General features: G+C 70.8%; 53 protein-coding genes and 2 pseudogenes (2 of these 55 only partly in view). 24 read left to right on the top strand and 31 right to left on the bottom strand.

Annotation, left to right across the window (positions count from 1 at the left end; translation table 11 throughout):
• The 3 genes from ASE56_RS02735 to rraA form a co-directional block, all read left to right on the top strand.
• On the top strand, positions 1 to 18 hold the final stretch of the coding sequence (locus ASE56_RS02735; protein ID WP_056224707.1) for a GlxA family transcriptional regulator. 987 nt of this gene lie to the left of the window's left edge; the window shows 18 of its 1,005 coding nt (coding positions 988-1,005); its start codon lies off the left edge, out of view; the stop codon is at positions 16 to 18.
• A gap of 137 nt (positions 19 to 155) precedes the next feature.
• On the top strand, positions 156 to 2,354 hold the full coding sequence (locus tag ASE56_RS02730) for an ATP-dependent Clp protease ATP-binding subunit (RefSeq protein ID WP_082450290.1): 2,199 nt from the start codon (positions 156 to 158) through the stop codon (positions 2,352 to 2,354).
• Between the two features lie 72 nt (positions 2,355 to 2,426).
• Positions 2,427 to 2,894, top strand: a complete 468-nt coding sequence (gene rraA / locus ASE56_RS02725; RefSeq protein ID WP_056224705.1) for a ribonuclease E activity regulator RraA — start codon at positions 2,427 to 2,429, stop codon at positions 2,892 to 2,894.
• Positions 2,895 to 3,084: 190 nt separating this feature from the next.
• On the opposite strand, the gene ASE56_RS02720 is transcribed toward rraA, so the two are convergent.
• Entirely contained in the window at positions 3,085 to 3,669 is a 585-nt protein-coding gene (locus tag ASE56_RS02720) for a nitroreductase family protein (protein ID WP_056224703.1), read from the bottom strand.
• Between the two features lie 159 nt (positions 3,670 to 3,828).
• Entirely contained in the window at positions 3,829 to 5,190 is a 1,362-nt protein-coding gene (locus ASE56_RS02715) for a glucose-6-phosphate dehydrogenase (protein WP_056224701.1), read from the bottom strand.
• Positions 5,191 to 5,303: 113 nt separating this feature from the next.
• On the opposite strand from ASE56_RS02715, the gene ASE56_RS02710 reads away from it, so the two are divergent.
• Genes ASE56_RS02710 through ASE56_RS02700 form a run of 3 tightly spaced genes read left to right on the top strand, consistent with a single transcriptional unit; the run spans position 5,304 to position 8,306 of the window.
• Entirely contained in the window at positions 5,304 to 7,085 is a 1,782-nt protein-coding gene (locus tag ASE56_RS02710) for a glycoside hydrolase family 15 protein (protein ID WP_235556914.1), read from the top strand.
• 40 nt (positions 7,086 to 7,125) lie between these two features.
• Positions 7,126 to 7,911 carry a hypothetical protein gene (locus ASE56_RS02705; RefSeq protein ID WP_056224697.1) on the top strand — a complete coding sequence of 262 codons (786 nt, stop codon included), beginning with the start codon at positions 7,126 to 7,128 and terminating at the stop codon, positions 7,909 to 7,911.
• A gap of 14 nt (positions 7,912 to 7,925) precedes the next feature.
• The gene (locus ASE56_RS02700) at positions 7,926 to 8,306 is read left to right on the top strand and encodes a VOC family protein (RefSeq protein ID WP_056224695.1); all 381 of its coding nucleotides are present in this window, start codon (positions 7,926 to 7,928) and stop codon (positions 8,304 to 8,306) included.
• A 6-nt stretch (positions 8,307 to 8,312) separates the two neighbouring features.
• Here the strand turns inward: ASE56_RS02700 and ASE56_RS02695 are convergent, their stop codons facing one another.
• The 5 genes from ASE56_RS02695 to ASE56_RS02675 form a co-directional block, all read right to left on the bottom strand.
• A complete protein-coding gene (locus ASE56_RS02695) occupies positions 8,313 to 9,470 on the bottom strand; it encodes a hypothetical protein (protein WP_056224693.1) in 1,158 nt (385 codons plus the stop codon).
• A gap of 97 nt (positions 9,471 to 9,567) precedes the next feature.
• A complete protein-coding gene (locus tag ASE56_RS02690) occupies positions 9,568 to 10,644 on the bottom strand; it encodes an ABC transporter permease (protein WP_156371650.1) in 1,077 nt (358 codons plus the stop codon).
• A 65-nt stretch (positions 10,645 to 10,709) separates the two neighbouring features.
• Positions 10,710 to 11,594 carry an ABC transporter ATP-binding protein gene (locus ASE56_RS02685; protein ID WP_056228071.1) on the bottom strand — a complete coding sequence of 295 codons (885 nt, stop codon included), beginning with the start codon at positions 11,592 to 11,594 and terminating at the stop codon, positions 10,710 to 10,712.
• A 229-nt stretch (positions 11,595 to 11,823) separates the two neighbouring features.
• Positions 11,824 to 12,501, bottom strand: a complete 678-nt coding sequence (locus tag ASE56_RS02680) for a response regulator transcription factor (RefSeq protein ID WP_056224692.1) — start codon at positions 12,499 to 12,501, stop codon at positions 11,824 to 11,826.
• Positions 12,494 to 13,753 (bottom strand): sensor histidine kinase, encoded by a 1,260-nt coding sequence (locus tag ASE56_RS02675; RefSeq protein ID WP_056224690.1) that lies wholly within the window; start codon positions 13,751 to 13,753, stop codon positions 12,494 to 12,496. The genes ASE56_RS02680 and ASE56_RS02675 overlap by 8 nt, the downstream gene beginning before the upstream one ends.
• Before the next feature lie 144 nt (positions 13,754 to 13,897).
• Between ASE56_RS02675 and ASE56_RS02670 the strand changes: the two genes are divergently transcribed.
• The gene (locus ASE56_RS02670) at positions 13,898 to 14,470 is read left to right on the top strand and encodes an NADPH-dependent FMN reductase (protein ID WP_056224688.1); all 573 of its coding nucleotides are present in this window, start codon (positions 13,898 to 13,900) and stop codon (positions 14,468 to 14,470) included.
• An 80-nt stretch (positions 14,471 to 14,550) separates the two neighbouring features.
• Here ASE56_RS02670 and ASE56_RS02665 read toward each other — a convergent pair whose 3' ends face one another.
• From ASE56_RS02665 to ASE56_RS02655, 3 genes are all read right to left on the bottom strand, one after another.
• Positions 14,551 to 15,810: an RNA polymerase sigma factor gene (locus tag ASE56_RS02665; protein ID WP_056224686.1), complete on the bottom strand. Its 1,260-nt coding sequence runs from the start codon at positions 15,808 to 15,810 to the stop codon at positions 14,551 to 14,553.
• 6 nt (positions 15,811 to 15,816) lie between these two features.
• On the bottom strand, positions 15,817 to 16,242 hold the full coding sequence (locus ASE56_RS02660) for a YciI family protein (protein ID WP_056224684.1): 426 nt from the start codon (positions 16,240 to 16,242) through the stop codon (positions 15,817 to 15,819).
• A 116-nt stretch (positions 16,243 to 16,358) separates the two neighbouring features.
• Positions 16,359 to 17,204, bottom strand: a complete 846-nt coding sequence (locus tag ASE56_RS02655; RefSeq protein WP_056224682.1) for an exodeoxyribonuclease III — start codon at positions 17,202 to 17,204, stop codon at positions 16,359 to 16,361.
• Positions 17,205 to 17,287: 83 nt separating this feature from the next.
• Between ASE56_RS02655 and pyrE the strand changes: the two genes are divergently transcribed.
• On the top strand, positions 17,288 to 17,866 hold the full coding sequence (gene pyrE / locus ASE56_RS02650; RefSeq protein WP_056224681.1) for an orotate phosphoribosyltransferase: 579 nt from the start codon (positions 17,288 to 17,290) through the stop codon (positions 17,864 to 17,866).
• A 147-nt stretch (positions 17,867 to 18,013) separates the two neighbouring features.
• Here pyrE and ASE56_RS16805 read toward each other — a convergent pair whose 3' ends face one another.
• The 3 genes from ASE56_RS16805 to ASE56_RS02640 form a co-directional block, all read right to left on the bottom strand.
• The gene (locus ASE56_RS16805) at positions 18,014 to 18,160 is read right to left on the bottom strand and encodes a hypothetical protein (RefSeq protein ID WP_156371584.1); all 147 of its coding nucleotides are present in this window, start codon (positions 18,158 to 18,160) and stop codon (positions 18,014 to 18,016) included.
• An 18-nt stretch (positions 18,161 to 18,178) separates the two neighbouring features.
• Entirely contained in the window at positions 18,179 to 19,009 is an 831-nt protein-coding gene (locus ASE56_RS02645) for an HAD-IIA family hydrolase (RefSeq protein ID WP_056224678.1), read from the bottom strand.
• Between the two features lie 111 nt (positions 19,010 to 19,120).
• Entirely contained in the window at positions 19,121 to 19,291 is a 171-nt protein-coding gene (locus ASE56_RS02640) for a CsbD family protein (RefSeq protein WP_055832729.1), read from the bottom strand.
• 192 nt (positions 19,292 to 19,483) lie between these two features.
• Here ASE56_RS02640 and ASE56_RS02635 point away from each other — a divergent pair, with 192 nt between their 5' ends.
• Positions 19,484 to 20,431 carry an SDR family NAD(P)-dependent oxidoreductase gene (locus ASE56_RS02635; protein WP_056224676.1) on the top strand — a complete coding sequence of 316 codons (948 nt, stop codon included), beginning with the start codon at positions 19,484 to 19,486 and terminating at the stop codon, positions 20,429 to 20,431.
• Between the two features lie 56 nt (positions 20,432 to 20,487).
• On the opposite strand, the gene ASE56_RS02630 is transcribed toward ASE56_RS02635, so the two are convergent.
• Both ASE56_RS02630 and ASE56_RS02625 read right to left on the bottom strand, forming a co-directional pair.
• Positions 20,488 to 21,123 (bottom strand): metal-dependent transcriptional regulator, encoded by a 636-nt coding sequence (locus ASE56_RS02630; protein ID WP_056224675.1) that lies wholly within the window; start codon positions 21,121 to 21,123, stop codon positions 20,488 to 20,490.
• Between the two features lie 9 nt (positions 21,124 to 21,132).
• On the bottom strand, positions 21,133 to 22,476 hold the full coding sequence (locus ASE56_RS02625; RefSeq protein WP_056224673.1) for an Nramp family divalent metal transporter: 1,344 nt from the start codon (positions 22,474 to 22,476) through the stop codon (positions 21,133 to 21,135).
• Between the two features lie 234 nt (positions 22,477 to 22,710).
• Here ASE56_RS02625 and ASE56_RS02620 point away from each other — a divergent pair, with 234 nt between their 5' ends.
• Positions 22,711 to 23,301, top strand: coding sequence for an RNA methyltransferase (locus tag ASE56_RS02620; protein WP_056228067.1), 591 nt, complete (start codon positions 22,711 to 22,713; stop codon positions 23,299 to 23,301).
• 60 nt (positions 23,302 to 23,361) lie between these two features.
• Here the strand turns inward: ASE56_RS02620 and ASE56_RS02615 are convergent, their stop codons facing one another.
• Positions 23,362 to 24,696: an MATE family efflux transporter gene (locus ASE56_RS02615; RefSeq protein ID WP_056224671.1), complete on the bottom strand. Its 1,335-nt coding sequence runs from the start codon at positions 24,694 to 24,696 to the stop codon at positions 23,362 to 23,364.
• Between the two features lie 103 nt (positions 24,697 to 24,799).
• Here ASE56_RS02615 and ASE56_RS02610 point away from each other — a divergent pair, with 103 nt between their 5' ends.
• Positions 24,800 to 26,779: a M13 family metallopeptidase gene (locus tag ASE56_RS02610; RefSeq protein ID WP_056224669.1), complete on the top strand. Its 1,980-nt coding sequence runs from the start codon at positions 24,800 to 24,802 to the stop codon at positions 26,777 to 26,779.
• A gap of 48 nt (positions 26,780 to 26,827) precedes the next feature.
• The gene (locus ASE56_RS02605) at positions 26,828 to 27,793 is read left to right on the top strand and encodes a serine hydrolase (RefSeq protein ID WP_074694815.1); all 966 of its coding nucleotides are present in this window, start codon (positions 26,828 to 26,830) and stop codon (positions 27,791 to 27,793) included.
• Between the two features lie 5 nt (positions 27,794 to 27,798).
• On the opposite strand, the gene ASE56_RS02600 is transcribed toward ASE56_RS02605, so the two are convergent.
• Entirely contained in the window at positions 27,799 to 29,004 is a 1,206-nt protein-coding gene (locus ASE56_RS02600; protein WP_056224665.1) for an MFS transporter, read from the bottom strand.
• Positions 29,001 to 29,525, bottom strand: a complete 525-nt coding sequence (locus ASE56_RS02595; protein WP_056224663.1) for a helix-turn-helix domain-containing protein — start codon at positions 29,523 to 29,525, stop codon at positions 29,001 to 29,003. The genes ASE56_RS02600 and ASE56_RS02595 overlap by 4 nt, the downstream gene beginning before the upstream one ends.
• Before the next feature lie 154 nt (positions 29,526 to 29,679).
• On the opposite strand from ASE56_RS02595, the gene ASE56_RS02590 reads away from it, so the two are divergent.
• Positions 29,680 to 29,955: a hypothetical protein gene (locus ASE56_RS02590; protein WP_056224661.1), complete on the top strand. Its 276-nt coding sequence runs from the start codon at positions 29,680 to 29,682 to the stop codon at positions 29,953 to 29,955.
• Positions 29,956 to 29,969: 14 nt separating this feature from the next.
• Positions 29,970 to 30,863 carry an FHA domain-containing protein gene (locus ASE56_RS02585; RefSeq protein WP_056224659.1) on the top strand — a complete coding sequence of 298 codons (894 nt, stop codon included), beginning with the start codon at positions 29,970 to 29,972 and terminating at the stop codon, positions 30,861 to 30,863.
• 123 nt (positions 30,864 to 30,986) lie between these two features.
• Here ASE56_RS02585 and purU read toward each other — a convergent pair whose 3' ends face one another.
• Both purU and ASE56_RS02575 read right to left on the bottom strand, forming a co-directional pair.
• Positions 30,987 to 31,868, bottom strand: coding sequence for a formyltetrahydrofolate deformylase (gene purU, locus ASE56_RS02580; RefSeq protein ID WP_056224657.1), 882 nt, complete (start codon positions 31,866 to 31,868; stop codon positions 30,987 to 30,989).
• A gap of 138 nt (positions 31,869 to 32,006) precedes the next feature.
• Complete coding sequence (locus ASE56_RS02575) at positions 32,007 to 33,125, bottom strand: zinc-binding alcohol dehydrogenase family protein (protein WP_056224655.1); 1,119 nt, start codon at positions 33,123 to 33,125, stop codon at positions 32,007 to 32,009.
• Positions 33,126 to 33,205: 80 nt separating this feature from the next.
• Between ASE56_RS02575 and ASE56_RS02570 the strand changes: the two genes are divergently transcribed.
• From ASE56_RS02570 to ASE56_RS02560, 3 genes are all read left to right on the top strand, one after another.
• Positions 33,206 to 33,766: a TetR family transcriptional regulator gene (locus ASE56_RS02570; protein WP_056224653.1), complete on the top strand. Its 561-nt coding sequence runs from the start codon at positions 33,206 to 33,208 to the stop codon at positions 33,764 to 33,766.
• Between the two features lie 153 nt (positions 33,767 to 33,919).
• A complete protein-coding gene (locus tag ASE56_RS02565; RefSeq protein ID WP_056224651.1) occupies positions 33,920 to 35,242 on the top strand; it encodes a nitrate/nitrite transporter in 1,323 nt (440 codons plus the stop codon).
• Between the two features lie 32 nt (positions 35,243 to 35,274).
• A complete protein-coding gene (locus tag ASE56_RS02560) occupies positions 35,275 to 35,961 on the top strand; it encodes a GNAT family N-acetyltransferase (RefSeq protein ID WP_056224649.1) in 687 nt (228 codons plus the stop codon).
• A gap of 36 nt (positions 35,962 to 35,997) precedes the next feature.
• On the opposite strand, the gene ASE56_RS02555 is transcribed toward ASE56_RS02560, so the two are convergent.
• On the bottom strand, positions 35,998 to 36,207 hold the full coding sequence (locus ASE56_RS02555; RefSeq protein WP_056228063.1) for a hypothetical protein: 210 nt from the start codon (positions 36,205 to 36,207) through the stop codon (positions 35,998 to 36,000).
• Between the two features lie 5 nt (positions 36,208 to 36,212).
• Complete coding sequence (locus ASE56_RS02550; RefSeq protein ID WP_056224648.1) at positions 36,213 to 37,028, bottom strand: SDR family oxidoreductase; 816 nt, start codon at positions 37,026 to 37,028, stop codon at positions 36,213 to 36,215.
• Between the two features lie 207 nt (positions 37,029 to 37,235).
• Here ASE56_RS02550 and menC point away from each other — a divergent pair, with 207 nt between their 5' ends.
• Both menC and ASE56_RS02540 read left to right on the top strand, forming a co-directional pair.
• The gene (gene menC / locus ASE56_RS02545; protein WP_056224646.1) at positions 37,236 to 38,369 is read left to right on the top strand and encodes an o-succinylbenzoate synthase; all 1,134 of its coding nucleotides are present in this window, start codon (positions 37,236 to 37,238) and stop codon (positions 38,367 to 38,369) included.
• A gap of 99 nt (positions 38,370 to 38,468) precedes the next feature.
• A complete protein-coding gene (locus ASE56_RS02540) occupies positions 38,469 to 39,857 on the top strand; it encodes a glycine--tRNA ligase (protein ID WP_056224644.1) in 1,389 nt (462 codons plus the stop codon).
• Between the two features lie 80 nt (positions 39,858 to 39,937).
• On the opposite strand, the gene ASE56_RS02535 is transcribed toward ASE56_RS02540, so the two are convergent.
• Positions 39,938 to 40,948 (bottom strand): LacI family DNA-binding transcriptional regulator, encoded by a 1,011-nt coding sequence (locus tag ASE56_RS02535; RefSeq protein ID WP_056224642.1) that lies wholly within the window; start codon positions 40,946 to 40,948, stop codon positions 39,938 to 39,940.
• Positions 40,949 to 41,158: 210 nt separating this feature from the next.
• Between ASE56_RS02535 and ASE56_RS02530 the strand changes: the two genes are divergently transcribed.
• From ASE56_RS02530 to ASE56_RS02520, 3 genes are all read left to right on the top strand, one after another.
• Complete coding sequence (locus ASE56_RS02530; protein ID WP_056224640.1) at positions 41,159 to 42,409, top strand: hypothetical protein; 1,251 nt, start codon at positions 41,159 to 41,161, stop codon at positions 42,407 to 42,409.
• Positions 42,406 to 44,046 (top strand): amidohydrolase, encoded by a 1,641-nt coding sequence (locus ASE56_RS02525; RefSeq protein WP_056224638.1) that lies wholly within the window; start codon positions 42,406 to 42,408, stop codon positions 44,044 to 44,046. Before ASE56_RS02530 ends, ASE56_RS02525 begins: the two co-directional genes overlap by 4 nt.
• Positions 44,047 to 44,149: 103 nt before the next feature.
• Entirely contained in the window at positions 44,150 to 48,643 is a 4,494-nt protein-coding gene (locus tag ASE56_RS02520) for an SCO7613 C-terminal domain-containing membrane protein (RefSeq protein WP_056224636.1), read from the top strand.
• Positions 48,644 to 48,655: 12 nt separating this feature from the next.
• Here the strand turns inward: ASE56_RS02520 and ASE56_RS02515 are convergent.
• Positions 48,656 to 49,096, bottom strand: a pseudogene (locus tag ASE56_RS02515) (HhH-GPD-type base excision DNA repair protein); the annotation flags it as partial.
• Positions 49,097 to 49,421: 325 nt separating this feature from the next.
• On the opposite strand from ASE56_RS02515, the gene ASE56_RS02510 reads away from it, so the two are divergent.
• The gene (locus tag ASE56_RS02510; protein ID WP_156371583.1) at positions 49,422 to 50,282 is read left to right on the top strand and encodes a hypothetical protein; all 861 of its coding nucleotides are present in this window, start codon (positions 49,422 to 49,424) and stop codon (positions 50,280 to 50,282) included.
• Here the strand turns inward: ASE56_RS02510 and ASE56_RS02505 are convergent.
• The 7 genes and pseudogenes from ASE56_RS02505 to ASE56_RS02485 all read right to left on the bottom strand — a co-directional run bounded on the left by ASE56_RS02505 (position 50,279) and on the right by ASE56_RS02485 (position 55,891).
• On the bottom strand, positions 50,279 to 51,136 hold the full coding sequence (locus tag ASE56_RS02505; RefSeq protein ID WP_156371582.1) for a hypothetical protein: 858 nt from the start codon (positions 51,134 to 51,136) through the stop codon (positions 50,279 to 50,281). The two genes, ASE56_RS02510 and ASE56_RS02505, sit on opposite strands and share 4 nt — an antisense overlap.
• 84 nt (positions 51,137 to 51,220) lie before the next feature.
• Complete coding sequence (locus tag ASE56_RS16465; RefSeq protein ID WP_268768219.1) at positions 51,221 to 51,985, bottom strand: restriction endonuclease; 765 nt, start codon at positions 51,983 to 51,985, stop codon at positions 51,221 to 51,223.
• 106 nt (positions 51,986 to 52,091) lie between these two features.
• Positions 52,092 to 52,652: a hypothetical protein gene (locus ASE56_RS02500; RefSeq protein WP_235556913.1), complete on the bottom strand. Its 561-nt coding sequence runs from the start codon at positions 52,650 to 52,652 to the stop codon at positions 52,092 to 52,094.
• Positions 52,653 to 52,681: 29 nt separating this feature from the next.
• Positions 52,682 to 54,058, bottom strand: coding sequence for a recombinase family protein (locus ASE56_RS02495; RefSeq protein WP_235556963.1), 1,377 nt, complete (start codon positions 54,056 to 54,058; stop codon positions 52,682 to 52,684).
• 40 nt (positions 54,059 to 54,098) lie between these two features.
• A pseudogene (locus ASE56_RS16800) lies at positions 54,099 to 54,194 on the bottom strand (Fe-S cluster assembly protein HesB); the annotation flags it as partial.
• Between the two features lie 37 nt (positions 54,195 to 54,231).
• Positions 54,232 to 54,513 (bottom strand): hypothetical protein, encoded by a 282-nt coding sequence (locus ASE56_RS02490; RefSeq protein WP_056224628.1) that lies wholly within the window; start codon positions 54,511 to 54,513, stop codon positions 54,232 to 54,234.
• Between the two features lie 40 nt (positions 54,514 to 54,553).
• Positions 54,554 to 55,891, bottom strand: a complete 1,338-nt coding sequence (locus ASE56_RS02485; RefSeq protein ID WP_056228057.1) for a glutamyl-tRNA reductase — start codon at positions 55,889 to 55,891, stop codon at positions 54,554 to 54,556.
• Positions 55,892 to 55,991: 100 nt separating this feature from the next.
• Here ASE56_RS02485 and hemE point away from each other — a divergent pair, with 100 nt between their 5' ends.
• A protein-coding gene (gene hemE, locus ASE56_RS02480) for a uroporphyrinogen decarboxylase (RefSeq protein WP_082450287.1) crosses the window boundary here: on the top strand, positions 55,992 to 56,726 show its 5' portion. The gene runs 303 nt beyond the window's last position; the window shows 735 of its 1,038 coding nt (coding positions 1-735); the start codon lies at positions 55,992 to 55,994; its stop codon lies off the right edge, out of view.

Raw genomic sequence — 56,726 nt, 5'->3', positions numbered from 1 at the left:
GAGCCCGTCCCGGCCTGAGCCGCGCCGCGCGCGGAGCCGCGCCCCGCCCGGCCGCGGGGAGTCCGAGGTCCCGGCATCCATTGCTCTCCGCGCGACCCGATGCTAAACTTGAGTCAACGCAACTCAAGTTTGCGAAAAGACTTTCAGGAGACCATATGAACGCCACACAACAGCCGGGGCAGGAGGACGCGCGCAGCGCCCTCGAGCAGTTCGGCATCAACCTCACCGACCGGGCCCGTCAGGGCAAGCTCGACCCCGTCATCGGGCGCGACGGCGAGATCCGCCGCGTCAGCCAGGTGCTCACCCGGCGCACCAAGAACAACCCCGTGCTCATCGGCGAACCCGGCGTCGGCAAGACCGCCGTCGTCGAGGGCCTCGCCCAGCGCATCGTCGCGGGCGACGTCGCCGAGAGCCTCAAGGACAAAGAGCTCGTCTCGCTCGACATCTCGGCCCTGGTGGCCGGTGCGATGTACCGCGGGCAGTTCGAGGAGCGCCTCAAGAGCGTCCTCAAAGAGATCACCGAGTCCGACGGACGCATCATCACGTTCATCGACGAGCTGCACGTGCTCATGGGCGCGGGTGGCGGCGAGGGTTCGGTCGCGGCCTCGAACATGCTCAAGCCCATGCTCGCGCGCGGCGAGCTGCGCCTGATCGGTGCGACCACGCTCGACGAGTACCGCGAGTTCATCGAGAAGGACGCCGCTCTCGAGCGCCGCTTCCAGCAGGTGTACGTCGGCGAGCCCACGGTGGAGGACACCGTGGCGATCCTCCGCGGCCTCAAGGAGCGCTACGAAGCGCACCACAAGGTCGCGATCGCCGACGCGGCGCTGGTAGCCGCGGCATCCCTGTCCAACCGCTACATCCCCGCGCGTCAGCTGCCCGACAAGGCGATCGACCTGATCGACGAAGCCGCCTCGCGCCTGCGCATGGAGATCGACTCGGCTCCGCTCGAGATCGACGAGCTGCGTCGCCACGTCGACCGCCTCAAGCTCGAAGAGCTCGCGCTGAAGAAAGAGAAGGACGACGCGTCGAAGGAGCGCCTCGCCACGCTCCGCGAGACCCTCGCCGCCGAGCAGGCCAAGCTCGACGACCTGCAGGCGCGGTGGGAGCGCGAGCGCGCCTCGCTCAACCGCGTCGGCGACCTGAAGACCCGGCTGGATGCCGCTCGCGTCGACGCCGAGCGCGCGCAGCGCGAGGGCAACCTCGAGCGGGCGTCGCGACTGCTGTACGCCGAGATCCCGGCGCTGGAGCGCGAGCTCATGGTCGCCGAACGCGAAGAGCCCGCGGGCGATCGCATGGTCAACGATCAGGTCACCGACGAAGACATCGCGGCCGTCATCGCGGCGTGGACGGGCATTCCGGTGGGACGCCTGCTGCAGGGCGAGACCGAGAAGCTGCTCAACCTCGAGCGCGAGCTCGGCCGGCGCCTGATCGGACAGCGGGATGCCGTGAAGGCGGTGTCCGACGCCGTTCGTCGCTCGCGCGCGGGCATCAGCGACCCGCACCGACCGGTCGGATCGTTCCTGTTCCTCGGCCCGACCGGTGTCGGCAAGACCGAGCTCGCGAAGTCGCTCGCCGACTTCCTCTTCGACGACGAGCACGCCATGGTGCGCATCGACATGTCGGAGTACGGCGAGAAGCACTCCGTCTCGCGCCTGGTCGGTGCCCCTCCGGGCTACATCGGCTACGAGCAGGGCGGCCAGCTGACCGAGGCCGTGCGCCGTCGGCCCTACTCGGTGGTGCTGCTCGACGAGGTCGAGAAGGCGCACCCCGAGGTCTTCGACGTGCTGCTGCAGGTCATGGACGATGGTCGACTGACCGACGGCCAGGGCCGCACCGTGGACTTCACCAACGTCATCCTGGTGCTCACCTCGAACCTCGGATCGCCCATCCTCATCGACCCGACCCTGTCGATGGACACCAAGCGCGAGCAGGTGCAGGCGCTCGTACGCCAGGCGTTCAAGCCCGAGTTCGTGAACCGTCTCGACGACATCGTGATCTTCCAGGCCCTGAGCCAGGACGACCTCGCGCAGATCGTCGAGCTCGCCGTCGACGCGCTGCACAAGCGTCTTCGCGAGCGCCGGCTGAGCCTGGCGGTCACCCCCGACGCCCGGTCGTGGCTGTCCGAGCGCGGATACGACCCGGTGTACGGCGCCCGTCCGCTGCGGCGTCTCATCCAGACCGAGATCCAGAACCGCCTCGCGATGGCGATCTTGGCCGGCTCGGTGCGCGACGGAGACGTCGTGCGGGTCGACGTGGCCAGCGACGGTGACTCGCTCATGCTCGTGAGCACCGGTCCCGCCACCAAAGAACCCGGAGACGACGACGTGATCGAGGCCGAGATCGTCGAGTAGAACCCCGTCAGAAGAGGGGATGCCACCACGGCATCCCCTCTTCCGGCGTACCGGCCCCGTTAGCCTGGCGCCATGACGATCGCAACGGCCGACCTGTACGACGAGCGCGGCGACGAACTCGACTCGCTCCCTCTCCCCATGATCGACCTCGGCGGGCACGTCGCCTTCGACGGGCCGATCCGCACGGTCCGCTGCCACCGCGACAATGCGCTGGTCAAGAGAGTGCTCGCGACCCCCGGCGACGGAGCCGTGCTCGTGGTCGACGGCGGTGGTTCGCTCGAGTCGGCGCTCGTGGGCGACCTGATCGCCGCGTCCGCGGTCGACAACGGGTGGGCGGGGGTCATCGTGAACGGGGCGATCCGCGACCGCGCGGCGATGGCCGAGCTGCCCCTGGGGGTCAAGGCGCTCGGCTCGAACCCCCGCAAGAGCGCGAAGGACGGCGTGGGTGAGATCGACGTGACGGTGACCATCGCGGGAATCGTCTTCGCGCCGGGACGCCACGTGTGGGCGGACGCCGACGGGGTGCTCGTGGAGCGCTGAGCGCGCCTTCCGAGGCTCGGCCTGTCCTACGCGAGGGTGACGCCGTGTCGGCGCGAGCTGCTTCGGCGCGACTCGGGCACCTCCTCCGCCCGTCGGGCCGGGCGCCCATGAAGAACGCCGCCCCGAGCGAGACACGACGCGATGGCGCGTGCTCCCTCGAGACGGCGTTCTTCGAGCGGGATGCCGGGGCTCAGTCGTCGACGAGCAGCGACTCCTCGACCGTGCGGCGCTGGCGCGGAGCGAGCTCACGCTGACGCAGGCCCTCTTCGGCCGCGTCGACGTCGCCGAGCGCGCCGACGGCGATCACGGTGACCGGGGTGAAACGCGCGTCAATGTCGAAGGCGGCGCGCAGGTCGTCGGCCACGAAGCCGCCCATCTGGTGGGTCGAGAGGCCCTCGGCGTGCGCCTGCACGGTGAAGTGCGCGGCGGCCTGCCCGCTGTCGTAGAGCGCCCAGGTGCGCGCTTCGCCGTCTTCGGTCTCGGTTTCGGCGAGGACCACGAGCAGGGCGCCGGCGTCGGGTGCCCAGGCCTGGTTGAAGCCCATGAGAGCCGAGACGACCTTTTCGTGGGCGGGGGTGCCGCGGCGCGCGACGATGAAGCGCCACGGCTGGAAGTTCATGCCCGAGGGGGCCCAGCGGGCGGCCTCGAGGGCGGAGCGCAGAGCGGCTTCGTCGATCGGCGTCTCGGGGTCGAAGACGCGCGTGCTCCAGCGCTCGGCGAGCACGTCGAGGATGGGAGCGTCGGTGGGGGCGGTGCGGTCGAGCGTGAGAGACATGGGTTCTCCTGAGAACGGGGACTGATGCGGGACGCCGTTGACCCGCACCATTGAACGCCGTCGGCGGGCGACGTGTTCCCGTGTGAACTTATGCGTCTCTGATGGGGAGCGGACTCTCAGCCCGCGACGCCGGGTGATGGCGGCGTGCCGCGGGATCGGTCAGTCGTTCCAGGACGACGGTCCCGCGGTGCCCGCCGGGTACTCGTCGAGAGGCACCTCGTTCTTGCGCCACGCGTCGATGACGGGCTGCACGATGCGCCAGCACTGCTCGGCCGCGTCGCCGCGGACGGCGAGCATGGCGTCTCCGTCGAGGATGCCCGAGAGCACCTCGCCGTAGGCCTTGAGGGCGCCCTCGCCGAGGTGGGTCGACAGGTTCACCCGCTCCAGGTCGAGCGGATCGTCGGCGCCGTTGATGTTCAGGCCGAGGCTGATCGTGTCGGGGCCGAGCGAGAACACCATCTCGGAGGGCTCGCTCTCGCCGACGAAGCCGACGGGGAGGTGCCGCACGGGCTTGAACGCGACCGTGACGGCCGGGTCTCCCGCGCCGAGAGCCTTGCCCGATCGCAGCAGGATCGGAACCCCCTGCCAGCGGGCCGTGCGCACCTCGACGGTCATCTCGGCCAGGGTCTCGGTGCCCCGCGACGCGTCGACGCCCGGCTCGTCGACGTACGAGGGGAAGTGGCGGTCGCCCACATCGCCCGCGGTGTAGCGTGCGCGGCGGGAGTTCGTGACGGGGTCGTCGTCTTTGACGTGCGTCGCCCGCAGGACCGCGGAGGTCGCGTCGCGCAGGTCGAGTTGATCGAGGGATGCCGGGGGCTCCATCGTGACGAACGCCATGACCTGCAGCAGGTGGCTCTGGATCATGTCGACAAGGGCGCCGGCGGCGTCGTAGTACCCCGCCCGGCCCTCGAGGCCGAGGGCCTCGGGGAAGTCGATGCGGATCGACGCGATGTCGTCGGCCGACCAGACGCTCTCGATGATGCGGTTCGCGAAGCGCGTTCCGAGCAGGTTCAGCACGGTCGAGCGGCCGAGGAAGTGGTCGATGCGGAAGACCTGGTCTTCGGGCACGAGGGTCGCCAGCTGCGTGTTGAGCGTGTGCGCGCTCGCCTCGTCGGTGCCGAACGGCTTCTCGAGGGCCAGGACCGTGCCCTCGGGGATGGTCACGTCGCTCAGCGCGAGGCAGGCCTTCTCGGTGACGGCCGGGGGCACCGCGAAGTACAGCGCGGGGCGGCCCTCGGCGTCGTCGAGAAGCTTCTGCAGATCGTCGGCCTTCGTGATGTCGGCCTGCGAGTACGTCGTGTCGGAAACCGCGGCGAATGCGGAGTCGGCATCCATCGTCTGGAAGGCCTTGCGCACGACCTCGCGCCAATGCTCGTCGGTCCAGTCCTCCATGCCCGCCCCGTGCAGGCGCACCGATCGCTTCGGTTCGCGCGAGAGCAGCTGGCCGAGGGCCGGGAGGAGCAGTCGAGAGGTGAGGTCGCCCGAAGCGCCCAGGATGATCAGGGTGGTGTCCGCCGCCATGGGGCCACCGTAGCGTTCGGTTGCGACATCGCCGTGCCGCTTGCAGCGGGCGCATGGATGCCACTAGCGCGATGTTCGGCCATGATGTCGGCGGCACCTGCCACAATCCGAGGGTGACGACTCCGATCGAGGACTACGCGGTCCTCAGCAACTGCCGATCCGCCGCCCTCGTCTCCTCCGCCGGGAGCGTCGACTGGTTGTGCCTGCCGCGGTACGACAGCGGATCGATGTTCGGTGCCCTGCTCGGCGACGAGTCCCACGGGGCGTGGTCGCTGCGGCCGGCCGATCCCGAGGCCACGGCGACCCGGCGCTACGACGGGGACACCTTCGTCCTCGTCACGCGATGGGAGACCGCGACGGGGGTCGCCGACGTCTACGACGCGATGCCGGTCGACGAGGGCGTCGAGGCGCTCATCCGCCGCGTGGTCGGGGTGTCGGGAGAGGTCGACTTCGTCAGCGAGGTGCGGCTCCGCTTCGATTACGCCCGCGCCGTGCCGTGGGTGCGCCAGATGGGCCGCGGCGACGAGCACGCCATCCTGGCCGTCGCCGGACCCGACGCCGTCACCCTCCGGGGCCCCCGCCTCATCGCCGTCGACACCGCTCACCGCGGCCGATGGACGACAGTCGCGGGCGCGAGCGTCGACTCGGTGCTGGCGTGGGGGCCGTCGTGGCAGGATCCGCCGGCGCCGTTCAACGTCGAGGCGGCGCTCGAGCGGACCCGCGAATGGTGGGCCGCGTGGGCCGACCGGGTGCAGTCGGCCGGTACGCACGCGGCACTCGTCACCCGCTCGCTCATGGTTCTCCGCGCCCTGACCCACTCCGAGACGGGCGGCATCGTCGCGGCGGCGACCACCTCGCTCCCCGAAGCGTTCGGCGGCTCGCGCAACTGGGACTACCGCTACGTCTGGCTGCGCGACGCCGCCCTCACCCTGAGCGCGTACATCGATCACGGGTACCTCGACGCGGCCCACCGCTGGCGCAACTGGCTCCTGCGGGCGATCGCGGGCGATCCGGCGGACGTGCAGATCATGTACGGCGTCGCGGGCGAGCGCGATCTGCCCGAGCGCGAGATCTCCGGTCTTCCCGGCTACGGGGGCGCGGCCCCCGTGCGCATCGGCAACGGCGCGGTCGATCAGTACCAGGCCGACGTCATCGGCGAGGTCATGGTGGCCCTCGAGGCGGCTCGTGACGCCGGCGTCGAAGAGACGACGTTCTCGTGGTCCCTGCAGCGTGCGCTCCTCGATCAACTGGCCGGCGAGGTCGATCGCCCCGATCTCGGCATCTGGGAGATGCGCGGCGACCCGCACTTCTTCACGCACTCGCGGGCGATGGTGTGGGCCGCGTTCGACCGCGGCATCCGGGCCGTCGAAGAGGGCGGGCGCGATGGCGACGTCGAGACCTGGCGCACCCTGCGCGACCGGGTTCGGGCCGACATCGACGCGCGCGGCGTGCACGCCGGCGGGTGGTTCACCCAGCACTTCGACACCGACGAGGTCGACGCCTCGCTGCTCGTGCTGCCGCAGGTGGGTTTCTGCGCTTACGACGACCCGCGCATGCTCGCCACCGTGGCGCGCATGGAAGAGACGCTCATGCCCGACGGCTGGCTGCTGCGGTACCGGACGACGGGTGTCGACGGTCTCACCGGCGACGAGCACCCCTTCCTCGCCTGCTCGTTCTGGCTGGTCGGCCAGTACGCCCACAGCGGGCGCCGTGACGAGGCCCTTGCTCTCATGCAGCGCCTGACCGCCGTCGCCAACGATCTCGGCCTGCTGTCCGAGGAGTACGACCCGACGACCGGCCGACAGGCCGGCAACACCCCGCAGGCGCTCTCGCACCTCGCTCTGGTGGGTGCCGCCGATGCCCTCGACGCCACGGCGCCCACCCGCGGGGACTGAGTCCGGCCCGGTCGCGCCGGCCCGGGCCTAGAGTCAACGCATGGACGACGACGTCGAGCTGCGCCGCCTGCGCGAGCGCGTGTACGGGGCCGAGGGGGCCACGGCGGCGCCCGACATGATCGAGCGCCTCGCCGAGCTCGAGGAACGCGCGCGTCGCTCTGCCGTCCCCGTCACGGCCGCGGCACCCGCCCCCCTCGGAGCGCTCGATCCCACGCGGCCCTCGTCCCCCGTCGGCCCACGGGCCGACCCCTCGACGGCCTCTGACGCCTACGCCCTCTCCGAGCCCGGCACGTCGGAGCCGGACGGCGACGTGGACCGCACCCCCGCCACGATCCCGGATGCCACGGCCTCGCCGCCGCGCCGACTCCTCCGCATCATCGCGACCGTCGTCGGCGCCCTCGTCGTGCTCGGGATCGGCATCGCGATCGGGGCGAGCACGGCACCGACCGTGGCGGCGACCCCCGACCCCGCAGCGGCGGCCCTTCCCGAACTGACGTTCCCGCAGACGGTCGAGGACGTCATCTCGGCCGAGATCCTGCGCGACAGCGGGATCGACGCCGGGAGCACGCGCTACATCGCCACGGTCAGCGACTTCCGCATCTACCTCGCCCAACCCGACGACGGGGACGGGCGCTGCATCGTGACGTTCACGTCCACCGACAACCGTCCGTGGTCGGCCGGGTGCGCGAGCGGAGCGCAGGAGGGAGCCGCGATCTTCGGTGTCGACGAGAGTCTGACCGTCGCGATCGGCGACCCCGACGGTTCCGACGTCACCGGCATCCCGATCCGTCTGTCACCGAGCGTCACGGCCTACGTGGCGCAATAGCGAAGGAGGACATCATGTTCCGTGCCGATGGCGCGTTTTCGGGGTTCGCGGTCGACGACCTCGAGGCCGCTCACCGCTTCTACGCGGACACCCTCGGACTCCGGGTGGAGGTGCTCGAGGGGTCGGGGTTCCTCAGGCTCCATCTGGGGTCCGGAGGGCGCGTCCTCGTCTACGGCAAGCCGCGCCACGAGCCCGCGTCGTTCACCGTGCTCAACTTCCCGGTGGCCGACGTCGAGGCGGCCGTCGACGATCTGCGCTCGCGCGGCGTCGACACGAAGATCTACGACGACGCCGACTTCCCGACGGACTCGCGCGGGATCATGCGCGAGGGCGGTCCGCTGATCGCGTGGTTCCGCGACCCGGCGGGCAACGTGCTCGCCGTCCTCGACGAGTGACCGGGTTCACCCGATCGGTGTGAGCCGGCTTCCGTCGGCCGAGAGGGTGAAGGACGCTCTGCGGTAGTCGTCGCTGAGTCCGAACGAGACGTCCGGAACCCCCACGCTCTCGGTGAACGTGGGGCTTTCGATATCGCTGTCGCTGGTGCGCCTGATGGACACCGGCGCGCCTTCGATCGGAAGGCCGCTCTGGTCCGAGGCCTCCTGAAGGGCGGGCCACACCCGGTCGAGCGCGAGGTCGCTCCACGGGAACTGCTCCTCGGCGACGCGGGGCTGGCTCAGCGCGGCTCCCTCGTGGGTGACACGCCCCGCGCGGAAGTTCCACTCGTCGGTCGCCTGTTCCCCGGCGCGGATCGGGGCGTCCACGATCACGGCATCCGGGGTCACGACGATCGAGACCACCTGATCGTGGCCGATCTCGGCCTGCAAGGCGCGCTTCGCCGCCTGCAGGGAGTCGGGGGTGCGCATGTCGGCGCTCCAGCGGCCGTCCTGCCACGCGGCGATCGTGAGGGCGATGCCGTCACGATAGGGCAGCAGGACCACGGTCGCGGCCACGATCGTGGCCATCGCGAACAGGGCCAGGCGCCACGGCCGCCCGCGACGACCCACGCCGAGCAGGGGGCCGCTCCGGCGTCCGTTGCGGACGCGGGTTCCCGCTTCGATCGGCCGCAGCGCGACCGAGGATCGGGCCGGCACGACGAGTCGCTCCCGCTCGGTGGGGGAGAGCTCGCCGTCGGCGAAGACGACCTCGGGGCCGCCGTCGAGCAGGATCACGACATCGCGCTCGTGGCCCGGCTGGTAGGCCGCGAGTTCGATCAGGGGAACGATCCGACGGAGGGTGGTCGCCCACGCCCCGCCGTCGAGGGCGATCACGGTGACGTCGATCTCGCACACCGGCTGGTCGTTGACGAGGGTGCCGGTCTGGCGGACCCCGTCGATGCGCGCGCGCCCGAGACGGCGAGCGTCGCGGGCCGCGGTGACCGCCGCCGGCGAGGGGAGCGCGGGAGACAGGGACTTCGCGACGCTGACGAGCACGGTCGAGATGACGAAGACCGCGAGAGCGATTCCGAAGATCCCGAAACCCGTTTCCTGATCCCCGAGGGCGGCTACCGCGAGACCGCCGAGGACGGCTCCGAGCGCGAGGAAAGCGAGCAGGCGCAGCATGTCATCGAGCCTAACGATGCCTCTTCACGACGACGAAAAGGGCGGGTGGATGCCGACGCCGCAGCATCCACCCGCCCGCCGACCGGACCCGAACCGGTCAGCCCCGCAGAGCCTCGCCGAGCTTGACGCGCGCCCCCATGCGCAGCAGCGAGTTGCGGTAGATGCGCGCGGCGACACCGATCGCGAGCACGCACGAGGCCAGCAGCACGAGGAGCGAGAGCACGGGCTCCCACCACTGCGCGTCGCCGAGGTACATGCGCAGCGGCATCCCCACCGGAGCCGAGAACGGCACGTACGACATGATCGTCAGCACGACGGGGTTGTCGTTGAAGAAGATCACGAGGAAGTACGGCGCCATGATCAGCATGGTGATCGGTGTGGTCGTCGCCCCGATGTCCTCCTGGCGCGAGACCATCGCCGCGGCCGCGGCGAACAGCGCCGCGAGAAGGACGAAGCCGAACAGGAAGAAGATCGCGAACCACGCGATCGGGGCGCCGAGAGCGTCGAGCACCCCGGCCTGACCGGTGACGGCCAGTCCCACGACCGCGACGGCGGCGAGCAGAACGATCTGGGCCATCGCGAGGATCGAGTTGCCGAGCACTTTGCCCGCGAGCAGGGCCCGCACGGGGATCGCCGAGATGAGGATCTCGACCACGCGCGTCTGCTTCTCTTCCACCACGCTCTGCGCGATCGTCCCGCCGAAGGTCGTCGCCGCGATGAGGAAGACGATGCCGAAGGCCAGCGCGATGAAGTACCGCAGCACGTCGGCGGCGTTCGACCCGGGCTCGAGGCGGTCCACCGCCGGGGTGTCGCTCAGCATCTGCAGGAGCATCGAGGGGACGCTGTCCTTCACCACGACGGTGAAGTCGAACGCCGACTCCGACGATCCCGAGACCAGGGCGGCATCCACCGTCCCGTCCGCCACGAGGGCGCGCGCGGCGTCGTCGCTGTCGGCGACCGTCACTTCGAGGCCGTCGAGACCCGACACATCGCTCTGCGTCTGCGAGGTGACGGCGACCGGGATGCCGCTGGCGCTGGCGTTCGAGGCGGTGAAACCGCCCCAGAGCACCGACGCGAGGGCGGCGACGATGAGGATCGCGGTCGAGATGACGAAGGCCTTGCTGCGCAGCTTCGAGCCGATCTCGCGCTCGGCGACCAGCCAGATGCTGTGCAGTTCTCCCGGCGCGCGGTGGGGTGCCGCCGTGGTCGACGAGGGGGGAGGGGTGATGGTCGGAGTGCTCACTGGATGACCTCCTTGAAGATCTCGGCCAGGGTGGGGCGCTGAGGAGAGAAGCTGGCGACGTCGGCGCGGCCGACCGCGTGGCGCAGCACGCGCTGGGCGGCGAGGTCGTCGTCGGCGTCGAAGAGGGCGTATCCGCCGTCGAAGTCGATCACGTGCACCCCGGGCTCGTCGCGCAGCCACCCGGTGTCGCCGCGCGAGACCAGCTCGTAGCGGTGGGTCGCGTGCTCGGCGCGGAGACCTTCGCGGCTTCCCTTCGCGCGGATCGTGCCGTCGGCGATGATGACGAGGTCGTCGCAGAGGCGCTCGACGACGTCGAGCTGGTGCGACGAGAACAGCACGGCCGCGCCGTCGGCGGCCTTCTCCTGCAGCACGCCGGCCACCACGTCGACCGCGAGCGGGTCGAGACCCGAGAAGGGCTCGTCGAGGATCAGCACCTCGGGCTCGTGCACGAGCGAGGCGGCGATCTGCGCGCGCTGCTGGTTGCCGAGCGAGAGCGTCTCGATGAGATCGCCGAGGCGCTCGCCGAGGCCCAGGCGCTCGAGGAGCGTCGTCGCCTTGCGGGTCGCCTCGGCCTTGCCGAAGCCGTGCAACCGAGCGAGGTAGGCGATGTGCTCGGCCACCTTCATCTTCGGGTACAGCCCGCGCTCCTCGGGCATGTAGCCGAAGCGGCGCCGGTCGGCGGTGGTGACCGCCGCGCCGTTCAGTTCGACGGTGCCCGCGTCCTTGCCGAGCACGCCCAGCGCGATGCGCATCGTCGTGGTCTTTCCCGCGCCGTTGCCGCCGACGAAGCCCGTGAGGCGCCCGGGGGCGACGTCGAAGCCCACGCCGTCGAGCACGCGGCGTCCGCCGTAGCTCTTGGTGATGCCGTCCAGATGGAGCACGATCCATCCCTTCTTCTCGATGTCTCCCACGCTAGGGAGGGGGATGCCGCGCCACCTCCGCCGTGGGGCGGTTCGTGACTCCACCGTGAGGGGGAGGGGTGCCGCCCGCCACGGCGCCGCCGAGGTCACCCGCGTCCGTCGAGACGACCCGGAATGACACCGGACGGTCGGTGAGCTCGCTGATCGCGGGTCGTCTCGGTGCGGGAGTGCCGCTCGACAGCGCCGCCGGTCAGGCCAGGCCGTGCCGGTGTGCCAGCACCACGGCCTGCACGCGGTCGCGCGCGCCGAGCTTCTGCAGCACGTTCGACACGTGCGTCTTCACCGTCGCCTCGCCGATGAACAGGCGCGCCGCGATCTCGGCGTTGCTGAGCGCCTCGGCGACGAGGGAGAGCACCTCGCTCTCGCGCTCGGTCAGCGGCTCGCTCATCTTCAGCGGTTCGACGGTGGCGGAGGGAGGGGATGCCGGCACCTCGGCGTCACGCGTCGCGAAACGCTCGATGACCCGGCGGGTGACCTCGGGGGCGAGCAGAGCATCGCCGGATCCGACGATCCGGACGGCCGACACCAGCTCCTCCGGCCCCGCGTTCTTGAGCAGGAACCCGCTGGCCCCGGCGGCCAGCGCCGCGAAGAGGTAGTCGTCGCGGTCGAAGGTCGTGACGATGAGGACGGCCGCCTCCGACGCGGGGTCGGCGGTCAGCTGCCGGGTCGCTTCGAGGCCGTCCATGTCGGGCATCTGCACGTCCATGCAGATGACATCGGGTCGCAGACGGGCCGCGGCGGCGAGGGCCTCGACACCGGATGCCGCCTCACCCACCACGTCGATGTCGGGCTCGAGCGACAGGATCGTCCGGAACCCCGCCCGCATCATGGCATGGTCGTCGACCAGCAGAACGCGCAGCTCAGACATTCGCCACCTCCGCCGCAGCGAGGGGCACACGCGCCCGCACGAGGTATCCGCCGCGTGAGCGGGGCCCGATCTCGATCGTCCCGCCCGAGACGGCGGCGCGCTCGCGCATGCCGAGCTGACCGAGGCCCGGGGTTGCGGAACCGCTGCGCCCGGTGTTCGAGATCTCGAGCTCGACGGCATCCGATTCGAACCGGAGGCGCACGTCGGCGGTGGCGTCGGGACCCGCGTGGCGGCGGGCGTTCGTCAACGCCTCTTGGGCGATGCGGTAGAGGTTGACCTGCACGAGGGGTGGCGGGTCGCACGCGGGTTGGCCGACGAGGGTGAAGGTCGTCGGAAGCCCTGCGGCCGTGGCGTCATCGACCAGCGAGGGGATCGACGTCAGGCCATGGGTGGTGGGGGCGGTGTCGGGGGCGCTGTCCGACCCCGGGGCGCGCAGCGTCTCGAGCAGCTGGCGCAGCTCGTGAAGAGAGGTGCGCGCCGAGCTCTCGACGCTCGAGAGCGTCTCTCGAGCGGCGTCGGGGTCGCGGGTCAGGAGCGAGCGGGCGACGCCCGCCTGAACGCCCATCAGTGACACGTGATGGGCGACCACGTCGTGCAGCTCGCGCGCGATGCGCACGCGGTCGAGGGCCACGGCCTGCGCCGCGGTCACTTCGCGCTCGGACTCGAGCTCCGCCGTGCGCTCCTCGAGGGCCGCGCGCTCGCGCATCTGCTGGTAGGAGCGGTCGCCGAAGTAGTAGGCGCCCCCGAAGAACAGAGCGTTCACCCCGATGGTGAGCAGTTGGTACGCGACGAAGGGCGAGAACGACCCCGCCCGAGAGAAGGCCCCCTCGACCTCTTCGCCGACGGGGAGCGTGGCCTGCTGGAACATGACGACGAACAACCACGCGAACATGCCCACGATGAGGGCGATGCGCACGATCGTCGCGCGCCGGCGGTTCGTCTCCCACGCGCCGACCGTGTACAGCGCGATGAACATGGCGATGTTGCCGGCATAGAGCTCGGGGATGCGGAAGGTCACGGCGAGGAAGTACGCGAAGGTCACGATGACCGCCGCCACCGACGGCCACCGTCGGCGGAACGCCAGCGGGATCGCGAGTACGGCGACGTAGCCGAGCGCCACGGCGAGAGAGCCCTGCTGGTCGCCGTAGATGCCCGAGATCGACGACAGCACCGCACTCAGCACGCCCCCGAGGAACAGCACGACCGCGAGCACGATGTCGTTGCGCTGTTGCGCGCGCGTGAGTCGTGGCATCCCTCCACGCTAGAGCCGACCGCCGACACCTGCATCCCCCGCGAGGCGGAGTCAAGAGCAGGAGGAATACAGGTTCGATCGTGATGCTTGCACGTGAATGAGTTCGGGCGCCCGGCGCCCCCGTCGTCCAGAAAGAGGATCATCGTGACCGACTACACGATCGGCTACATCGTCGGCAGCATCTCCAGCACCTCGATCAACCGCCGTCTGGCGAAGGCACTCGAGAAGGTCGCTCCCGAGGGAGTGACGCTGAAGGAGGTCCCGATCAAGGAACTGCCCTTCTACTCGCCCGACTACGACGGCGACTTTCCCCAGGTCGCGCGCGACTTCAAGAAGGCCATCGAAGACACCGACGCCATGTTCGTCGTGACCCCCGAGTACAGCCGCTCGATCCCGGGCGTGCTCAAGAACGCCCTCGACTGGTCGGCCCGCCCCTACGGCGAGGCCTCGTTCACCGACAAGCCCACCGCCGTCATCGGCACCTCGCAGGGCGGCATCGCCACCGCCGCCGGCCAGCAGCACCTGCGCGCCGTGCTCCTGCACTACAACGCGCTCGTCCTCGGTCAGCCCGAGGGCTACATCCAGTCGACCCCCGGCCTGTTCGAAGAGGACGGCACCGTCACCGACGAGGGCACGGCCGCGTTCCTGCGCTCGATCATCGAGGCGCTCGTGACCCTTGCGAAGCGCACCGCTCCCGCCGAGGTCCCCGCCGTCTGAGGCACCTCTCGCGACGGGGTCGGGGGTTCGCCCTCGGCCCCGTCCTCGCGCGCGCCGGGTTCCCGCTCGAAGGACCGGCCCTACCCCTCCGACTCTCCGTCGGAATCGAGAGCCAGCGCCTCGGCCTTGCGTCGGAGCAGCGCCGCCTCGCGCTCGTTGCGCGTGAGCCCGGCGGCGGCGAGCAGCTCCGCGCGCGCCTCGGCCGATCGCCCCAGGCGCGACAGCAGCTCACCGCGCACCGACGGGATGAGGTGCGACCCCTTCAGCTTCCCGGTCGCCGAGAGCGCGTCGACGGCCGCGAGGCCGTCGAGGGCACCGGATGCCATGGCCACCGCGACCGCGCGATTGAGCGCCACGACCGGATTGGCTCCGAGCCGACCGAGCGCGTCGTAGAGCTGCACGATGCGCGGCCAATCCGTGGTGTCGACACTCGGGGCCTCGGCGTGACAGAGCGCGATCGACGCCTGCAGCTGGTACGGCCCGGCGCTTCGCCCGAGGGCTTCGGCGCGTTCGAGCAGCGCCCTGCCGCGCGCGATCGCCGACCGGTCCCAGCGCCGACGGTCCTGGTCGGCCAACAGCACGGCATCGCCGTTCGCATCGACGCGGGCGGCGAAGCGCGACGCCTGCAGCTCCATGAGCGCCGACAGCCCGAGCACTTCCGGCTCGCGGGGGAGCAGACGACCGAGCACGCGCCCCAGCCGCACGGCCTCGTGCGCGAGCTCGGTGCGCAGCACCGCGTCACCGGTGCTCGCGGCGTAGCCCTCGGTGAAGATCAGGTAGATCACCGCCAGCACGGCGGTCCGTCGAGCGGGCCACTCCGAGGGCTCGGGCACCTCGAACGGCGCCCCGGCCGCGCTCAACGCCTTCTTGGCGCGCACGATCCGCTGCTGCATCGCGGGGACCGGTACGAGGAAGAGCCGTGCGATCGCCTCCGTGTCGAGACCACCGACGACCTTGAGGGTCAGCGCGACCTGCGCGTCGCGCGCGAGGACCGGATGACACGCCGTGAACACCAGGCGCAGCACGTCGTCGTCGATGGGCTGCCACACGGCATCCGCCACCTCGTCGAGATCGGCGCCGATGAGCTCGTACTTCTCGCCGCGCACCCGCTCGCGACGCCACCCGTCGATCGCGCGGCGCTTCGCGACAGCGGTGAGCCAGGCCCCGGGGTTGTGCGGCACGCCCTCGCGGGGCCACTGCGCCAGGGCCTCGAGCAGAGCGTCGTGCGCAAGGTCTTCGGCGGTGGGCAGATCACCGACCACGCGCGCTAGCGTCGCGACGATGCGGGCGCCTTCGATGCGCCAGATCGCCGCGACGCGTCGCGAGAGGTCGTCGGTCACGTCGGGTCAGCGCGCGGCCTGCTCCTCGCGCCAGCCCTCTTCCTTCTGGATGTACTCGTTGTCGGCGAAGGCCGCGAAGTCGGTCTCGTCGGTCACGCGGCGCACCTCGAGCGTGTTGCCCGCGATGAGAGGCGCGCGTCGCGCCCATTCGACGGCCTCGTCCTTGCTGGAGACCTCGATGATCCAGAAGCCGTTGAACAGCTCATGGGTCTCGCCGTAGGGGCCGTCGGTGACGACCGGCTCCTCACCGCCGAACTCGACGACGAAGTTCTTGCTCATGTCTTCGGCGAGGCCGTCGCCGGCGACGAGCACCCCCGCGTTGACCATGGACTCGTTGTACGCGCCCATCTCGTTGATGACCTGCTCGAACGGGATCTTCTTGTACTCCGCGTACGCCTCGTCGGTGCCGCGCATGATCAGCATGTACTTCATCGTCGTCTTCTCTCGTCGGTGCTCCGGGGAACCGTTCCCCTACTATCGCGTCGAACGGGCACCGAAGGAATCGACAGGGTGCGGAAAAGAGTTTCCGGATGCCGCTGCGGCGGCGCTCAGCCGAAGATCATCGGCAGGTCGTCCTCGTCGTCGGCGCCCGAGAGGTCGAGGTCGGCGACCACGGGCACGTGGTCGCTGGGGACTTCGCCCTTGCGCTCGTTGCGGTGGATCTCGGCGCCGTGCACCGCGTCGGCGAACGCCCGCGAGCCGAGGATGAAGTCGATGCGCAGGCCCTCGTTGCGGGGGAAGCGCAGCTGCTTGTAGTCCCAGTAGGTGTAGCCGGTGGGGATCAGCGGACGCACGACGTCGGTGAGGCCGGCGGCCTCGAAGGCGCGGAACGCCTCGCGCTCGGGCGGGGAGACGTGGGTGGTCGCGCCCTCGACGACCGTGGGGTCGCCGTTGTCGTCGTCGGTCGGGGCGATGTTGAAGTCGCCGGTCAGCGCGAGCGGCAGATCGGGGCTCTTCTCGAGGGTGTCGGCCGTGTACTGGCGCAGCTTGTCGAGCCAGTCGAGCTTGTAGACGTAGTGCGGGTCGTCGAGCCCGCGCCCGTTGGGCACGTAGAGGCTCCACACGCGCACGCCGTTGACGGTCGCGCCGATCGCGCGCGCCTCTTGCGGCAGGTCGGGGCCCTCTTTGCCCTTCTCGAACCCGGGCATGCCGGGGAAGCCGATCTCGACGTCTTCGAGGGGCTCACGGCTCGCGATGGCGACACCGTTCCACTGGTTCAGGCCGTGCGCGGCGACGTGGTACCCGGCCTCTTCGAACGCCGCGTACGGGAACTGCTCCGTCTTGCACTTGATCTCCTGCATCGCCAGCACGTCGATGTGCTCGCGCACGCAGAACTCGACGGTGCGGGTGACGCGGGCACGGATGGAGTTGACGTTCCAGGTGGCCAGGCGCATGGCATCCAGCCTACTTTCGGCCGCCGACATCGGCGGCCAGGGTGACCCCGGCGTTATCCGTATGGAGCACTAAACTCGGGGCCGTGACCACCGCCTCCACGCCCGAGCTCGAAGCCGACCGTCAGGCCCTCATCGGCCTCATCAAGGACGAGGCGGTGTTCCACGGCGACTTCACCCTCTCGAGCGGCAAGAAGGCGACGTACTACGTCGACATGCGCAAGCTCACCCTCGACCACCGCGCCGCTCCCGCGATCGGCCGGTTGGTGCTCGACCTGGTGAAAGACCTCGACGGCGTCGTCGCCGTCGGCGGACTCACGCTCGGCGCCGACCCCATCGCCAACTCCGTCATGCACGAGTCGGTGCACGCCGGTCGCCCGCTCGACGCGTTCGTCGTGCGCAAGGAGCCCAAGGACCACGGCCGCGGCCGCCAGATCGAGGGTGCCGATGTGAAGGGCAAGCGCGTCGTCGTCGTCGAAGACACCTCGACCACCGGTCAGTCGGCGCTCAAGGCCGTCGAGGCCCTGCGCCGCGAGGGTGCCGAGGTCGTCGCCGTCGCCGTGATCGTCGACCGCAAGACCGGCGCTCAGGCCGCGATCGAGGCCGAGGGCCTGCAGTGGCTCGGGTCGATCGACCTCGACGACCTGGGCCTCGCCCCGCAGTAAGCCCGCCGCGTCGCCAGAACAGGCAGGTGCCCTGAGAACAGGCCGATTCCGCGCGAATCGTCCTGTCGCGGTGACACGCCCTGTTCTCGTGACGATCAGGGGGTGGATGCCGACCCCGCGCCGCCCCGAACGGCGCGACAGCCGTGCTCAGGGCGCGTCGTCTCCCGGCCCATCGAACGGGTCGTGACGACCGCTGCCGCCGCGACGCGAACGGCGCCACTGCACGATGAAGGCGACGAGTGTTCCCGCTGTGATGACGAAGGCGACGATCAGCCAGAGAGTGCGGTCGTCCATGATGTGGTCTCCTCGGGCTCAGAGTCCCGCTTCGAGGCCCTCTTCGCCGTCGGCGAGATCGGTCTCGACGGGTTCGGCGCGCACGAGTTCGGCGACCGAGCCCAGGATCTCGTCGGGGCGGAACGGGTAGCGCTCGATCTCGCGCTGGTCGCTGATGCCGGTCATCACGAGCACCGTGTGCAGGCCCGCCTCGATGCCGGCGACGATGTCGGTGTCCATGCGGTCGCCGATCATGCCGGTGTTCTCGCTGTGGGCGCCGATGCGGTTGAGGGCGGAGCGGAACATCATCGGGTTGGGCTTGCCGACGATGTAGGGCTCCTTGCCCGTGGCCTTGGTGATGAGGGCCGCGATGGCTCCGGTGGCGGGCAGCACTCCCTCGGTCGAGGGGCCCGTGGCGTCCGGATTCGTCGCGATGAACCGCGCGCCCCCGCGGATGAAGCGGATCGCCTTCGTGATCGCTTCGAACGAGTAGTTGCGGGTCTCGCCCACGACGACGTAGTCGGGGGTGGTCTCGGTCATGATGAAGCCCGCCTCGTGCAGGGCGGTGGTGAGCCCCGCCTCGCCGATGACGAAGGCGGAGCCGCCGGGCATCTGCGACTTCAGGAAGTCGGCCGTGGCGAGCGCCGACGTCCAGATCGACGACTCGGGGACGACGAGCCCCGACGCCCGCAGACGGGCGCTGAGATCGCGCGGGGTGTAGATCGAGTTGTTCGTCAGTACGAGGAACGGCGTGCCCTCGGAGCGCCACTGCGCGAGCAACTCTGATGCTCCGGCGATGGGCGTGTTCTCATGGACGAGAACGCCGTCCATATCGGTCAGCCAGCACTCGATGTCGCCTCGGGTCCGCATGGGGCCCAGCCTAGACCCGGCCACCGACACGCTCCCAGGGGGTGATTTCCCCGTGAACGAGCGCGGGCGGGCCCGACCGGAGTCGTGGCCCGCCCGTCCGCGGAAGCCGACTTACTTGAAGGTGTCCTTCACGTTCTCGCCGGCCTTCTTGGCGTCGGCCTTGACCTGGTCGGCCTTGCCTTCGGCGGCGAGCTTGTCGTTGTCGGTCGCGTTGCCGATCGCTTCCTTCGCCTTGCCCACGATGTCCTGAGCGGCGTTCTTGATCTTGTCGTCGAGACCCATGATCTGACTCCTTCTTGTCGTGTCGGCGTCGGCGGCGGGAGTATCTCGTCGCGACGGAGCGGGTTGCTCACAGAGGAGACGCACCCCGAGCGGGATTCGTCACGCGAGGTCGCAAAAAACTTTTCGTCGGGCGGTATTCCGTCTGCGGAATGCACCCGTGACGGACGGGCTCGATCTCGTTAGGGTCGAAGGGTGACGCGAACCGAATGGGACCCCGAGAACCTCCCGAACCTCTCCGGGCGGTCCTATCTGGTCACGGGCGCCACGCGCGGGCTCGGCTTCTTCGCCTGCGAGCAGCTCGCCGGCGCCGGAGCCCATGTGCTGCTGACGGGGCGCAATCCCAACAAGATGTCCGCGGCCAAGGCCGCGATCAAGCGATCGACTCCGGATGCCAGCATCGAGACGCTGCTGCTCGACACCAGCAACATGGGCTCGGTGCGTGCCGCCGCTGCCACGGCCCGCGCGCGCGGGCGCCTCGACGGTCTGCTGCTGAACGCGGGCATCGTCCACCCGCCCAAGGAGCGCGAGACCGCCGGCGGCCACGAGTTGGTGTTCGCGACCAACGTGCTCGGGCACTTCGCGCTCGCCGGCGAGCTGCTCAAGCCCCTGGCCGCTGCGCGCGGTCGCATGGTGTGGGTCGGCAGCATGTCGACCTCGCTGTGGCGCCACGTCCCCACCGACCCCGAACTGCGTGAGGGTTATTCGCCCTGGCGCGCGTACGTGCAGTCGAAGGCGGCGACGACCGCTCTGGCGCTCGAGGCGCAGAAGCGCCTGATGGCTCACGGCGTCCCGGTCGAGAGCCTCGTCGCGCACCCCGGGTACTCCACGAGCGGCCGGACCCGCGGAGTGCGCGGGGTCAACGAGCCGAGTCGTCTCACCCGCTTCCTCGACAACCTGCAGGCCCCGATCACGCAGTCCAAAGAGCAGGGGGCCTGGGCGCTCGTCCGCGCGCTCGTCGACCCTCTCGCCGAGGGCGGCTCGATGTACGGACCGGCGCTGGTCGCGCGGGGCGCACCGCGAGTGGCGACCCCCGCTCGTCGGACGCGCGGCGGAGAGCTCGGCGCCGACCTGTGGCGCGCGTGCGAGACGGCGACGCACGTGCGGTGGCCGTTCGATCGGGCCCGACGCGCGGCATCCTGAATCCGGGGCTTCACTCGATCTCGGTGAGAGGGCTCAGCTCGCCCCGGTGACGCGTGTCAGCGCGTCAGCCAGACCGAGCTCCCCGCCCCCGCGGGCAACGACACCTCGACGCCGTCGGCGCGCACGACGTCGTCGCTGAGCACCTCGAGTTCATGCCCCACGTCGATGCCGTTCTCCACGAGGGCCCGCAGCAGCTCCGGATCGCGGTCGCTCACGCGCAGGACCCGACCCGAGTGCCCGGCCGGCGCCTCGGCGAGGAGCACGAAGGGTTCGCGGTGCACCGAGCCGTCGGCATCCGGGATCGCATCTCCGTGGGGATCGAAACGCGGGCGGCCGAGCCGCTCGTCGATGCCCTCGAGCAGACGGTCGCTGAGGGAGTGCTCGAGGACTTCGGCTTCGTCGTGCACCTCGTCCCACGAGTAGCCGAATTCGCGCACGAGCCAGGTCTCGATGAGACGGTGGCGACGGATGACGCCCGCCGCACGTCGCCCGCCCGCGGTCGTCAGCGACACCGGTCCGTACGGCCGGTGTGTGACGAGCCCCTGCGCGGCGAGCTTCTTGACCATCTCGGTCACGCTCGACGGTGCGAGGCTCAGCACCGCGGCGAGCTGCGAGGGCGTGATCGGATTGTCCTGCCACTCGGTGTGGTGGTAGATCGCCTTGAGATAGTCGTCGGCCACGGGCGATTCCACTCCGTCAGCCTATCCGCCGGTGAACACCAGCCACAGGAGCAGGGCGTTGAGGGCGATGAGGAAGACGGATGCCAGCACTCCGGCCGCCGTGGTCAGCCCCCGGTTGCGGTACTCGCCGAGCACGTCGGGTCGACGGGTGAGGGCCACGAGCGGGACGAGCGCGAAGGGGATGCCGAACGACAGGACGACCTGGCTGAGGACGAGCGCGAGGGTGGGGTCGACGCCGAGGCCGAGGATGACGAGCGCCGGCACGAGGGTCACGAGGCGGCGGGCGAGCAGGGGGATGCGCGCGTGCAGCAGCCCCTGCATGATCTCGGCGCCCGCGTAGGCGCCCACGGACGTCGAGGCGAGACCGCTCGCGAGCAGTCCCACCGCGAACAGGGTGGCGACGAGCGGGCCCAGTCCGTCGCGCAGGGCCGCGTAGGCGCCCTCCAGGCTGTCGGTGCCGTCGACGCCGGCGAGGTTCGCCGCGGCGAGCAGCAGGATCGCCAGGTTCACGGTGCCGGCGACGGCGAGGGCGATCGTGACGTCCCAGCGCGTCGCGCGCAGAAGACGGGGGGTCGAGATGCCCCGGGCGTGCGCGAGGGTGTCGGCGCGGCTCTGGGCGATCGCCGACTCCGGTGCGTGGGCGTGCGCCGCGGCGATGCCGCCCGAGGGGTCGGCGGGGTCGCCGGTGGGCGCGAAACGGTCGCGGGCGAGAGCGGAGTGCGCGTAGATCGCGTGCGGCATGATCGTCGCCCCGAGGATCGAGGCCGCCAACAGCACCGAGGTGCTGCCCTCGAATCTCGGCACGAGACCGGCGATCACTCCGGTGGGCTCGGGCGGCGCGAGGAACAGGCCGAACGTGAAGCCGACGGCGATCACGAATAGCAGGCCGATCAGCACCGTCTCGAAGGCCCGCGCCCCGCGCCGCGTCTGCACGAGCAGCAGGCCCATCGAGATGACCCCCGTGATCGCCCCGCCCCACACGAGGGGGATGCCGAACAGCAGATGCAGCGCGACGGCACCGCCGATGACCTCGGCCACGTCGGTGGCCATCGCGACGAGCTCCGCCTGCAGCCAGTAGGCGCGTCGCGTCCATGGGTGACGGATCCGACGGCCGAGCACCTGGGGGAGGCTCTCTCCCGTGACGATGCCGAGCTTCGCCGAGAGGTACTGGATCAGCCACGCCATGACGTTGCCGAGCACCACGACCCACACGAGCAGATAGCCGAACGTCGCCCCCGCGGTCATGTTGCTCGCGACGTTCCCCGGGTCGAGGTACGCGACGCCGGCGACCATCGCGGGTCCGAGCAGCCAGAGAGCGCGCTGCGGCGCGCGGCGGCGGGGCACGGCATCCGATGTTTTCGGCACCCCGAAACCGTAGCAATTTTTCGGGTGGCCGAAAAGTGTGCGATGTCGCGGAAAGCGCGGCGCGCGCCCCGACCGTCCAGTGCCGTCGAGACGAGGTCGCCACCGCACCGCGAGTAGCCTGAAACGGTGACGGATGCCGAGAACCCCCCGCCGTCGCAGGGCGACGCCGCCGAGCCCCGATCGACGGATGCCGACGGCCCGGCGTCGCCGCAGGAAGCGCCCCCCACGCACGGCGTGGGCAAGTGGCCCGGGGGCGCGGACGCGTGGCCCGACGACCCGCGCTACGACCGCGACCTGCTCGAGAACGGCGACACCCGCAACGTGGTCGACGAGTACCGCTACTGGAGCATGGACGCGATCGTCGCCGACCTCGACGCGAAGCGGCACCCGTTCCACGTCGCAATCGAGAACTGGCAGCACGACCTCAACATCGGGTCCATCGTTCGCAGCGCCAACGCCTTCCTCGCGGCCGAGGTGCACATCGTCGGCAAGCGCCGCTGGAACCGTCGCGGCGCCATGGTCACCGACCGGTACCAGCACGTGCGCCACCACGAAGACGTCGCCGCCTTCGCCGCCTGGGCGCGCGAGGCGGGGCTGCCGGTGATTGCGGTGGACAACGTCGAGGGGTCGGTGCCCGTCGATCGCGCCGACCTTCCCGAGGCCTGCGTCCTGCTCTTCGGTCAGGAGGGGCCGGGACTGTCCCCCGAGGCGATCGAGGCGGCCACGGGGGTCGTCGAGATCACGCAGTACGGATCGACCCGTTCGATCAACGCAGCGTCCGCCGCCGCCGTGATCATGTACGAGTGGTGCCGCCGCTGGGCGTGACCCGCGCCCGAACGCGTCGGGCGGATGTCCGCGCGGTGCGCGCCCACCCGTGAGGCCGCCTCAGGCGGCGTCGCCCGCGCTCATCCACGACCGGCCGCGCACCCGAAGCCCGAGGGTGAGCGCCCGCGCCACCATGTAGACCCCGAAGAACGCCGCCGAAAGCCACGCCAGGCCGACGGCGCCGCCGCCCGCGAACAGCGCCACGAGGACCAACGCCGGAACGTACGGCACGAGGTTCAGCAGCCCGGCGAGAGCGAGGTAGCGCGCGTCGCCGGCCCCGATCAGAACGCCGTCGAGCACGAAAACGAACCCCGCCAGCGGTTGGGCGAGCGCGAGCACGAGCAACGCGGGCTGAATGAGCGCGGCGATCTCGGCATCGCCCGTGAAGACCACGCCGATGACGCCCGAGGTGGCCGCCAGCACCGCCCCCACCGCCACGCCGAACCAGATGCCCCACGCGCTCGTGCGGGTGAGCACCCGCCCCACCGTCACGGTGTCGGCGGCACCCAGAGAACGGCCGATCAGTGCTTGAGCGGCGATCGCGAGGGCGTCGAGCGCGAACGCGGCGGTCGAGAAGATCGTGAACGCGATCTGCCAGCCGGCCAGCTCCGCCGAGCCGAGGCCCGTGGCGACGGCGACCGTGGCCAGGAACGCGGCGCGCAGGCTGACCGTGCGCAGGAACAGCCACCCGCCGGAGCGCACCGTGCCGCCGAGGCTTTCGCGTTGGAAGCCGAGGGATGCCGTGTGCACCCGCGCCAGTCGGCGTGCGACGAGCACGTAGGCGCCGACCATCCCCCACTGCGCGACGACCGTGCCGATCGCGGACCCGGCGATTCCCCAGCCGAAGCCGTAGATGAAGAGGGCGTTGAGGAGGGCGTTCGCGCCGAAGCCCAGGCCGGCGATCCAGAGCGGGGTGACCGTGTTCTGCATGCCGCGCAGGAGCCCGGTCGCGGCGAAGACCACGAGCATGGCCGGCAGACCCCACATCGAGATCGCCAGGTAGGTGCGCGCGTTCTCGGCGACATCGGGGGCGGCGCCGAACAGATCGACGACCGCGGGCGTGACGAGCGAACCGGCCGCGGCCAACAACGCGCCCAGGCACAGGGCCAGCCACATGCCGTCGATCCCGACGCGCACGGCGCGGCCGTACTCGCCGGCGCCGTAGCGTCGGGCCACCGCGGGTGTGGTCGAGTAGGCGAGGAACACCATCAGCCCGACGATCGTCTGCAGGACGGCGCCCGCGATGCCCAGTCCGGCGAGGGGAGCGACACCGAGGTGGCCCACCATCGCCGCGTCGACGATGAGGAACAGCGGTTCCGCGATGAGCGCGCCCAGGGCCGGCAGCGCGAGCCGCAGGATCGAGCGGTTCAGCGTCTCGGGCGGGTGGGTCGTCACGGTCCGAGCCTAGGGCGGGGTCGCGACACCGCCGCGGCGGCGCACCCGCGGCGCGGAGGGCCGTTCCGAGCCCCCGTGGATGTGTGGCACTTATCCTGTCTCCATGACCGACATCCCCCGCTCCGGTCTCGCGCTCGACGAGCTCAGCGACGAGATCCGCCCGCAGGACGACCTGTTCCGCCACGTGAACGGCAGCTGGCTCGAGCGCACCGAGATCCCCGACGACAAGGCCCGCTGGGGCTCGTTCCACCTCATCGCCGAGCAGGCCGAGGCGGACGTGCGCACCATCGTCCAGGAGTCGCAGGACGCCGAGCCGGGCAGCGAAGCACGCAAGATCGGCGACCTGTTCGCGAGCTTCATGGACACCGACCGCATCGAAGCCGCCGGTCGCGAGCCGCTCGCCCCGCAGCTCGAGCGCGTCGATGGCGTCTCCGACATCCCCTCGCTCCTCCGGCTCATCGGTGAGCTCGAGCGCGACGGGATCAGCGGCCTGCTGACCCTCTTCGTCGAGCCCGACCCGGGCGATCCGACCCGTTACGTGCCCGTCGTCTACCAGGGCGGCATCTCGCTGCCCGACGAGAGCTACTACCGTCTCGACAACTTCGCCGACACCCGCGCGGCCTACCGCGCGCACATCGAGCGCATCCTCGAACTCGCCGGGGTCGCCGAGGCCGCGGCATCCGCCGATCGCACCTTCGCCCTCGAGACCGACATCGCCGCGCATCACTGGACGCGCGAAGACAGCCGCGACTCGGTCAAGACCTACAACCTGAAGTCGTGGGACGACACCGTCGCCCTGGCAGGCGTCGACCTCGAGCCGTGGCGCGCGGGGGTCGCCCCCGGACACGAGGACGCGCTCGCCGAGGTCGTCGTCTACCAGCCGAGCTTCGTCGAGTCGCTCGGCGCCCTGCTCGTCGAGGAGCGACTCGACGACTGGAAGGCGTGGCTGCGCTTCAAGATCGTGCACGCCGCCGCGGCGTTCCTCTCCGAGGCCTTCGTCGCCGAGAACTTCGCCTTCTACGGCACCCAGCTCACCGGCGTGCCGGTGAACCGCGAGCGCTGGAAGCGCGGCGTCAGCCTCGTCGAGGCGGCCCTGGGCGAAGCGATCGGCAAGGTGTACGTCGAGCGCCACTTCCAGCCCGCGGCGAAGGATGCCATGGACGGTCTCGTCGCGAACCTGATCGAGGCGTACCGCCGCTCGATCCGGGGCCTGTCGTGGATGACCGACGAGACCCGCGAGCGCGCCCTCGCCAAGCTCGACACCTTCGTGCCGAAGATCGGCTACCCGGTCCGCTGGAAGGACTACTCGGAGCTCGAGATCACCGCGGACGACCTCGTCGGCAACGTCCGTCGGGCGCACGTCTGGGAGCACGACCGCCAGCTCGCCAAGGTCGGCCAGCCGATCGACCGCGACGAGTGGTACATGACCCCGCAGACGGTCAACGCGTACTACAACCCGCTCATGAACGAGATCGTGTTCCCCGCGGCGATCCTGCAGTACCCCTTCTTCGACGCCGATCGCGACGCGGCCGCCAACTACGGCGGCATCGGAGCGGTCATCGGTCACGAGATCGGCCACGGCTTCGACGATCAGGGCAGCCGCTTCGACGCCGACGGGTCGCTTCGCGACTGGTGGACGGATGCCGACCGCTCGGCGTTCGAGGAGCGCACCAAGGCCCTGATCGCCCAGTACGAGGCCCTCGTCCCCCAGGGGCTGAGCGAGGAGCACCACGTCAACGGCGCGCTCACCATCGGCGAGAACATCGGCGACCTCGGCGGGCTGGGCATCGCGATCGCCGCATACCGCCTGTTCCTCGAGAGCCAGGGCGAGACCGACCTCGACGGCCCGGTCGTCGACGGGTACACCGGCATCCAGCGGCTCCTGCTCAGCTGGGCGCAGATCTGGCAGCAGAAGGGCCGCGACGCCGAGACCATCCGCTTGCTCACGATCGACCCTCACTCGCCGAACGAGTTCCGTTGCAATCAGATCGTGCGTAACATCGACGCGTTCTACGAAGCGTTCGAGGTGACCGAGGGCGACGCCCTCTGGCTCGACGCAGACCAGCGCGTCACCATCTGGTGAGGTCGCGTTTGTTGCTCTCCTGACGCGGAAGGAGCCACGCTCGTGGGCATGCCCCCGGTTCCCGAGCCCGCCCTGCCCGATCCCGTCGGCGGGCCGGTGGAGTCGTCTCGACGCGACGCCCCGGCCCTCCGGGGGGCCGGACGCAAGGGGCCCAAGCGACTGCCTCGCCGCGCGGCGGCGGGTCGCCGGTCGTTCACGGCGACCCTGCGCTCTCTCGACGAGCTCGCCGCGTCGGGCGCGAAGGTGTCGGTGCGCATCGACGACCTCGACGGGGGCTCCACCGAGGTGCTCGCCGGCGACGACTTCGTCACGCTGCCGGTCGGAGGTCTCGGCGTCGTCCCCCTGCTCATCGAAGCGGCGGCCGCGTTCGAATCGGGGCGCCTCGACCCGCTCGAGATCATCGATCGCGCATCGGTGCACGGCGCCGCACACGGCGGCGTCTGGCAGCACCTGAAAGCCCCGGCGCTGCCCCTGACCGATGTGGCCATGCTCGCCGCGTCGTCCGGCGACGCCCTCGCCGTCAACGCCCTGCTGCACCGGGTGGGTCTGCAGTCCGTGCGCGCGCGGGTCGAGCAGCTCGGGCTGCGTCGCACGGCCCTGCTCGACCGCTTCCGTGACGACCGCGGTCCCGACGACGCCCCGCATCTCGCCCTGTCGACGGCCCGCGAGATGGCCCAGGTCTTCGCGGGGCTCGTGAACTCCACCGTCGTCTCGCCGGGAGTGAGTGCCCAGGTCGCCGAATGGCTGAGCCTGAACCACGACCTCTCGCTCGTGGCATCCGCCACCGGCCTCGATCCTTTCGCGCACGAGAACGACCAGCACGGGCTGCTGTTCATCAACAAGACGGGGCGTGCCCCGGGCGTCCGCGCCGAGGCGGGCGTGCTCGGCGGGCCCCGCGCGGGGATCTCGTACGCGCTGATCGTGAACTTCGACGACCTCTCGATCGCCCACCGACTGCGCGCGCACGACGCCTTCCGCGTGCTGGGCGTCGAGCTGATGGAGTACGTGTACTGAGGCTGTCAGGTGGTGCGCACGCGCCACACGCTCCGTGAGCAGACCGCGAACACCGTCGCCACCACGATGACGGCCGCGCAGCCGAGAAGTACCGGGGGTGCTCCGAGTTCGTGCGCCAGGGGTCCCACCAGGATCTCCCCAAGGGGGACGGCCACGAACGAACCGACCATGTCGTACGAGTACACCCGCGAAAGCGCCTCGCGCGGGACCTGGGTCTGCAACGACTGGTCCCAGGCGATCGCGAAGAGCTCGATGGCCACCCCTCCGACGCCGAACGCGACCACGAGCAGCGCGAGCGTCGGCTGCACCGCGAGCACCGCGACGGGGAGAGCGACGGATGCCATGCCGGCGACGCCCAGCCCGAGCGCACGTCGCGGGTGCCAACGCAGGGCGATCACCGCACCCAGCGCGAGGCCCGCGGTCTGCGTGGCGACGACGAGTCCCCACCCACCGCGGCCGAAGGTCTCGTCCGCGACGAGGGGGCCGAGAACCGTGGTGGCTCCGACGAACGCGGCGTTGAGGACGGCGAACTGCAGCACGACGATCCAGATCCATCGACGACTCGCGAACTCCCGCCACCCCTCGCGCAGTTCGGTCCAGACCGATGCCGTCGCGCGGGGGTCCGCGGCATCCGACCTCTGCGGGAGGCGCAGGCGGGTGAAGAGGATCGCCGCCACGGCGAAAGCGGCAGCGTCGATCGCGAGACCCCATCCGGGCCCGACCGCGGCGACCACGACGGCTCCGACGGAAGCGCCGGCGATGCTGCCGCCGTTCAGGCCGAGGCGCAGCAGCGCATTCGCCGGGCGCAGGAGGGATGCCGGCACCGTGTCGGGAACGAGGGCGGCGGCGGCCGGGAGGCTCACCGCCGATACCGCGCCGTTCACGACGCTGAGCGCGATGAGGATCGGGATGCCGGCCGTTCCGGTCAGCACGAGGGCGGCGATCGTGCCCTGCGTGGCGGCCGCCGCCAGGGATGAGCCCACCAACACGGCCCCGCGGGGCAGGCGATCGGCGAGGACCCCGCCGAACAGCAGCATCGCCACGTTCGCGATCGAGCGCGCAGCGACCACGAGTCCCAGGTCGGCTGCCGAGCCGGTGAGATCGAGCACGGCGAAGGCGAGCGCGATCGGGGCGACGGAATTGCCCACGATCGCGGTGGTCCGGGCGGCGAGCAGCCAGCGGAACGGCGCGTGGGAGAGGGGCCCCGTCACCGCGGGCGTCGGATCGGGAAGAGCGCCGCTGTCATCGACACCGGTCGTGTGCCGGGGGTTCGCGGGGGTTGGGCTGCGGCGTGCAGAAGGGCCGACGCTTCGCCGACGTGCTGCACGATGCGGCTCCAGATCTGCGGGTCGACCCAGAGTTCGGCATCCGTGGTCAGGGCCGGCCCGTCCGTGCGTGCGCGTGCGCGGCGGCGGAGTTCGTCGACGAGCGCGGCGACGTACTCCTCTTCGCCCGCGGGCGCGCGCTCACCCAGGTGTGCATCCGGGTCGTACCGCCGCGAAGAGCTCTCGTGGCGGTAGCGCCGTGCGTCCCCGCCGCGCAGCCGCACGACCTCGACGACGCGGATCAGTCCGGCCCGTTCGAGCACTCGCAGGTGGTAGCTCGCCGACGCCTGGGAGATGCCGAGCTCGCGACCGGCATCCGCCGCGCTCATCGCCGCTCCGGTGAGCAGCGACAGCAACCGCAGGCGCAGGGGGTGCGCGGTCGCGCGCAGTTCGTCGATCTGGGACATCCCGCCATCGTGGCGCGCCCGCGAGCAACCGTCAAACAGCTCTTTGGGGGTCGGGCAGATGGTCCCGCACCCGACGCCCGAGCGCAATCCCTCCTTTCGAGCCCCGACCCGCTGGGACGCTGGTGGCCTCGAAACGAAAGAAGGGACCGAAGCCATGTCGGACACCACTCCCACCAACGACCCGTTCGCCGCCTCGAGCGGACCCGAGGGCCACTCCATCACCGACTGGACCGACCTCGGCCGCGAGATGTGGTCGTACCTGACCGGCCGCGGCGCCGCGGTCAACTACTCGTTCGTCGATATGACCGTCGAGGTGCCGCGCGACATCGGCCCCGACGCGCCCCGCGCGACCTGGAAGCTCAACGGCACCCTCCGCGTCACCACGAGCGACGACACCGCGGCCGGGTCCGACCCGTACCGCGGCAACTGAGGGGAGGCGCCATCATGGTGCGCCTCGACATCGACCTCGCCTTCTCGGAACACGAGCAGGACCAGGATGCCGACACCCCGCCGTTCGAGGGCACGGTCACGGCCGCGGGCACCGAGGTGCGCATCGTCGTGAGCGACCCCTCGCGGTTGCCCGGCAACGGCCGGCGGACGCTCGCCGAGCTGTCCACGGTTGCCGACGCCCTGGCATCCCGAGGTATCTCGGTGAAGCTCGAGGGACCGGAGGGTCCGATCCTGCATCTCGGCGACGTGAAAAGCAGCGTGCTGCAGCGCGCGATCACGGGGTCGAAGCACATCCGCCTCGGGTCTGTCTCGGCGGTGGCACCGTTGCTGACGCGGCGGAACAAGGGGCAGGCGCTCACCTTCCCGATTCCGCCCGAGACGCCGCTACCCCTCGTGCCGACGGTCAATCGCACGGTGCGACGGCGCATCACGACGACCCACTACACGCCCGGTTCCGGTCGGCCGCGCCTGATCTTCGCGGTCGGTGACTCGTCGTGGGACGGCTCGCGTCCGCGGGAGTTCGACCTGCTGCCGACCAAGACGGTCATCGGTTCGGGCGAGGGGGTCGACCTGCGGCTTCCCGGCCTCGCGTCGGTCCACGCCGAGATCCGCCACGAGGGCGACGACGAGTACGTCCTCTACGGTTTCGACCAGGTCGGCGGTGGCGGGGCACGCGAGCAGGGCCCCGGACGCGACCGCGGCGGACGCATCCTGCGCACCGGCGCGCGCATCGAGCTGGGCGGCTGGCGTCTGGCGTACTTCCGCGCGGAGTTCGCCGACCACGGACGCCCCTATGGCGGCCGCCAGGGCGGCGAGCTCTCGGACCAGCGCAAGCAGCCGCCGCGCGGCGGTTCGGGCCCGCTCAGCCGGGCGACCGACCCGGAGTGACCACTCTCGCGTGAGGGGTCGTCTTCTGTCGCTTTGCATCACCGTAGGCGACAGGAAACGACCCCTCACGCCTGCGTGCGGGCGTCGAGCCACGCGCGGCGGCCGGGGGCCGGCATCCGGAATTCAGAAGACGATCGTGTGGTTTCCGTGGCGGATCACGCGGTCTTCGGCGTGCCAGAGCACGGCGCGCGAGAGCACCTGGCGCTCGACGTCGGCTCCGCGGCGGGCGAGCTCGGCCGAGGAGTCGGCGTGGGTCACGCGCACCGTGTCCTGCTCGATGATCGGACCCTCGTCGAGGTCGCTCGTGACGTAGTGCGAGGTCGCCCCGATGAGCTTGACGCCGCGCTGCTTCGCCTTCTTGTACGGCTCCGCGCCGATGAAGGCCGGCAGGAACGAGTGGTGGATGTTGATCACCGGCACGCCGATCTTCTCGAGGAACTCCGGCGAGAGGATCTGCATGTAGCGCGCGAGCACGATGAAGTCGACGTTGCCGACCAGCAGTTCGAGGATGCGGGCCTCGGATGCCGACTTGTCGGGCCCCGGCGTCGACGGGACGTGGAAGAAGGGCACCCCGAACGACCGCACGTCCTCGGCGGCCGCCGTGTGGTTCGACACGACCATGGGGATGCTGACGGGGAGGTCGCCGCGGCGGTGACGCCACAGCAGGTCGAGCAGGCAGTGGTCCTGCTTCGAGGCGAGGATCGCCATGCGCTTGGGCGTCGAGAGGTCGGTGAGCGTCCACTCGAGCTCGAAGCCGTCGCCGAGGGTCTTCGCGAGGTCGGCCTCGATCTCGGGGAACGCGGCCGAGAGGTCGGGGCGGTGGAAGACCACGCGCTGGAAGTACGCCCCGCCACGGGGATCGTCGGAGTACTGGTCGAAGGCGACGATGTTGCCGCCCTGGCGCGCGATCAGCGCCGAGACCGCGGCGATGATGCCGGGGGTGTCACTGCCGTGCACGATGAGACAGGCGTGATCGGGCTGCAGGTGGGGGCTCGCGGAGACCATCGGACCATTATTCCGCGCGCGGGTGGCGTCGCCGACCACGCGCGGTGTCGCTTCGGGGCGTGGTTCGTGGCCCCGGGGCCTCTTGTGCCGCCCCGGGGCCATTTACGCCGGCCCGCCGGGGCCCGACCCCGGCCCGGATCACAGGCGCACGACGATCTTCTGCGCCGAGACGCCCGCGCGCTGGCGGTCGAGGGCGCCCTGCACGGCGTCGAGGCCGTCGCCGACGACGAGCGGGGCGGGCGCGGGGCGGAGCGCACCCTCGGCCAGCAGGCGCGGGACGACCTCGCCCCAGAGGCGCGGGCCCATCTCGTCGTCGCGGAGGCTGCTGCCCCAGACGAAGTTCGCGCGGATGCCGCGGCGGCGGGCGCGCAGCGTCGAACGCAGCGTGCCGAGCCCGATGCGCGTGAAGACCGGCAGCATCGCGGGAAATAGACGGCGCCGACCGACCAGTGAATCGAGCGCGATCGGCGTGCTCGCCATGGCCAGCCGGTTCCCGCCGGTGCGGGCGAGGACGTCGATGCACGCGTCGGTCGAACCGGCCCCGAGCGCCACCGCCCCGACCACGGGGCGTCCGCCGACGGCCGCGACCAGCTCGGCCACGGCGGAGGGCGAGCGGTGGTCGACGACGGCGTCCGCTCCGAGGTCGCGCACGGTCGCCGCGTTGCGGGCGGATGCCGTGGTCACGACGTCGTAGCCGGCGGCGCGGGCCAGTTGGATGGCGTTCATGCCCACGCTCGTGGAGCCGCCCCAGATCACGACGACGCCTCGGGCGGTGTCGTGATCTGGGTCACCCGGCATCCGGAGTCCGAGGTGCTGGGGTTGGAACAGGGCACACGCCGCCGTGGACAGGCCCAGCGGGAAGACGGCGGCCTCCTCGTCGGAGAGGCTGTCCGGTGCGGGGGCGGTGAGTCGCTCGAGCAGGGTCGTGTACTCCTGGAACGCGCCTTCGCGCAGCGGATCCCGGCCGCGGTCGGTGCCGGTCGCGAGCCCGAAGACGTGCTGACCCACGCGGAAGCGCGTGACGCCCGACCCGATCGCGACGACCTCGCCCGCGACGTCGGAGCCGAGCACGGCGGGGGTCTGCAGCCATCGGTAGGTGATGCGGCTGGTGCCCTGGATCACCCAGTCGACCGGGTTGACCGCCACGGCGCGAACGCGCACGAGCACCTCGTCGGCGGCGGGTGCCGGGGTGTCGACCGTGCCGCGGGTGAGAGCGGCTCGAGGCGCGGAGAGCAGGGCGGCGGCGTGCGAGGACATGGGGGACCTTTCGCGTGATGACACGGAGTGCCTTCACTATAGACGTGATGACACGCAGTGTCGTCACATAGGATCTCCGCATGGCCAGATGGGCACCCGACACCAGAGAGCGCTTGCGCGAAGCCGCGATGCAGCTTTTCGCGGAGCGCGGATTCGACGCGACGACGGTGCCCGACATCGTCGAGCGGGCCGGGGTGACGCGGCGCACCTTCTTCCGTCATTTCGGCGACAAGCGCGAGGTGTTCTTCGGCGACGACGAGATCCCGAGGCTGGCCGCCGAGATGCTCGCCGCCGCCCCGGCTGACAGCTCGCCCTTCGAGATCGCGTGGGCGGGATTCCAGTCCCTCGCCGCCGACCGCTTCGAACCCCGCCGCGAGGAGATCGCGGCGGCGCGGCGCCTCGTCGAGGCCGAGCCCGCCCTGCGCGAGCGCGACCTGCAGAAACAGGCCGACCTGCGGGCGGTGTTGGTCGAGGGGTATCGCGCACGCGGCGTCGAGCCCCTGCACGCGCGCGTCGTGGCCGGTGTCGCGGTGGAGCTGCTGCAGACGGCCCTCGAGCAGTGGGCGGCCGACGCGATGCGCGCGCCCCTGCGTGATCACCTCGAGCGGGTCCGCCGCGAGATGGCGGCCGTCCTGGGCTGACGCGCCACCCGCTGCTCGCCGGCACCGGGGCGCGTCTCGTGCACCGGGACGGTCGGCGGACGCCCCGCTGCACGGAAGGCACCCCGCTGCGCGCGCCCTGCGCACACCGCCACCCCGCCGCCGATGTCGGTGGCCGGGGCTAGCCTGGAAGACGTGACCAGCACCCTCCGCCTCGACCGGCCGGGGTGGCGTACCTGGACGCTGTGGATCGTCGGCGTTCTCGCGTACGTCGTGTCGATCATCAACCGCACCTCGCTCTCGGCGGTGGGGGTGGATGCCGCTGTGCGCTTCGGAGCCGACGCCTCGGCCCTGTCGATGTTCGCCGTCATCCAGCTCTTCGTCTACGGCGCGATGCAGATCCCGGTCGGACTCCTGCTCGACAAGTACGGCGCGCGACCGATGATCGCGATCGGCATGGTGCTGATGGCCGCGGGTCAGCTCGTCATGGCCTCCGCGGATGCCGTGGGGATCGGCATCCTGGCCCGTGTCCTCATCGGTGCGGGCGATGCGGCGATCTTCCCGAGCGTGCTGCGCGTGATCGCGACGTGGTTCCCCGCGCAGCGGGCGCCGGTGCTCGTGCAGCTGACCGGGATCATCGGTCAGCTCGGCCAGATCGTCGCCGTGGTCCCGCTCGCCGCCCTCCTGCACGCCACGACATGGAGCGTCGCCTTCGGCAGCGTCGCGGGTCTCGGCCTGCTGTTCGCGGTCCTGACGTTCCTGATCATCCGCAACCGCCCGCCCGAACGCCGGTCCGACCCGGTCGACACCTCGGTCGACACGCAGACCGGCGCGATCCGCGTGGTGCGGTCATCGCCCGACCTGCGGCAGGGTTTCCGCGAGTCGTGGGCGCACCCCGGCACGCGTCTCGGGTTCTGGTCGCACTTCGCCACTCCCTTCGCGGGCACGGCGTTCATGCTGCTGTGGGGCTTCCCCTTCCTCACCGCGGGCGAGGGCCTCGCCCCCGCCACCGCGTCTCTCGTGATGACCTCGCTCGTGCTCTTCAGCATCCTCAGCGGTCCCGTGATCGGGGCGCTGTCGAGTCGGCATCCCACCCGCCGTTCGCGGTGGCTCGTGCTGCCGACCGTGGTGTTCCAGGCCGTGATGTGGATCGTCGTGATCGTCTGGCCCGGGCCCGCGCCCGTGTGGCTGCTCGTCGTGCTCATGTTCGCGCTGTCGACCGGGGGGCCGGCGTCGATGATCGCATTCGATCACGCGCGCACGTTCACCCCGAGTCACCGCCTCAGCACGGCGACAGGCATCGTCAACGGCGGCGGATTCCTCGCTGCCCTCCTGGCCATCCTGTTCATCGGCATCGCGATGGACGTGCAGGGAGCGGGAAGCCCCGAGACGTACTCGCTCGACGCATTCCGTCTCGCCTTCCTGACGCAGGTGCCGCTGTGGCTCGTGGGCGGGATCGCGATCGTCATCGAGCGCGGGCGGACCATCCGCCACGTCGGCGGGGTTCTGCCGCGCTGACGCGCCCGCGCCGCGGTGCGAGACTCGAGAGCATGAGCGAGATCGACATCCGGACCCTCGACACCGTCGAAGCCATCCACGAGGCCGCGGGTGTGCTCGACCGGGTCTGGGGTGAGCACGGGACCATGCCGGCGAACATCCTGCGGGCTCTCGAGCACGCCGGAAACTACGTCGTCGGCCTCTACGACGGCGACCGGATGATCGGCGCCTCGGCGGCGTTCTTCGGCCCGCCCGCCGAGAGGTCGATGCACTCGCACATCACCGGCATCGTCCCCGGATATCAGGGGCGCGGACTGGGCCGACAGCTGAAGAACCACCAGCGCGAGTGGGCGCTCGAGCGCGGCGTCGGCCGCATCACCTGGACGTTCGACCCGCTCGTCGGTCGCAACGCCCACTTCAACCTCGCGGTGCTGGGCGCGCGCGTCACCGACTACCTCGTGAACCAGTACGGCGAGATGGCCGACGCGGTGAACCGCGGCGACGAGTCCGACCGCCTGATGGTGTCGTGGGCGCTCGCCGAACCTCCCGCGCCCACCCCGACGGATGCCGGGATCTCGGCCGTCGTGCCCGTGCCCGACGACATCGAGGCCCTGCGCTCGAGCGACCCGGCGGCAGCCGCCGAGTGGCGCCGGCGCATGCGTGCCGAGCTGCGGGGGCACCTGGCATCCGGTCGACGGATCGGCGGTTTCGATCGCCGCGGGTACCTCATCGTCGGCTGAGACGGCCCCGCATCCTCGCGCCGGGACGCGGGGGCGTCACTGCTCGGTGATCGGGGTGTCCTTCTCGGCCGCCGGGTCGCCCTGGCCCGGACCCGGTCGCACGGCCGCGTCGTCGCGGACGTCGATCCGCGTGATCCCGTCGTGCTCGCTGACGTCGAAGCGCGGCGCGGCGTCTTCCTCCGTCGCCTTCGGCGCGCTCGTCAGCTGGTCGTGACGGTTCTCTTCGAAGCTCTTCTCGTCGCTCACGGTGGTCACTCCTTCTCGCCGGCCGAGCGCCAGGCGTCCGACTCCATGTGCGAGCCCGCCTGCGGGCCCATGTGCAGCATGCCGCCGTCGACGACCCAGCTGGCTCCGGTGACGTAGGCGCTCTCGCGCGAGGCGAGGAAGCGGATGACGTCGGCGACCTCGTCGGGCTTTCCGGGGCGACCCAGGGGGATGCCGGGGCGGTGGGTGCGCTCGGCGTCTTCGGCCGACATGTCGTTGATGGGGGTGGCGATCTCGCCGGGCGCGACCGCGTTGGCGGTGATGCCGTACTGGCCGAGCTCGAGGGCCATCGTCTTGATGAGTCCGCCGACGCCGTGCTTGGCGGCGACGTAGGGGGCCGAGCCGACGCGCGGCTGGTGCTCGTGCACGCTCGACACGACGATCAAGCGTCCGCCGTTGCCGGCCTTCGCCATGCGGCGGGCGGCGGTGTGCAGGGCGAGGAACGCCCCGTCGAGGTTGAGTGAGATGTCGGTGCGCCAGGTGTCGAAGTCGAGGTCGAGGAAGCTGCCCCCGATGCCGCCTCCGGCGTTGTTGACGAACACGTCGAGGCCGCCGAGCTCGTCGGCCATGGCGTTCACGGCATCCGGAACCGCGTCGAAGTCGGTCGCGTCGAACTGCGCGACGATCGCCTTCACACCGCGCTCGCGCACGGCTGCGGCGGTCTCTTCGGCGCCGTCCTTGTCGGAGTGGTAGGTGACGGCGACGTCCATCCCGGCGGAGGCGAGGGCGAGGGCCGTGGCCGCGCCGATGCCCGAGTCGGAGCCGGTGACGATCGCGTGGCGGGGGGTGAAGTCAGCGCTCATGCGGCCGACGCTACGCGCGGGCCCTGCGCGGGCGCGGTCCCTTGCCAGGTGCACGCGCGGGCGTTACGGTCGCCCGGCCGCGCACAACTCCTGCAGATCGGGAGGTTCAGCTCGGCGTGGACCCGCAGACGTGCCGATCTGCAGGGGTTGTGCAGCCCCCGCCCGGCTGTCGTCCCGCCCGGCCGCCGCCCCCGCTAGCCTGCCGTCATGCCGCTGATCCGCCCCGCCGCGCCCGTGACCCTCGATGCCGTCGACCTGCGCGTGCTGCACATGCCGCTCGTGTCGCCGTTCACCACCTCGTTCGGCACCGAGACGGTGCGCGAGGTGATCATCGTGACCGCCGAGACGCCCGACGGCCGCGGCTGGGGAGAAGTGGTGACGCAGTCCGAGCCGTCGTACTCCAGCGAGTACACGCAGGGCGCGTGGGACGTGCTGACCCGCTTCCTCGCCCCGGCCCTGCTCGCGCGTCGGACCGTGGCACCCGAGGAGGTCGCCGGGGCGCTGCACCACGTGGTCGGTCACCGCATGGCGAAGGCCGGTCTCGAGCTCGCGGTGATCGACGCGGCCCTGCGCGCCGAGAACCGCAGCTTCGGCGAGTACCTCGGCGCCGAGAAGGACAGGGTGCCCTCGGGCGTCTCGGTCGGCATCCAGAGCGACCCGCGGGCTCTCGTCGCGGCCGTCGGCGGCTACCTCGACGAGGGGTACGTGCGCATCAAGATCAAGATCAAGCCCGGTCGCGACATCGACGACACGGCCGCCGTCCGCGCGGCCTTCGGCGGTATTCCGCTGCAGGTCGACGCCAACTCCGCGTATACGCTTCAGGATGCCGACACCCTCGCCGAACTGGACCGCTTCGACCTGCTGCTCATCGAGCAACCCCTGCAGGAGGACGACCTGGTCGATCACGCGACCCTGGCGAAGCGCCTGTCGACGCCCGTCTGCCTAGACGAGTCGATCGTGAGCGACAAGGCCGCGGCCGACGCCCTCGCCCTCGGCTCCGCCGCGATCATCAACATCAAGGCGGGCCGCGTGGGCGGCTACCTCGAGGCCGTCGCGATCCACGACCGCGCGCTCGCCGCGGGCGTTCCCGTGTGGTGCGGGGGCATGCTCGAGACCGGCATCGGCCGCGCGGCCAACGCCGCCCTCGCGGCCCTGCCCGGCTTCACGCTGCCGGGCGACATCTCGGCATCCGCTCGCTTCTACGCGCGCGATATCGTGACCGAGCCGGCCGTGATCGAGGACGGGCACGTGCGCGTACCGACCGGCGCCGGGCTCGGTGTCGAGATCGACGAAGCCGCGCTCGAGGAGTTCACCGTGCGTCGCGAGCGCCTCACGCGGTGACGCCCGGAGGGCCACCAGGCGGGCACGGGCCTCTTCGATAAACTGGATGCCGCGCACTCGCGCTCGAACCCCACAGCTTTCCCGACCATTGGAGCCACCGTGGCCGAACAGTCCCGCCTCGACAAGGTCATCGCCCTCGCCCGCCACCGCGGGTTCGTCTTCCAGGCCGGTGAGATCTACGGCGGTTCGCGCTCCGCATGGGACTACGGCCCCCTCGGCACCGAGCTCAAAGAGAACATCCGCCGGCAGTGGTGGCAGACCTTCGTTCGCGGTCGCGGCGACATGGTGGGGCTCGACTCGAGCATCATCCTGCCCAAGCGCGTGTGGGAGGCCTCGGGTCACGTCGCGACCTTCACCGACCCGCTCGTGGAGTGCCTGAGCTGCCACAAGCGCTTCCGCGCCGACACCCTCATCGAGGACTTCGAGGCGCGCAAGAACCGCAAGGCCGAGAACGGCCTCGCCGACGTGCCCTGCCCCAACTGCGGCACCAAGGGGCAGTACACCGAGCCCAAGTCGTTCTCGGGCCTGGTCAAGACCTACCTCGGCGTCGTCGACGACGAGTCGGGCCTGTACTTCCTGCGCCCCGAGACGGCGCAGGGCATCTTCGTGAACTTCTCGAACGTGCTCACGGCATCGCGCCGCAAGCCCCCGTTCGGCGTCGGCCAGGTCGGTAAGGCCTTCCGCAACGAGATCACCCCCGGGAACTTCATCTTCCGCACGCGCGAGTTCGAGCAGATGGAGATCGAGTACTTCACCCCGCCGGCCGAGGCGAACGAGTGGTTCGAGCACTGGGTCGAGGCGTGCTGGAACTGGTTCATCGAGCTCGGCATCGACCCCGAGAACATGAAGCGCTTCGACGTGCCCGAAGACGACCGCGCGCACTACTCCGCCGGCACGATCGACGTCGAGTACCGCTTCGGCTTCCCGGGCAAGGAGTGGGGCGAGCTCATGGGCGTCGCCAACCGCACCGACTACGACCTGAAGAGCCACTCCGAGGCGTCGGGCCAGTCGCTCACGTTCTTCGACCAGGCCTCGGGCGAGAAGTACACGCCCTACGTCATCGAGCCCTCGTTCGGTCTGACGCGCGCCATGATGGCCTTCCTCGTCGACGCGTACCGCGAAGAAGAGGTGCCCAACGCCAAGGGCGGCACCGACACCCGCACGGTGCTCAAGCTCGACCCGCGCCTCGCGCCGGTCAAGGTCGCCGTGCTCCCGCTCTCGCGCAACGAGCGCCTGTCGCCGCTGGCCCGCGAGGTCGCCGACACGCTGCGCGCGGCCGGCTGGAACATCGACTTCGACGACGCGGGCGCGATCGGCCGCCGCTACCGCCGCCAGGACGAGATCGGCACCCCGTTCTGCGTCACGGTCGACTTCGACTCCCTCGACGACAACGCCGTGACCGTGCGCGACCGCGACACCATGGGCCAGGAGCGCATCGGCCTCGACGCGCTGCACGGCTACCTGGCGGAGCGCCTGCGGGGAGCCTGACCCGATTCAGCGAAGACCGGATGCCGTGGCCCGAGGCCGTGGCATCCGGTCTTCCGCCGTTTCGGGGCGCCGTGGGCGGCTCACGCGCGGGGGAGGGGACCCGCGGTGCTCGCGCGGACGACGAGTCGCGGTTCGGCGAGGCGCACGGTCTCGAGGGTCTCGTCGGCGTCCCACACCTCGACGAGCAGTTCCAGACAGGCCGACCCGAGCTCGCGCGCGGCGAGGTCGATCGAGGTGACGGGCGGCGACAGCAGGGCGTGCGCGGGTTCGTCGACGCACGCCGCGACGAGGAGGTCGTCGCCGACGCGGCGGCCGGCGCGAACGGCGGCCTCGAGGGTCGCCGCGGCGGAACCGCTCGGGGCGATCACGAGGGCGTCCACCTCGGGGAGCGCCAGGAGCTCGGCAACGGCCTGGCCGATCTCGTCGGCGGTCGGCACGAACGAGACCCGGCGCGACAGGTCTTCGCGACCGTGCGCGCGGGTCCATTCGGCGTAGGTCTCGGCCAGCTCACGGCTCCACGACGTGCCGTCGGGCGGCAGGATGGCGGCGATGCGCGCGGCGCCCCGGTCGGCGAGATGGGCGAGCAGTCGGGTGAGCGCCGCGCGGTGGTCGGTCGCGACACTGCCCTCGGTGCGCCCCGCGCCGCCCAGGACGTGCTCGCCGCTGACGACGGGGCGGTCCGAGTCGAGCAGGGCCCGGATGCCGGGATCCTCGACGGACGCGTCGACGATCACGTAGCCGTCGACGAACGCCGACGGCGCGGAGGTGTCCGCGGCATCGCGGTGGGGGAGGAGGATCACCGACAGCCCCCGGCGGTCGGCGGCGTCGACGACGCCGAAGGCGAAGTCCGTGTAATAGGGCAGGTGGGTCGTGCCCGCCGGCAGGGACAGGCCGACGGCGCCCGACCGCGCCGTCCGCAGGCTGCGCGCGGGGATGTTGACCGAGTAGCCGAGGTCGCGCGCGACGCCCAGGACGCGGTCGCGGGTGTCGGGGGAGACCCCGGTCTTGCCGCGCAGGGCGAACGAGGCGGCGGCGACCGACACGCCCGCGCCGGCGGCCACGTCGTGGAGCGTCGGCTTGCGCGGGGTCACGAGCAGTGACGTTACCCGACGCGGGGTGGCGGTCGATCCGCGGAGGGGTCTTGCGGCGCGGTGAACTTAAACGTTTAATGTCAGGGAAACAGAACGGGCACGGAGACCGAAACACACGGTCCCTAGCCTCGGGTCCACCGGACGCTCTCGACGAGGAGGCGTCCCGGCCCGTCCCGTGTCCGCCGCACGCCGGCTCCCCGAGAGGTACCCGTGTCCGCTTCCGTCCAGACCGCCCCGACGTCCGTCGGCGCCGCCCGACTCCCCATCCGCTTCTCCACCGCCTCCTCGACGTTCCTCGTCGGCATCGCGGGGTACCTCGGCGTCAACCTGTCGCCGTACATGATCGCCGCCGTCCAGACGGGCGTCGGCGCCGACGTGCTCACGGCGAGCTGGATCGTCACGGCGACCCTGCTGCTCACCGCCCTCGTCGGCCTCGCCGTCGCCCCCGCGTGCGCGGGACCGCGCCGTCGCCTGGTCGCGCGCGTCGGTCTGATCCTCGCGGTCGTCGGCTTCGGCGCCGCGGCGCTCGTTCCCGCGCTCGTCGTGACGGGCCTGCTCCTCGGCGGGGTCGGAGCCGGTGGGGCGGTCGCGGCCGCGGGCGCCGCCCTCGCCGCGTTCCGCAACCCCGACCGCGTCGCCGGACTCAACGGTCTGGCCAACCGCGGGCTCATCACGGTCATCCTCGCCGTCGTCCCGCTGATCGGCCTCGCCCCGATCGACGTGTTCGGCTCGATGGCGGTGTTCAGCGTCCTCGCCCTGCTCACGGTGTCGTGGATGCCCACGGCCCCGGCCGCGACGGTGCACGCGGCGGCGGCGATCGGCGAGGCCGTCCCCATCGAGGTCCCTCCCACCGGCACGCTCCGCTCCGCCGCGCCGCCCTCGCGCACGGTCACGGTCGCGGGCTTCGTGCTCCTCGTCGTGTTCGCCCTGTGGGCCGCGAGCGAGGATTCGCTGTGGGCCATGGCCGGGGTCATGGGCGCCGACAACGCCGGTCTGACGCCCGAGGGGCTCAGCCTCGCCCTCAGCGGCGCCACCGCGGGAGGCCTGCTCGGCACCATCGCGCTCGTGGCCGTCGGAGATCGCCTGGGTCGCGGCATCCCCCTGATCGTCCTGCTGGTGGCCGGCGGCATCCTGAAGATCGTCGAAGGCTCCGTGACCGATCCGACGCTCTTCGTCGTGGTCTTCATCGCGTGGAACACGATCTACGCCGTCGCCTTCATGTACTTCGTCGCCACGGCCGCGGCTCTCGACGCCGACGGACGCTGGTCCGGGCCCCTGCTCGCGACCTACCTCGTCGGTTCGGCGCTCACGCCCGTGATCGGCGCATCCCTGGTGGGGCTCCTGGGATACCAGGGCTTCGCCCTCACGCTCGCCCTCGCGAGCTTCGTCCTGGCCGTTCCGGCCGGCATCATCGGCGTGCTCTCGCGACGGCTCGAGCGCGCCGCGAAGGAGGCAGCATGACGCGCACGCTCTACCGCGGGGGACGGATCTTCACCGCCCACACCGATCCGCGACGGCAGTGGACGGATGCCATCGCCGTCGACGGCGAGACGATCGCGGCCGTCGGGGCCGAGGCGCTGGCGTCCACGGCCGACGAGGTGGTCGACCTGGGGGGAGCCGTCGTGCTCCCGGGCTTCACCGACGCGCACACGCACCTGCTGATGATGGGCGCGTCCCTCGCGCAGGTGCCGTTGACCGAGGCGCGGTCGCTCGAGGCGATCCAGGTCCTCCTGCGCGAGGCGCGCGAGGCGGCTCCCGAGGCGCCCGCGATCTGGGGGCGCGGGTGGCTGTTCGACTCGATTCCGGGCGGGGCGCCGACCGCGAGCATGATCGACGCGGTCGTCTCCGACGTCCCCGTCTACCTGGACGCCAACGACTACCACTCCTGCTGGGTGAACTCGGCGGCGTTGGCCGAGCTCGGCATCACCCGCGACACCCCCGACCCGCTCGGCGGCGAGATCGGCCGCGACGCCGACGGCGAGCCGAACGGGATGCTCTTCGAGACGGCCGCGATCCGCTACGCGTGGGCCCGTCGCGACTCCTCCACGACCGACGACGAGCGCGACGCCGCCGTCGATCGCGTGATCGACGCGTACGTGCGCGCCGGAGTCGTCGGAGTCGTCGACATGGCTTTCAACGAGCACGGCCTCGCCGCCTTCGAGAGAGCCGTGACGCGCCACGGCGGGCGGCTCCCGATCCGCGTCGCCGCACACTGGCTGGTGGAGAACACCGGTGATCGCGAGAAGAACCTCGCCCAGTTGGACCGCGTGATCGACCTCGTCGAGCGCACCCGCTCGTCGTGGGTGCGGGTGATCGGCATCAAGCTGATCCTCGACGGCACGATCGACGCGTGCACGGCGGCGATGGGCGCCCCGTACGCCGACGGTTCGAACGCCGCCCCCATCTGGCCGCTCGCCGATCTCGCGCCGGTGGTGGGCGCTGCCGACGCCGCGGGGCTTCAGATCGCGATGCACGCGATCGGCGACGCCGCGAGCGACGCGGCGCTCGTCGCCCTCGAGCGCGCCTACCGCGCCAACGGCGATCTGCCTCGTCGCCACCGCATCGAGCACCTCGAGTACGCCGCCCCGGGGACGGCGGAGCGCATGGCGCGGCTCGGAGTCACGGCATCCATGCAGCCGGTCCACGCCGACCCGGCGATCTACCCGAACTGGGCCGCGATGCTTGGTGACGAGCGGGCCGACCGTGCGTTCGCGTGGCCCGAGTACGAGCGCGCGGGAACTCTTCTGGCGTTCTCGACCGACGCGCCGACCGCCCCCTACGACGCCCTCGCCAACATGTACGTCGCGGCGACCCGCGCCTCGGCTCTCGACACGAGCGTGGCGGCGGTGCACCCGCTGTTCGCTCTGCCCCTGACCGACAGCATCGCCCACGCCACGCGCGATGCGGCCGCGTCGACGGGGGACGGCGACTGGCGCGGGCGTCTCGCTCCCGGGTTTGCGGCCGACTTCGCGGTCCTCGACACGGACCCCTTCGCCGACGGGGCCTCGACGCTCTTGACTGCCCGCGTCGTGCGGACCGTGCGGGCCGGGGAGACGGTCTTCGCCGAGGAGGCGGTCGCCGCGCTGCCGCGCGACTGACGGCGGTGCCCCCGGGCTGGGGAGGAACCGCCGCTGTGCAGGACCCCGGTGGGGCGGCCGGACTTCGCTAGCCTGGGGCGACGACCGACGCCGAGGGGGCACGATGACGGAAGTCGATGACGGGGGAGCACTGTCGGGCATCGCCTGGCCCGAGCAGCCGGGGGCGCTCGTCGACACGTCGCGCTGCCCGTCGTGCTTCGCACCCATCACCGTGTCGCCGTGCGCCTCGTGCGGACTCGACCTGACCGATGCGCGCACGGCGCGGGTGCTCGACCTGTCGCAGCGGATCATCGCCCTCGTCGACGAGCGCGCCGACGTCCTCATGCGGGTGCACAGCGATGCGGAGACCGCGGCTGCCCGGGCAGAAGAGGAACGGATGCCGGCTCCCCCGTCGTCCGAGCTTCACCCGGTGCTGCCGTCCCCGGTGTTTCCGTCCCCCGCGCCTCCGTCCCCGGTGGCGATGCCCCCGGGTGACTCCGCGACGGCCGAGCCCGCATCGCTCTCGACGACGGTGTCGGCGCCCGCCGCAGCCGCCGACGTGGCGTTCGCACCGCCGTCGGGGCCGACGATTCCCCCGGGGCCGCTCGTCGAGCCGAGCGCAGGCTTCCCGGCTGTGCCGCCGTTCGACGGTGGTCCTCCGGTGGAGCCGGCCGTACCCGTCCCCGCGGGGCCGGCCGCGCCCCGCCGTTCGAGCGTCCAGGTCTTCCTCCTGTCGGTCGGCGTGGTGCTTCTCGCCGTGGCTGCGGCCTTCTTCCTCACCGTCGCGTGGATCAGTGGCGGGCTCGTCCTGCGCTCCGTCATCATCGGACTCGTCACGGCGGCGATCATCGCCACCGCCTCGCTCCTGCGCCGTCGGGGCCTCGGTGCCACCTCCGAGGGCATCGCGCTGCTCGGGATCGCTTTCGTGGCCCTCGACGTCTGGGCCGTCCGAGCCAACGACCTGGGCGGGGCGGCGAGCCTCGAACCGAGCGTGTACTGGGGCGCGACGACGGTGGCCGCGGGTGTCGCGTTCGTGGGCTGGTCGCGTCTGTCGCGCCTGCGCGCCCCGCTCTCGGTCGCTGTCGCGGCCCTCGCGCTCGGGCCCGCGATGCTGGTCGCCGGTCTCTTCACGCGGGATGCGGCCCTCGGGTGGTACGCGTGGGGGCTCGTCCTGCTGCTCCTGGCCCTCGCGGCACCCTTCGCACCGCTCCTCGCCCGGGCTCCGCGCCCGGCGTTGACGATCGAGATCGCGGTCGTCCGGGCTCTCGCCGCCGTCGGTGCGGTCGTCGCGATGACCTCCGCCCTGATCGTCGACCCGCGCAGCACGGCGACGCCCGCGGTCCTCGGCGCGGCGCTTTCCCTCGGTCTCGCTCTCCACGCCCGGTTGCTCGCGCGCCGAGGTGCCGCGCGCCTGGCGCCGACGGCCGCGGTGGCAGCGGTCGTCGTCCTCGGGCTGGGGATCGCGGGCACGGTCATCCGTGCGGCCGACGCGACCCTGTCCGTCACCGTCCCGGTGCTCGTCGCCTCGGCCGTCGCGTTGGGGCTCGACGTCGCCGCGCGTCGCGCGACTCCGGGCCTCGGGCGGACGACCGTCGTCGTCGCTTCGCTGGCTGCGGCGATCGCCGCCGCTGTCGCCGCGATCCTGCCCCTGGTCGGCGCGATGGATGCCGTCGGCACCGTCCTGGGCCGGTCGATCGTCGTCTTCGGGCGCTCCGCCCTCGATCTCTATGCCCCGGATGCCGTCAGCACGGCGGCCGTGATCGCCCTCGCGGCCATCGTCGTGCTCGCCGCCGTGGTCTGGCGTCTGTCGGGATCGTGGGCGCAGCGCCGGACGCCCGCGCTGATCGCCGGGGCGGCCGTCGCCCTGCTCGCGGGACCCCAGCTGCGCGTCCTGATCCTCGTGGTCTCCTGGTACCTGGCGCTCGCCGTGGTCGCCGTCGTCGTCCTCCGCCGCCGTCGCGGCGACATCGCCCTCGCCGCGGTCGGGGGTTGCCTCGCCCTCGGCGCAGGGTGGGTGTCGTCGTTCTCCTCTCCGCTCGCCTGGGGGCTGTGCAGCGTCGTGGTCGCGGCCGTGCTCGCCGCGGTGGCCGGAGCGCATCCGAGTATCCGGGTGCCGTCCGCGACTGCGGTCGTCCTGTTCCTGACGGGGAGCGCCGTCCTCGTTCCCGGGGCGTTGCGCGCCGGAGCCGACCTCGTCGTCGACGGGGCCACCCCGACGACGGTTCCTTTCGCGATGGCATCCCTCTGTCTCGTCGCTCTCGTCGCCCCGCTCTTCCACCGGTGGGGTCTCGACGTCGCGCAACGAAGCGCCGGCGTGGTCACCGCTCTGGCGGCGATCGTGGTGGTCGCCGCCCCCGCGCTGTGGTTCCGCGCGGGCACCGCGACCGACGTGTGGATGCTCGCGTCGGCGCTGGTCGCCGCGGTCGCGTCGGCGGCCGTCCTCACGACGCCCTACCTGCCATGGCGCGTCGCGCGGCCCTTCGCGGCGGTCATGACGCCCCTGCTCGTCGCGGGCGCGGCCGGTTCCGCGCTCCGGCTGATCGACCCGCTGCCGCTGGTGCCGGCGATCGTCTACGCGGCGATCGCCGTCGTCAGCGCCGCGGCGGGCCTGCGCCTGCTCCGCACCGACCCGTCCACCCGCGCCTGCCTTGACGTGGGGGCCGCGCTCGTGGGCGCTCTGTCGATCGTCGTCGTTCCCTCGCAGGGAGTCCGGTGGCTTCCGCTGCTGCTCGCGGCGGTGGCCGCTGTGCTGTGGGCGACCGACGGCGACGGTCTTTTCCGCTCTCGCGGGCCCCGCCGACACCTCATCTGGCTCGCGCTCGTCCTGGGCACCCTCGCGCTGTGGACGCGGCTGCTCTGGCAGCAGACCGAGACGGTCGAGCTCTTCACCGTGCCGGTCGGTATCGCGATGCTCGGCATCGCGGCCGGCCACGAGCGCGCGCGACGAGTGGGAGAGAACCGTTCCGCGGTCGTCCCAGCGGTGATCGCCGCCGCGGGGACCACCGTCGCGCTCGCTCCCAGCGCCCTCTCGGCCTCGGGAGACCTCGTCCACGTGCTGGCGGTCGCGCTCCTCTCGGCCGCGGTTCTGGTGGTCGGGGCCTGGGTGCGTCCTCCACGGACCCCCGACGAACTCCCCGTCGCGGTGGGAGCTGCGGGAGCGCTCTCGCTCGTGCTGGTCACGGTCGCGCAGCTCCTCCCCTCCGTCGAGCGGGGTGGCATCGGCATCGCGGATCTCGTCGTCGTGGTGTCGGTCGTGGCGATCGGCGCTGCCGCCGTGGGCGTCGCGCGACGCCCGGCCCCGTGGGCGGCGTCGTCCGCGCGCAACGCTCTGGTCGGCGCCGCCGTACTGCTCGCGCTCGGGTCGGCCGTGCTGGTCGCCGTCGACGGCGGGCCGATCGGGCGCATGGTGACCGCCGTCGCGGTGCTCGGTGCCGTCGGCGTCGCCGCCCTGCGCGTGCGTCACCGGCTCGGGGGGATGCCGCTCGCGATCACCGCGCACTCCGGAGCGGGGCTCGTCGCCCTCATCGGCGTGGGGGCGGACATCCGCCCGATCGAGTGGGCCACCGTGCCTCTCGCGCTCGTGTGGATCGCCGCCGCCCTCCTCGATCGCCGCCGCCCGGTCGCCCCGGCCTCGGTGCTGTTCGCCGTCGGCGGTGCGGCGGTCGGGCTCCTGCCCTCCGCGGCGCTCGCCGACGCGTCGCCGGTGCGCGCGATCGGCGTGACGCTCGCGGCGGTCGCCGTGCTGGTGATCGCAGCCGTTCTTTTCCGCGGCGCGCTCGCCCCGCTGGCGACCCCGGTGATCGGCGTCGCCTCGCTCGGCCTGATCGTGGCCGCGTCGCTGCGCGCCCTGCACGAGCTCGTGACCGCCCTGTTCGACGTGTGGCTCGTCGCCGCGACCGTTCCTCTGGTGGTCGTCGGCGTTCTCCTCCACCGTCGGCGCGCGGACGTCCTGCCCGGGGTGTCGCAGGCGCTCGCGATCGCCGCTCCCGCGGTCGCGGTCGTCCTCACCGCTGCCCGGCTCTCGGCCACGGGCGAGGGCCCGCTGCGTCTGATCGTGACGCTCGTCGCCGTCCTCGCCCTCGGGCTGTGGTGGCAGGGTGCGGCGGTGCGGTGGACCGCGATCGGTCTGTCGGCCGTCCTCGGCCTCGTGGCGATCGTTCTCGGCAGTGCCGATCCCGTCGAGGCGGCCACGACTCCCCTCGCCGTGGCGCTCTTGATCCACGGCATCCGGACCCTCCGTCAGCGTCCCGCGGTGCGGACGTGGCCGGCGCTCGGGATCGGCCTGGCGCTCCTGCTCATCCCCTCGCTGCTGTTCGACTTCTCGAGCGGCAACGCGCTGTGGCGCGTCCTCGCGCTCGGCGTCGTCGCTCTGCTGACGCTGCTGGTCGGTGCGCGGTTCCGTTGGCAGGCCCCGGTTCTGCTCGGCGGGATCGTGCTGATCGTCCACGCCGTCGCCCAGCTCTGGCCGTGGATCGCGTCGCTCTACGAGAGCGCGTCCGGCCTCTGGTGGCTGTGGCTCGGCATCGCCGGCGTGCTCCTCATCGTGATCGCGGCGACGTACGAGCGCCGCATCCGCGAGGTGCGGGCGGTGGCCCTCGCGATCAGATCTCTGCGGTGAGGGAGCGAGTTCCTACTTCGCCTTCGCTTCTTTCGCCGCGGTCTTCGCGGCGCGCTTGTGCTCGCGCACCTTGGTGAGCGACTCCGGGCTCACGATGTCGGCCACGGAGCGGAACGAGCCCTCTTCGCCGTAGGGGGCCGAGGCCTCCCGCCAGCCGGCGCCGTCGAAGCCGCGTTGCTTGCCGAGCAGCGCGAGGAAGATCTTCGCCTTCTGCTCGCCGACGCCCGGCAGCGCCTTCAGGCGCCTGAGCACGGTCTTGCCGTCGGGGTCGTCGCGCGTCCAGAGGTTCTCGGCCTTGCCGTCCCAGTCCTCCTCGATCGCCGCGCAGAGCGCCTGCACGCGCCCCGCCATCGATCCCGGCTAGCGGTGGACGGCGGGCGACTGCGAGAACGCGGCGGCGAACGCGTCGGGGTCCTGGTGCGCGATCGCGCCAGCATCCATCGATCCGGAGCGCGAGGTCATTGCCGCGCGAACCAGCGCCGCCATGCAAGCCGCTAATCGGGCGGGGCGGCACATGGGGCGCGTATCGGTGCTGCCAGGAGCCACAGCGGACCGTCTTGAGGCTCTCAGGCGGACCCGCACGCTGGCAGCCACCGCCGCACAGCTGAACGCCGAGGGGCTACCCACGGCCACCGGCACGACCTGGACTGCGGGCAGTGTGGCCAACGTTCACAAGCGGCTCATCGCATCGCCACCCGCCTGAGTCCATACTGTGAATCTGCTGAGCGCAGATGTCGTACATCGCGACTTCCGGGTCTTGATGTTCTACTTTCGCACCATGACCGACAAGGCAACGACGCTCACCATCAAAGGCAAGGTGGGGTACGAGGACGAGATCACCCCCGCCCAGGCCGCGCAAATTATCGCCTTCCTCGAGGCTGGTGAGGGTGCAGCGCCAACGCTTGGCAACCCACCCGCCGAACATCGAGACAGCGGACGCGGTCGAGCCAAGAAAGTCGAGAGCGCCCGCGATGCACTCGACATCTCTGGCGCATCCAAGAACCCAGAGAAGATCGTCGCGCTCGCCGCCTACGTCATGCAAGACGGGGGCGACACATTCAAAGTCGAGGACGTGAAGTCCGCTTTCCGTCGTGCGCGCGAGACGGCACCCGCAAATTTCCCACGCGATCTCGACAAGGCCATCAGCTCTGGTTGGGTAGGTGACGAGGGAGGCGGGGAGTACTTCCTCACGGCGAAGGTCGACGGAGTACTCGACGGTGAGTTCAAGTTCGGCCGGGCTGGGGGAAGCACGAGCACGCGAACCGCGCCCCGTAGGTCGGGGACGGCCGCAAAAAGCACTAAGGCCAAGAGCGCGAAGCCGGAGGTCTTCGCATCTATTGATGTGTTCCCTTCGACCATGGACGGATTCCCCGCCTACTCGAAGATGAAGCAGAACAGGGACAAACTTCTGTGGGCGGTCAAGTTTGCAAAGGACAGTGGAATCGCTGGCCTGGCGAACAAGGACATCGAATGGATCACCGATCACCTCGGCGCCGGGGTGCCGAACAGGCAGATCACAAACGCCTACCTCTCGGCTCAGAAGGCGGGGTATGCCAACAAGTCAACGCAAGACGGCACGACCCGTATCACGCCCGACGGTGAGGCATACCTCGCGACGGTAGGGGCGGCGACGTCTTAGAGCTTGCCAATGCGCAGATCGTCCTTGAGCCACGTGCGCACCCCAGCCGCGACCGTGTCCTCCTGCTCCAGATTGACGGACTTGTAGATCATCCCTACGAAATCGGTGGGCATCTTTTCGAGCGATCCGTCTTTGAGTAGCGCGCAGCGGCGGCCTGTCATGATCATCGCGCCGACTTCGATCAGCAGATTATGGTTGAGACCGCGGTCAACTCGGTCCTCGAAGAACGCCACACCGTAGCGACATGCCCACATATGAGCCGTCACGTTCGACCAGAGGTCGTCGGTTATCGCCCTGTCGGACGCCAGATGAAACTCCAGCCCCAGCTCCGCGCAAACCTCCTTGGTGACAGCAAGCGCCCGGCCGACCGGATCGAGTGTTCCCGCCCTCTGGTCGGGAAAGCGCGTCATGCCGAAGACGTTGGTGTCGAATGGGTGGTCAGCGAGAAATCCACGAAGCGGCTGAACGAGTGCGGGCGGAGCGAGGGAGACGGGGATGAGCGCATTCTGCGTGCTCCCAAATGCCGGGGCGTTCTGGCTAGCCGCCTCCGCCACTAAGGCTGCGAGGTCCAGCCCCGAAACAACCTCGGCGACTCTGGACTGGCCCAGTGGAGTCAACCTATATGCCCCGCGATCCGGCAGTTTGGTGAGGAGCTTCTTTGTGGCTAATGCACTGAACACATTGCCGATCTTGGCGGGTGCAGGTAGTGCAAACTCGTGGAACAGCTCGTTCACGGCTGTGGGCCGGGCTTTGTTGTCCTCCACCCGGCCTGCCGCCAGATGCGAAAGTACTAACGCCTGAGTCTGCAGATCAAGATTCTGCAGTCTGAGGGCTACGGGATCATGCATGGCCATGAGACGACGTTAGCGGGCTCGGGGTCTGGAACGCTTGACCCTCGCAGCCTCCGCTCTCGCCAGTCGCTAGCCGCCAGCCGTCAGTCAAGTGTCTAGGTTGTCCCACTCGTCTCCGAGGACCCAGCGCAATGCCGAGTGCTTGCCAGCCCACAGACCGGCTTCCCAGTCGGAGCTAACCTTGAGGGTATCGGCTCCAAGCTCGTCCTCAATTTGCTTACGGGCGGTGAGCACAGCTTCCCTTACGTCATCTGGAAGCGGTTCGACCTGACCTTTCTCAACAAAATGATCTCGCGTGAGCGATTTGTCGTACCAACGACGGTTGTACATCGCAGTCTCTGCGGCCTGTATTTCGGCCAGTGGGCGCATGGCGTCTTGCTCGTAGATTTCATGGCGATACGTCAGCTCGGGAAACTTCGCCAAAAAGTCGCTGATCTGCGGTCTCTCCCAGTAGCGGATTCTGAACGGGGGAGCGGAACTGCGTCGATACTGCTCGACCCAGTCTTTCGCGGGGTTCGACAGGAAACCGGAAGCTGCCACGAGCGCGACGTCTGGACGCTCCGCTTGAGCCCAAGCGAAGAGTCCCTGTAACGCTTCTGGGGGGACGCCTTTGTCGTAGTGCTTAGCGTCGATGAACCATCGTTCAAACCTCTGATGCCCATCCACGTCAGTCAGCAGATAGTGGGCCTCGATGTCTCGGCCGCGGTCAGATGGGCTGGCGTCCTTCGGGGTGCCCTTGCGCCAGTCGACATTTACAAAGCCGATCGTCTGAAGCAGGTCGAATACAAAGTCCTCGAAGTCGGTGGGGGTTGAGGTTGCCGAAGTCGAACTTCTTGGTCGAGGGCCGAGCAGGGACAGCTGCCTCTATGGGGTCGGGCTCCCGGGCGGTCTCGTTCTCGTCGCTCATGGATTCGAGATTAGGCGCTGGCCTCGACTTCAGAATTCGTACCCACCAGGTTCAGTCGAGAGGATGCAGCCGTGGATTTGAGTCCGGCGGCAGTTCCCAGCCATTGCGTTTGTGGATCTCGTTGGCGAGTTCGCTAGCGTGTGTCCTCAGCTTCGATAGGGCCTGCCTGTCATACCCCTTCTTTCGCAGGAATCGCACGTTCTGACTGAACCCCTGGGTCCACGTCATCATCAGCTGCAGGTTCTCTACTCGCTGGTCGACACTGTCAGTTGGCTGCGCAGTTTCCATGACCTCGAGCGCGATGCTCGCTCCAAGTGCGCGTTCGGCGTCGAGCCAGGTGTCAAGGCCCTCCCAGTCGGCGTGCTCATCCGCGAGGGCGATTGCGGCGATGCGCAGGTTAGCCAGACGCTCGCCAACAGGTTCCAGTGTTGGGTCGAACCCGACGAGCCGTTGAATGGCGTCTTGCAGTGCCGACCACAGTGTCGCGGTCACAGCTTTACGCGACTCCCGCAAAGCCTCTTTTGAACGCCGGTTCGCCAGAACGGTACCAACGCCCGCGATGAGGGCGGCGACGACGGAAACGACGAGCGCAGATACATCAGCAATGTCCACGCGTCGATCCTGTCACTGCGCAGCCGTGCTCAGGTGGCTGCTGTTCCGCCGCGCCACACCCACTCGATCCGTGATGCGTCGAATCGGTTGCCCTTGCGCGTGGCGGGGCGAACGAGTACCGCGTCGAACAACGTTTCTACAAGCCCACGGCGTGCGCTCATACTCATGCGGTCCCATGCGGCCTGGTTCACACCCCGGTAGTCCGGGCCTACCCCCGCCGCCTCAATGCGCCGTTTCTGGCTGCGTACCTCGTCGCGCTGCTGTTCCAGCTGGGCTACGGCAGGGAACACGACCTCTGCCGACAGCTCCCGCGCGGTGAACGAGCCTATGAGCCGTGCAAGGTCGCGTTCTACTTCCGCCAGGCGGGCAGCGCCGTCGAACTCGGGGGCCGGTTCGTCGACCGTGAAGTCAGACAGCTTCCTCAACAACAGGCCGGTTACGAGTTCATCGACGGGCCCGACGCTCGCGGCCACCGTGTGGACATTGTCCGAGCAGCGATACGTGGGGTACTTCGCCGCGTTGCCGTACATCACCGAACCGCACACTCCGCATCGGAGGGTGCCCGTCATCGGGTAGTGCCGTGCGTTCTTCCTCGGCACGCGTGACCGAGTTTCTTCCGGGTTGAGGGCAGCCACCACGGCATCAAACGTGGCCTGGTCCAGCACCGGCTCCCACTGCCCCCGCACCGGCTGACCATCGCGGCCAATTGCGATGCTGCCTTGGTGGATGCGCCAGCCCGCTAGGCGCGGGGATTGCATCATGCGTCCCAGGACACGGCCCTGCCACGGCCTCCCCGTCGAGGTCGTCACACCCTCCGCGTTCCACTGGCGGGCGATCGTGTAGCTACCAATGCCGGCGATGATGTCGGCAGCCGCCTGGCGGATCAGCGCCGCCTCCTTGGCGTCGAGCTCACGCCCTCCCGGCTGCCAGCCGAAGGGGCGGGTGCCTGCCACCGGCTTACCCTCACGCGCGCTTTCCAGGTGTTTACGTGCCACGCGCTCAGCCGTGCGCTCAACCTCGGTAGCGTCCACAGACGCCTTGATGCGCGCCACCATGCGCCCGTCGGCTGTGGACAAGTCGTCGTTGCCTGACACCACCGTGGCAAACCGCACCCCGTAGCGCTCGTACAGCGCGATGATCTCTTCAAGTTCAAGTGGGCGACGAGTGAGGCGGCTGTTGGAGTAGGCCACGATGACGCCGAACTCACCCGCTCGGGCGCGGTCCAGCATGGCGGCGTACTGAGGGCGCGCCTTCTTCCTGGACCGGGTGCTGGCCCCGGTGTCATTGTCAGTGAACACCGCCACCACGTCGAAGCCACTACGGGCGGCAAGGTCGCGGCACTCCTGCTCTTGTCGCGCTACGCCAAGGGCCTCGCCCTCCGTGTCGAGTGATACGCGCGTGTAGATCGCTGCCTGGGTAACGCCAACGTAGTAACCGTGGTTATCGCACCTGCTGGTCGAGCAGCATGCCGATCAGCAGGGCGAGCGGGTTGCTCGACAGCAGCTCGTCCGCGACGGGGTCGTCGGTGATGCGCAGGCTCATACCCTCATTCTCGCGCGAACACCCGCAGGCGCAGCCCTCAAGCCGAGTCGGCGATCCACTTCCGCGCGAACGGCACGGCATCCATCTCGAGCAGATCCTCCGTCGCGTCGCTGATCTGCACCTCGAAGTGCGCGACGCTTCCGGGCCTCAGCCGCTTCACGAGCGATCCGTCGACGCGACGGATGACGGTCTCGCTCACCGAGGGAGCGTCGTCCTCGATGTGCAGCAGGCCCAGGGCGAACGTCGCCACCCAGCGCAGTGCATTGCCCCGGCGGGCTTCTCCCGCGACGACATAGACCTCGGATGCCGGTGTGCTCACGGCATCCATCCTGCCCGAGGACCCGGGATCAGGCGGGGAGTCAGCCCGCGTCGGCGATGTCGCGACGCGCCGGGGCGGAGGCCGCGGGATCGGCGACTTCGATGCCGAAGAGAGCCGACAGGGCGTCGATGTACTCGTCGGCGCGGCCGGTCTCGGCGAGCTCGTGGGCGCGGGTGGTCGGGGTGTGCAGCAGCACGCCGACGAGGTGGCGGAGTGCCTGCTCGGTCTGACCGCCCTCGTCGCCGCGGGCGCGAACGCGGGCGACCTCGGCGTCGAGCACGCCGAAGACGTGCGCGCGCAGGGCAACGACGGCGGGGGTGATGTTCTTGCGCTCGCCGACCGAGGCGAAGCGGCGGGCGGCGTCGCGCACGAGGTCGCGCGCGGCGTCGGTGGCCTGCAGCTCTTCGAGCGGGGCGTGCAGGCGGATGGTCTCGAGGTCGAGCAGGTCGACGCCCGGAACCGTGGCGACGTCGGGGTCGACGTTGCGGGGCAGGCCCAGGTCGATCACGAGGCGACGCGCGGTGTGCTCGACGGGGCAGACGCCCGCGGCCTCGTCGACGGCGGCCTCGAACGCCCCGCGACCCGCGGCGAAGGTCGCTGCGCTGAGGACGTGGTTCTCGCTGGTGGTGCAGGTGATCACGAGGTCGGAGTGGGCGACGACGCTCGGGAAGGTCTCGGCCGAGATCGCGCGCAGACCGTGCTTGGCCGAGAACTTCGCGGCCCGACCCGAGGGCGAGTACACCGAGATGTCTTCGGCGCCCTGGTCGCGGAGGGCCGCGACCGTGGCGGCGGCGTAGGCGCCCGTGCCGACGAGCAGCACCCGCTGGGTCGACCAGTCGGCGATGCGGCTGTCGGCGAGCTCGAGGCCGAGGCGCACGAGGGAGCGCCCGGCGCGGCCGATCGCGGTGGAGTTCTTGACGCCTCGCTGCGCTTCGGAGGCCCGCTGGAACAGGCGCTCGAGTTCGGCGGAGGTGGTGCCGAGCTGGCGGGACTCGTTGAGCGCGCGGCGCACCTGACCGGCGATCTCGCCCTCGCCGACGACGACGGATTCGAGACCGGATGCCACCGAGAACAGGTGCTCGGCCACGTCGCTGCCGCCGAGGACGGTGTACGAGCCCTCGAGCTCGCTGGCCGGGACGCCTGTCGCGGATTCGATGGCCGCGAGGGTGGCCTCGATGCCGAGGGCGACGGCCGCGGTGACGGGCTCGTCCATGTCGACGTAGGCCTCGAAGCGGTTGCAGGTCGCCACCACGACGGCGCCCTGGACGCACTCGTCGTGCTCGGCGATCAGAGGAGCGACGGGTGTCGCGGGTACGCTGAGCCGCTCGAGGAGATCGAAGGACGCGGTCTTGTGACTCGCGCTGACGCACAGCAGCACGTCCATATTCTACGCCCGGCTTCCTCGGGGGATTCCGGGTGGCCTCTCGACGTCAAGGCATCCCCCGTGCTCCCGCGGGACGGGTGGGAGGATGGATGCCATGGCCTCCCTCGACGCGCCCCTGCTCCGTGCCCTCCGTGGCGATCGTCCTGAGCGGCAGCCGGTGTGGTTCATGCGGCAGGCCGGGCGCTCCCTGCCCGAGTACCGGGAGTTGCGCGTGGGCACGCGCATGCTCGACGCGTGCCTGACCCCCGACCTCGCGGCGGAGATCACCCTCCAGCCGATCCGCCGTCACAAGGTGGACGCCGCGATCTTCTTCAGCGACATCGTCGTGCCGCTGCGTCTGGCCGGCGTCGACGTCGTGATCGAGCCCGGCCGTGGCCCGGTCTTCGCCGACCCCGTCCGCACCGCCGACGACGTGGCGCGGATCACCGCGATCAATCCCGACGACGTCGCTGCGGCGGCGGAGCCCGTGCGCGAGGCCGCCCGCCGCGTGACCGCCGAGCTCGACGAGGCCGTTCCCCTCATCGGCTTCGCCGGGGCGCCCTTCACTCTCGCCGCCTACCTGGTCGAGGGCGGGCCGAGCAAGGAGCACCTGCGCGCGCGCGGCATGATGCACGCCGACCCGGAGTCCTGGCACCGTCTGGCCGGGTGGCTGTCGAAGGTCTCGCGCGCGTTCCTCGACGCGCAGATCGACGGCGGTGCCCAGGCCGTGCAGCTCTTCGACTCGTGGGCGGGGTCGCTCTCGCCCGCCACGTTCCGCGAGTTCATCGCCCCGCATTCTCACGCCGCACTCGAGGGGATCGAGGTCCCCCGCATCCACTTCGGCGTGGGC

This window comes from Microbacterium sp. Leaf203 (assembly GCF_001421275.1).
GTDB lineage: Bacteria > Actinomycetota > Actinomycetes > Actinomycetales > Microbacteriaceae > Microbacterium > Microbacterium testaceum_A.
This window is presented reverse-complemented; position numbering and strand designations above follow the sequence as displayed.

Bases quoted from the DNA above. Each gene is read 5' to 3' on its own strand.
- ASE56_RS02585 (WP_056224659.1), top strand. From the start codon at position 29,970: ATGGTGCGCCTCGACATCGACCTCGCCTTCTCGGAACACGAGCAGGAC.
- ASE56_RS02560 (WP_056224649.1), top strand. From the start codon at position 35,275: ATGAGCGAGATCGACATCCGGACCCTCGACACCGTCGAAGCCATCCAC.
- ASE56_RS02520 (WP_056224636.1), top strand. From the start codon at position 44,150: ATGACGGAAGTCGATGACGGGGGAGCACTGTCGGGCATCGCCTGGCCC.
- ASE56_RS02705 (WP_056224697.1), top strand. From the start codon at position 7,126: ATGGACGACGACGTCGAGCTGCGCCGCCTGCGCGAGCGCGTGTACGGG.
- ASE56_RS02570 (WP_056224653.1), top strand. From the start codon at position 33,206: ATGGCCAGATGGGCACCCGACACCAGAGAGCGCTTGCGCGAAGCCGCG.
- ASE56_RS02660 (WP_056224684.1), bottom strand. From the start codon at position 16,242: ATGAAGTACATGCTGATCATGCGCGGCACCGACGAGGCGTACGCGGAG.
- ASE56_RS02695 (WP_056224693.1), bottom strand. From the start codon at position 9,470: ATGCTGCGCCTGCTCGCTTTCCTCGCGCTCGGAGCCGTCCTCGGCGGT.
- ASE56_RS02505 (WP_156371582.1), bottom strand. From the start codon at position 51,136: ATGGCCATGCATGATCCCGTAGCCCTCAGACTGCAGAATCTTGATCTG.
- ASE56_RS02720 (WP_056224703.1), bottom strand. From the start codon at position 3,669: ATGTCTCTCACGCTCGACCGCACCGCCCCCACCGACGCTCCCATCCTC.
- ASE56_RS02575 (WP_056224655.1), bottom strand. From the start codon at position 33,125: ATGTCCTCGCACGCCGCCGCCCTGCTCTCCGCGCCTCGAGCCGCTCTC.
- ASE56_RS02640 (WP_055832729.1), bottom strand. From the start codon at position 19,291: ATGGGTCTCGACGACAAGATCAAGAACGCCGCTCAGGACATCGTGGGC.
- ASE56_RS02605 (WP_074694815.1), top strand. From the start codon at position 26,828: ATGCCCCCGGTTCCCGAGCCCGCCCTGCCCGATCCCGTCGGCGGGCCG.
- ASE56_RS02590 (WP_056224661.1), top strand. From the start codon at position 29,680: ATGTCGGACACCACTCCCACCAACGACCCGTTCGCCGCCTCGAGCGGA.
- ASE56_RS02525 (WP_056224638.1), top strand. From the start codon at position 42,406: ATGACGCGCACGCTCTACCGCGGGGGACGGATCTTCACCGCCCACACC.
- purU (WP_056224657.1), bottom strand. From the start codon at position 31,868: ATGGTCTCCGCGAGCCCCCACCTGCAGCCCGATCACGCCTGTCTCATC.
- ASE56_RS02655 (WP_056224682.1), bottom strand. From the start codon at position 17,204: ATGCGCCTGGCCACCTGGAACGTCAACTCCATCCGTGCCCGCGTCACC.
- ASE56_RS02550 (WP_056224648.1), bottom strand. From the start codon at position 37,028: ATGAGCGCTGACTTCACCCCCCGCCACGCGATCGTCACCGGCTCCGAC.
- ASE56_RS02700 (WP_056224695.1), top strand. From the start codon at position 7,926: ATGTTCCGTGCCGATGGCGCGTTTTCGGGGTTCGCGGTCGACGACCTC.
- ASE56_RS02730 (WP_082450290.1), top strand. From the start codon at position 156: ATGAACGCCACACAACAGCCGGGGCAGGAGGACGCGCGCAGCGCCCTC.
- ASE56_RS02645 (WP_056224678.1), bottom strand. From the start codon at position 19,009: ATGCGGACCCGAGGCGACATCGAGTGCTGGCTGACCGATATGGACGGC.
- ASE56_RS02715 (WP_056224701.1), bottom strand. From the start codon at position 5,190: ATGGCGGCGGACACCACCCTGATCATCCTGGGCGCTTCGGGCGACCTC.
- ASE56_RS02610 (WP_056224669.1), top strand. From the start codon at position 24,800: ATGACCGACATCCCCCGCTCCGGTCTCGCGCTCGACGAGCTCAGCGAC.
- menC (WP_056224646.1), top strand. From the start codon at position 37,236: ATGCCGCTGATCCGCCCCGCCGCGCCCGTGACCCTCGATGCCGTCGAC.
- ASE56_RS02510 (WP_156371583.1), top strand. From the start codon at position 49,422: ATGACCGACAAGGCAACGACGCTCACCATCAAAGGCAAGGTGGGGTAC.
- rraA (WP_056224705.1), top strand. From the start codon at position 2,427: ATGACGATCGCAACGGCCGACCTGTACGACGAGCGCGGCGACGAACTC.
- ASE56_RS16805 (WP_156371584.1), bottom strand. From the start codon at position 18,160: ATGGACGACCGCACTCTCTGGCTGATCGTCGCCTTCGTCATCACAGCG.
- ASE56_RS02680 (WP_056224692.1), bottom strand. From the start codon at position 12,501: ATGTCTGAGCTGCGCGTTCTGCTGGTCGACGACCATGCCATGATGCGG.
- ASE56_RS02675 (WP_056224690.1), bottom strand. From the start codon at position 13,753: ATGCCACGACTCACGCGCGCGCAACAGCGCAACGACATCGTGCTCGCG.
- ASE56_RS02595 (WP_056224663.1), bottom strand. From the start codon at position 29,525: ATGTCCCAGATCGACGAACTGCGCGCGACCGCGCACCCCCTGCGCCTG.